This window comes from Desulfosporosinus fructosivorans (assembly GCF_004766045.1).
GTDB classification, from domain to species: domain Bacteria; phylum Bacillota; class Desulfitobacteriia; order Desulfitobacteriales; family Desulfitobacteriaceae; genus Desulfosporosinus; species Desulfosporosinus fructosivorans.
Genome location: NZ_SPQQ01000002.1, coordinates 519,043 through 576,713, shown reverse-complemented (window position 1 = coordinate 576,713; position 57,671 = coordinate 519,043). Strand labels below are relative to the sequence as shown.

Genomic DNA, 57,671 nt, shown 5'->3' with positions numbered 1-57,671 from the left:
ACGAATGTCTCCCATGATCTAAAAACACCCTTGACCTCAATTATTGGCTATTTAAGGTTAGTAAAAGATAAAAAATATGAAACTTATGAGCAAATGAAAGAGTATTTAGATACTGCTTACGAAAAATCCGAAAAACTTAGAATGTTAATTCAAGACTTGTTTGAATATACCAAGCTTGCAAATGGTGATGTGCAGATAAAGAAAAGTAAAATTAATCTGGTTGAACTTATCGAACAGGTTATGGGTGAATTATCCTTAATGGCTAGAGAAAATCATGCAACGTTTTTAAAGGTTTATCTCAAAAATGAAGTTAGTGTTGAAGTCGATTCTGATAAAATCGTTCGAGCGATTGAAAACATTTTAGTAAATGCCATTAAATACAGTTATAGGCCTGGAGAAATAAAAGTACAAATCGCTCAAGAAGATAAGACAACGTTAGTAATAGTAGAAAATAGTGGCGATACGATTCAGAAAGAAGATCTGTCACATCTATTTGATCGATTCTTTAGAGTGGAGAAATCCAGGACGTCAGATATCGGAGGTTCAGGACTAGGGCTGTCCATAGCCAAAAGTATTGTGAAGCTCCATGATGGTGAAATATGGGCGGAATCGGAAAATAATAAAATACGAATTTTTGTTAGATTGTAACGCTCTTCTTCTGAGCTTAAAATACTACATCTACGCCGGATTTAATGGGGAGATAAATAAGTGAATGAGGTTGTGCTTTGTTTTCAGGTGAGGATAAGGACGAGAAAATATTAATGAGTTTAGGACTAAAACAAGAAAGATGTTTTTATTATTGGGTTTTAGCCCTAGGATTTGCTGCAGGCGTACTATGGATTCTTTTGGTGCGAACAGAGCCTGTTTCCGATTTTAAGTATTATCACAGGATAGCAACTCAAATAGCGAATGGGGGACAATGGGGAGATACCTACACCACAGTCGGCTACCCTATCTTTCTAGCTCCTTTTTATTGGTGTTTTGGGGCTTCAATTTGGGTAGCGAAGGCGCTTAATCTGGTTCTAAGCACTATAAACAACCTGCTGGTTCTGCATATCCTCGAAAAAACAGGAATACGTGAGACACTCCGCCAACGAACCTTTGTGCTTTATGTCTTATTCCCAATGAATATCTATTATAATAGCATGCTCGCATCCGAGATTCTGTTTACAACACTCTTTTTACTAGGCACTTATCTTTATTTAACTGATATAAACTATAAGTACGTATACATTGGGCTCATAACGGGGTTGAATACCATGGTAAAACCCTATTTCCCGCTCTTTGCCCTAGCTATAATTCTAACTGACTTCTTGGGCCATGAAAAATTATGGAAAAGCATGAAAAACGGTGTGGTTGTTCTTCTCGTGACTGGGGTGATCATTGCCCCTTGGTTATATCGTAACTACAAGCTTATTGGCGAGTTTACCTATGTCTCTAATAATGCTGGGATTGTCCTTTATATTAACAATAACACGCAAAACAAACTCAGTGGTTGGATGCTCGCGGAAGATGTTGAAAACTCCGTTGTTAATAGGCCAGATTACAATTTGGCAAACTCTACTCAAAAAAATATTATGCTGAGTCGTGACGCGAGGGAATGGATTATGGGCCACCCAAGAGAATTTGTCTGCTTAGGTTTAAAGCGACTCTCAAAAACGTTTATACAAGCTGGAGATATCGATTACGCGTTTCAGGGAAGCGGACTGCTCCCATTCCTTCAAGTTATTATGTTTAGATTTTCAGAATTTGTGAGAATGCCTGTGTTTCTAGGCGGAGTCGCTAGCATTGTTATTCATACTTTGCTTTATAGTTATCTGACAGTGGGAAATCGCCTGACAAAAAGGAGCGCTCGGTTTGTTCTAAACTTTGATGGAGGAAAAGGACGTCTTTTCCTGATTATAACCTTCTTGATGTTTGCCGGGGTCTATTTTATCACGGAAGGGCAAAGCCGTTATGCCTTTCCAACCGTGTTAAGCCTGTGCGTTTATGCGGTAATGGGTATTGAGGGAGTAAAAAAATTGCGAGGGTGAAACAATGTTAGGTTTAACAATTATATCCGTGCTTCTTGGAACGATGGGCCAACTATTGGTTAAAGTCGGGGCCAAGCATTTAGAGTTGGATTTTTCAAGTGCTCATTTGCTTCGGAGTCTCTTAGCCATTGCGAAAAATCTGCCCGTGATGTCCGGCATGGCTCTGTACGGCCTGAGCTTTATTCTTTGGGTAAAGGTATTAAGCAAAGTTGAACTCAGCTACGCATATCCGTTTATAAGTCTTGGGTATATCGTGATTCTATGTTTCTCCTATTTTGTCTTTAAAGAGAGCATATCCGTTTTTAGAGCTATCGGTACATTGCTCATTATGGTTGGTGTAGTGTTTGTGGCTGGTTCGTAGAACGCACATAGAGAGTGTAACCGTAAACAAGTTGGGGATTTGGCACGCAAAAGCATCAGTCTACATGCGGTCTTTATGTTAATACCGATGGTGCATAATATCGCCCGAGTGCGTCATATAGCGCTACATTGAGAAATTTTAGTTCAAATTTTAAACAATAACTTCAAACGCATAATCTATCGCGGGTGTGGATTATGATTGACAATCCAGTATAACGTTGTTATAATTTAGGCGTAGCATAACAACGTTATACTCATTCTTACACCAGTGATCATGCATGTCCTGAGTGTAAGAATGAGTAGCGCAGTGAAAGGAATGATACGTATAATGAAGATTGTAGTGCTTAACGGAAGCCCTAAGGGTGATAGTAGTGTTACCATGCAATATGTAGCCTTTATGCAGAAAAAACTCCCGCAGCATGACTTTAAGATTGTCAATATAGCCCAGAGAATCAAAAAAATCGAAAGTGATGAACAGATATTCGGGGAAATCACTGGGGAGATTAAGAGCGCCGATGGTATAATATGGGCTTTTCCTCTGTATGTCTTTTTGGTTCATTCGGGCTATAAGCGCTTTATTGAACTGATAACTGAGCGGGCGGCTGGGGATATCTTTCAAGGTAAACATGCCGCCATCCTAACAACGTCTATTCACTTCTATGATCATACGGCGCACAATTATATGCATGGCATTTGTGATGATTTGAATATGAAGTTTTATGCCTCCTATTCTGCGGGGATGCATGATTTATTTAAAGAAAAAGAAAGAGCAAAATTACTGGATTTCTCACAGGGCTTTTTTGAATCAATTACCCGGGATGCGCCCGCTATTAAGGTGTATCCGGCACTCATAAATCAAAGTCAAGAATACGTACCTGGAACAGATCTTGTTCCGGTGAAAACACATGGTCGGAAAGTGGTTGTTCTGACGGACTCCAAAGAAGATAATATAAACCTAAACAGACTGATCGGAAGATTTGGCGATCTTCTCAGTGGGCAAGTGGAAGTGTATAATCTGCACAGCCTTGATATTAAGGGCAGTTGCCTTGGCTGTATTCGCTGTGGGTATGACAATACTTGTGTATATAGTGGCAAAGATGAGTTTATTGATTTTTACAACAGCAAGCTAAAGAGCGCCGATATCCTCGTTTTCGCGGGAACCATTCATGACAGATATCTATCGTCTTTATGGAAGACCTTTTTTGATCGAGGATTCTTTAATACTCATACTCCCTCTTTTTCAGGATTACAGATTGCTTTTCTAATCAGTGGTCCTTTGGGTCAACTACCAAATCTTCGACAAATCATGGAAGCTTATACCGAATGGCAACAGGCTAATCTAGTGGGGATTGTGACAGATGAGCATCCTAACTCTGCTGAAATTGACGGAATGCTCCAGGAATTGGCTCAGCGCAGCATTGATTACTCGAATCTTCGGTATGTCAAACCAGCAACGTTTCTGGGTGTGGGTGGAACTAAGGTTTTCCGGGATGATATCTGGGGGCCTCTGCGCTTTCCATTTAGAGCGGATCATCGTTTTTATAAAAGTAATGGGATTTATGATTTCCCTCAGAAGGATTACTCTTCTAGGATGCAAAATTATTTCTTAGGATTGCTGGTTAAGATTCCGTTTATTCGCAAAGAGATTTACGGTAAGCTAATGATTACAAAAATGGTTGAACCTTTTAAAAAGCTTGTGGCTAAGATATAACTAATTACGGGTTACTAGATATGGAGGGGCTATAATGGAGGACATCGATTCAAGAGAAACTCGATCAATCATTTTAGAGCGAGCGAGAGAGCTTTTCTTGGCGCTCGGTTATCACAATACGACAATGCGGGCCATTGCCAAGGCGGCGGGGATTTCTACTGGCCCCTTGTACTTTCACTTCCAAAATAAAGCAGAAGTCTACTTTTACATTTGTAGTGAGGCACTTGATTATCTGATCGCTGACTTCCGCCGGGCTGCGGGGGAAGCTACCCATGCCGCCCTGCGCCTCAAGAACATATACAATGTATACAAGTCTTTTTATTACCGAGAGCCACAACTCTTTGAAATTATGCATCTGGCGACAAATATTATGGGAGGTATCGACCTTTCCCAACCACTAGAAGAAACTTTAAATAAAAAATCCCAGGAACTTGTTATGATTATGGAGGGTGTTGTCCGGGAGGGAATAGCATGTCAGGAACTACGCCCAGTTGATCCCAGCAAATTGGCTCTTTACCTATATTCGGTTGCAGAGGGCGTATTTCATTCGAACCGTACAGGAGTCTTACAGCGGGCAGAGGTTAGCCTCGATGAAATGATTGAGACTGCGATTGATCTCATTGGATACTCATTATTTGAGAAGGAAGGAATACAACACCAATGCTAAGAGGGGGGAGGTTGAAACATAATCGACAAGTTGATTATAGAGAAGAGCTAACAGTTTACTCCCATCAAGTAACGCTCATACTTTTGGCAAAGATGACGATATATAAGAATAAGGGTATTTAAGAAAATTGGAGGAATTTTCATGACACTTATTCCAATATCAACCTCAGTACAAAGTGGGGTTACCAACGCGGTGAAAGTTATTGCAAATGAGCATACATCCAAAGTGGCGGTCACTGATGCGACGCAAGTAATTCCAGTCCCTGAAGCTGCTGTATACGAGACCTCAGAACAAACGACGACCAACAACACCAAGAAAATGTATACCAAGGAGTCGGCGACACTGAGCCAAATTAACCAGCAAGTTGAGGCGAAACTAAGTAATTTGCGGGGAATAGTAGAAAACCTTATCAGTATGCAGAGTCTGAAAACAGGCGAAGGCAAAGGCCTAAACTATGATCAAATTTTGAAAAAATATGATGGTAAACTAAAGGAATTTTATCAAAATCTAGAAGTGGATGATTCAACTCGCCTGAACGCGCAACAGGAAATTTCCGAAGACGGTTTTTGGGGTGTAAAGCAGACTTCGACAAGGGCAATAGACTTTGCAAAGGCCCTTTCAGGGGGAGACCCCGCCAAGCTAGGTTTATTGAGAGATGCCATAGAAGCAGGATATAAGGCTGCCGAAAAAGCATGGGGCGGTGAATTGCCGGAAATCTGCAAACAAACCCAGGAGGCCACCCTGAAAGGACTCGACGACTGGGCGAATGAAGCGAAGGGAGAGATCCAAGCCGTCATTAAGGGTGCGGAGTGATTTTATCACGCCTAGCAATTCGATTGTCTGATTTAGGTACAAGGCTTAGCTTTTTCTCTCTAAAAAGCTTTTCAATGCCAGTGGGAAGCTGATCCTCATATTGACGGCAATAATTGCAATGATGACAATCAGTTTTCTTTACTTCTGGCTCTGTATAAGCACAAATAACGCCTTCAAAGTTTCGTAGAATTACTTTATCTTCAGATTGAGATATTAAGTATTGTGGGCTTACTGGGATTTTACCTCCCCCTCCTGGTGCATCGACAACAAAGGTAGGAACGGCAAAGCCAGAGGTATGTCCACGCAGCAGTTCAATGATTTCAATCCCTTTGCTGACGGGTGTTCTAAAATGTTCTATTCCAGACGATAGGTCACACTGGTATAGGTAATAGGGGCGCACACGCATCTTTACCAAATCATGGACCAATCTTTTGATGATATACGGGCAGTCATTAACCCCTTTTAGAAGAACAGTTTGATTACCGAGAGGTACTCCTGCGTCTGCGAGCTTCCTACACGCTTCGATTGCTTCCGGTGTTATCTCCTGAGGGTGGTTAAAATGAGTATTAAGCCATATTGGATGATATTTACGCATGATATTACATAGGTCATCCGTTATTCTCTGGGGTAAAACTACTGGTGTTCTGGAGCCAAAGCGAATGATTTCAACATGTTCAATTGCTCGGAGACTGGATAGAATGAAATCGATACTTTCATCACTTACCAACAAGCTGTCTCCGCCTGAAATTAAGACATCTCTAATTCTAGGGGTGTTTTTTATGTAGTCAAATGCTTTTTGCAGATATTTCCGGGGCATAGCGTTATCGGTTGAGCCGGCCATTCTTCGCCGGGTACAATGACGGCAGTACATAGAACATTGGTCGGTTATAAGCAATAGGACTCTGTCCGGATATCGGTGTGTAAGTCCTTTTACCGGAGAATCGCTTTCCTCCTGTAGAGGGTCTTGCATATCACACTTAGCTTCTTCCATTTCCAGAGCGATGGGAATAGCCTGTTTGCGGATTGGATCTTCAGGATTGTTAGGATTAATAAGTGTAGCATAATAAGGGGTGACAGCCATCCGTAGTGTTTCCAGGCAGTGGCTAATACCGTCTATCTCGTCCTCTGTGAGTGTCACGACCTGTTTCAATTGTTCAACAGTGGTTACTCTGTTAGCAACTTGCCATTTCCAATCATTCCATTGCTCTGCTGATATATCTCTCCACAAGGTAATATCTTTATAATCTCTTTGCATAGCTAACTCCTTCTAAATAAATATGTAACTAGTTTTCCACTTAATCATTGAGGTATACCTGATTCGCCGGACCGGGAAGTTAAGATGGCCTATGTTCTTCCTACTGTCCGAGAACGTTTGGGCAGAACATTAGAAGATCATGACTGTAAGCGAACATCATGTCAGGTAGGTATTTTACCGGTATCAAACGAACGATCGTTTATTATTCGAACCAGATCTTGTAGATAGGTATCAAAAAGAGCATTCGGAGCGGACAAGATGCGTCAGATGTAATAGCTGTGTCACAAAACCTGGTCGCAGATGTATCCAAAATCAGAAGCCTACGCTTGAAGAAACAATGAAAGCTTAGGAGGTACATTAAGAGCATTTAAAGGCGTCATGGGAGCATACAAATCTAGCACTCTATATTGGGGTCAGAGAATGGAGGATTCAGATAGTGTACCCTCGTTAGGCACTATTGTTGATATACGTAATCCTTTAATTCTCTTGGTCCTGCCAGTATTTCTCTGCCTATGAACAAGGTGCCGTCATTCTTTGTTTTGACGTCCCATTTGACTAGTGTAATATTACCTTCTGCAATTTCAATTCCCGTTATACAACGAGGATGGACACTACTTCCATCATTGAAATATTGGGGTTCACCTACTTCAGGAAACCTAGGTCTATGAGTATGGCCAGCAATAAGCATCTGCTTTTCTCGGGTTACCCACTCAATAAGTCTATTTTCTACCGCATCTTTTTTGTCATAATTTTTGGCTGTACTTGTAGGATCATTTACCCCGAATGACTCAAGGGGTCGCCATAAATACCTAACCAGAAATCTACCCAATCTCCACAATTCATAATCTATCAAACTTACTTGATGCCCGTGGATCAAGAGGATTTTTTGATCTGTTACCCTATGCCTTAAAACTAGCCCCTCATGAAGCTTTATATTCTCGAATAAAGGGATATGCTTTTTCTCCCGTTCATCAAAGTATTGGTACAAATTGTTTTCGACAAATTTAGGGTCTCTCTTGACCATATCATGGTTTCCGAAAATAAAATGTAGTCTACCTTCCTTGAAAAATTTAGAAAGAAGCCAGAAAGCATGGCTATGGACATATATTATGTCAGAAAGCTTTTTGTTCTTCCAAAGTTCATCACCATCACCAAGCTCTATATAAGTATAGTTTTCATTATAGTAATGGGTCAGCGCGGCAAAATAAAGATTTTGGTTCTTCGAGAAATCATCTGCCCAGCCTCCATCACCCCTATGGATGTCGCTCATTAAAATAATTCTGGAGGAGTCGTCAAAGGGAATTTCATCTGCTGATTCAAAGACTTTAGTAATACGTGTTAAATTATTCATTTCTAGCCCTCCAAAAACAGAAAATCGCATAACACAGTAGAATCTAGGAGATATCTATAAGAAACCATTTGGGATTCATCCAATCGTGAGGCTCCCACTTTACAAGTGGGAGTGGTACTTCTGCGTTCCGCTTCGGTGGGGTAGAGTCCCCTACGGAAGTCTCGATGTTTAAATTAATTGTGAACGAGTTCACTACATAGCAGGAGGTCTCTTTTAACTTAATATATTAGATTTATAGAAAAAGGGTGCTTTGCTGCACCCTTGATTTAGTCTGGTCACCTATTCATCTTTCAGTTAGCGTCGTTGACAATCCTTGTGCAATATCATATGCTCTATCTGATAAAATAAGGGTAGGAAAAAGAGGTCAGAACAATGAAACCTAAGCTATCTCAAATTGACATTGATGAATTGCTTAAAATTCCCCTGCTTAAGGCCTTGAGCGAACAACATTTACTGGCCCTAAATCAATCCGCTCACGAACGTTCATTCCGAAAAAAAGAATGTATCTTCACCCCGGAGAAGCATGCGGACTTTATCTTAATTCTCCTTAAAGGTAAAGTTAGAATATATCTCAGTTATCCAGACGGCAAAGAGTTTACGATCGCCTTCTTAGAACCCGGCGATGTCTATAGTAGCCATTCGGGTACTTTTGCCGAAGCAATGGAAGAAACGATCGTCTGGACCATCGACATTAAAGTCTTTCGCGGCTTGATGCTACAAGATCCAGTGGTCTTGATTAGCATGGTCAAAGTCTTAGGAGAAAGCTTGGGAAACACTCTAGGAATCATTGAAAATCTTGTTTTTCGCGACGTTGGTAAACGGTTAGCGAACTTTTTGATACAAGCTGCTAAGGAAAAAGGACAGACTACTGAACAAGGTACCCTAGTGAACTTAGGCTTAACATTCGAAGAAATAGCTTCAGCTGTAGGAACATCCCGTCAAACTGCCTCTACATTCCTCAACCGTTGGCAGAAAGCAGACATCTTAATTTTGAACCGCAAATCGTTTGTTATAAGAGATATTCAGGCTTTGCAAGACAGTATGGAAGAAAACTAAAATTAAAGAATTGTATGTAAAAATAAGAAAACCATCAGCATCCTGACGGTTTTCTTATTTTTTATCTTCTATAATCAGAATAGTTGAACTGTTAAGTTCAGCAAGGAAAGCAATCATTCAATTTAAGGAGGAAATTATGATCAAAACCTTTTTGGCTACAGATCTGACAATTGATACCGGAGTACAGGAACTTCTCTTGAAAGCAAATTCTGAAGGGATAGAGACAGCCTTTGATCGAGCCAAGCAACAAGAACCTCACTGTAAGTTTGGCTTAGCTGGAGTTTGCTGCCGACGTTGCATGATGGGACCTTGCCGTATAAGTTTTGGTGAAAAAGGGGCGAAACGAGGGGGCTGTGGTGCAACGGCTGATCAAATCGTCGCTCGCAATCTACTAACCCTCATCGTCGATGGGGCGACACCCCATGTCGAACATGCCCGCGAAGTGGCACACACGCTTTTAGAAGCTGCAGAGGGCATAGCGCCTTATGAAATTAAAGGGAAAGATAAGTTATGGAAGATCGCCCTTGACTTGGGCTTAACCCTTGAGGGTAAGAGTACGAACGAAGTGGCAAAGGAAGTTGCGTTAATAGCCTTGCAAGATTTCCAGAAACAGACTGGGGTAGCCACCTGGCTGAGTTTGCATGCCCATGCCAAGTCCGTTGAAACTTGGGAAAAATTAAACATTCTACCTCGCAATGCTCACTTGGAGATTGCCAATGCCATTAATAAGGCTGCTATGGGGTGTGACAGTGATCCACTCAACCTTCTCCTCGGAGTTATGACCATGGCTCTTGTTGAAGGGTATGATGGGCTACACCTCTCAACCGATCTTTCGGACGTGCTTTTCGGCACACCAAAGTTAGTCAAGGCTCAATATAATATGGGAGTCATAAAAGCGGATTATGTAAATATTGCGGTTCATGGCCATATTCCAATGGTTTCGGAAAAAGTGGTGGAATGGAGCCGGAAACTAAACGGGGAGGCAAAAGCTTTAGGAGCCCAAGGGATTAATGTCATCGGGATATGCTGCAGTGCCAATGAATTATTAATGAGGCAAGGGGTTTCTGTGGCAACAAACTTTGCTAGCCAAGAGTTGGCGATTGTGACAGGGGCTTTAGAAGCGATGGTTGTCGATGCCCAATGTATCATGCCAGGCTTGCAAAAAGTTGCCGAATGTTATCACACGGAATTGATTTCCACCTTGCCTAACATTAAGATTGAAGGATCTAGTCACGTCGAGTTTTCTCCGGCTAAGGCTGATCAGATGGGCGAGGAAATTGTTCGTAAAGCACTAGCCCGGTATACAGAACGCGATATGGTTAAACTACAAATACCAAAAGGAACCGTTGAAGCTTATGCCGGATTTTCCGTGGAACAAATCGTTGAAGTGCTTTCCAAGATCAATCAGGAAGATCCTCTCCAACCCTTTATTCAAGCACTCACAGATGGGGATATCTTAGGTGTGGTAGCCATTGTTGGGTGTACCAATCCGCGAGTGAAACAAGACTGGGCTAACACAGAATTAGCAAAGGAACTTTTAAAACATAATGTTCTAATTGTGGCAACTGGCTGTTCGGCACACTCTCTAGGTAAATTCGGTCTTCTGTCTCCAGAAGGCATTGAGTATTGTGGGCCGAAGCTCGCTAACGTGCTGAAAACAATGGGTGAGGCGAATGGGCTGACTTCGTTGCCTCCGGCGTGGCATATGGGAAGCTGCGTAGATAATTCCCGCATCGATGATTTACTGGTTGCTTTGGCCAATCGAGTAGGAGTAGGGGTGCGCGATTTGCCGGTTGCTGGATCAAGCCCAGAACCTCAGAGTCCAAAGGCATTGTCAATTGGTACTTTCTTTATAGCCCAAGGAGTCGATGTTCATATCGGTCTCAACGCTCCCATAAGCGGTTCACCTTTTGTAGAGAATGCTTTGACGGGAGATAAAGGGGATTTTGCAGTAACAACGGATGAGCTGTTCGGGGGCAAGTTGATTTATGAAGAAGACCCCATTAAAGCGGCGCATGTATTACTCCAACGAATTATTAAGAAACGAACAGCGTTAGGCTTGCAAAGCCCCGATCTGGAGTTTTAACTCATAGAATCTGGTAGTTCTTAAGTCATTATGGCAAAGATGTTGTTTCAATTCATACGGATCGAAGTATTTCAAGGAATAAAGATAATGGGAAGGGAAACAACAAAAATGAGCGTAACTAATAAGGGTGTAAAAATTGCTGTTTCCGGTAAAGGTGGGGTGGGTAAAACCACCTTGGCCTCTCTTCTATGTCATTTATATGCCCAAGATGGACAGCGTGTCCTTGCGGTTGACGCTGATCCGGATGCTAATTTGGGGACTGCGCTAGGATTTCCTCCAGAGCTACTCGCTGAGCTCACTCCAATTTCTAAGGAAGCGAAATTAATTAGAGAGCGCACCGGTGCAGAACCAGGCTCAATCGGGGCAATGTTTAGCATCAATCCCTACGTGGAGGATATTCCTGACACTTATGTGGCTAGGCATAACGGAATCAAACTGTTGCGGATGGGTTCAGTAACCTTGGGAGGATCGGGCTGTGCCTGCCCTGAGAGCACGCTATTACGCAATTTGTTAGAGCATATGGTCTTAGAACGAGACGAAACCGTAATTGTGGACATGGAGGCTGGTTTGGAACATTTCGGGCGCGGAACGGCGGGTGGGGTAGATGCTTTTATCGTCGTCGTCGAACCGGGCAAACGGAGCTTTGAGACTGCCCATTCAGTCGTTAAACTTGCCAAGGATATTGGGGTTAACCAGGTGTATGCCGTCATTAATAAAGTCCACCCCGGTCAAATGGAAGATATTCAAAGGGAAATGAACTTTATTCCAATCTTAGGATATCTACCCTATGACCCTATGGCAGTGCAGGCTGATCTCACAGGTCAAAGCCTCTTTGATTTAAGTCCGAAATTCGTGGAACTCGCCAAAGAAATTAAAAAACAAATCGAATCTTTATTAGGTTGAATTACAATATGGAGCATAGTTGCACTTGTAAGTATAAAATCCCTCCCGCTGCCGAAATACGGCAACCGGGAGGGATTTTATACTTATTTAGCTACCCGGAGGGTTAAAGCGCTAAAACTGTATCTTTCTTGTTTTTTTATTTTTATTTGACGGAAACGCCTGTGTTTAAATAAGGGGATTATTTTAGAGTAGCAGAAAGGCGATTGCAGCTCAAGTCCCTCTAAAGTGGTAATAGCTGTCGACCTAGACTAACTTATAATAAGTGGTTGTCGTTTATTGATTGACAAATTCCATAATTCTCTCATAAGAACGTTTAGTATCATTGTATCCGTTGTAGAGTAGCCCATAAAGTTTCTTAGGATCTTTTTCTAAGCGACCAACTTCTAATGCAAGGGAAGGTCTTATAACAATGACCTTGCCTTCGTTCTCAAGCTGTTCAATATAATCCAACGTTTCATTGTAATTCTTATAACGGTTTAGCATGGTTTCTATCAATAGGGGATAATTTCTATATTTGAATTTGAGTAGGGCGTTAAATTTTCCGGGACTCTTTCTATATCCCTTATTCCTAGTTAAAACAATTACATTCTTGGTATTGCCATCTTTAATAGATTTCTTTATGGGTATGGAATCGGAAATTCCACCATCTAATAGTTTATAGCCTTTATAGTCGACGATAGGGGATAACATTGGCAATGAAGCGGACGCCCTTAACGCTTGGAATTGCTCACCTAAATCATCCTTATTTAGATACATCGGTTTACCAGATAGACAATCAGTTGCACCGACTAAGAAAACAGCAGGCGATTTGTAAAAGGTTTCAAAGTCAAATAAGACATGCTTATTGGGAATCTCATCAAAAATGAAATCCATACCAAAGTATGATTTGCTCAAAATCAAATTTCTAAAACTCATGTAACGCCAATCCTTAATGAACCCGATAATGACCTTTTCATTTCTCTTCGGTTGCCTCGAAATATACGAAGTAGCATTACATGCTCCGGCGGACACTCCTATTACATAATTGAAATATAAATCTTTCTCCATAAAATACTCCAAGACGCCACAGGTATACAGTCCCCGCATACCGCCGCCTTCAAGCACAAGTCCAACATTTTCCAAATCAAACACCCCATCATTTTAGCCCTCTCCTACATGCTGGATTGCAGGTGATAAAATATAAAAGCCTTCCTCCTTTTGAGAGAAAGGCAGTTAAAACTAAGCAACAACCTCAAGCGAAGTAGGGATTTGCGATAGTAATTATTTCAGTAGGCTTAAAAACCTAAAATAACTATAGCATGGTAACTTTTAACATACAACCTAGGTTACATGAAAGTTCTTGATTTCATTTCAGAATTTAATTGAGGGAGGAAACGATGAATACAATTACTACCGAACCAGTACAGGTTGAGGATCAGATTTACAATTCTTGACGAGCCGGACTTAATTTGGTACTATATTTGTATAGGGGATGATACAATGAATATTAAAGAAGATATTAGACCCATATCGTATATAAAAGCCAATGCTGCCGAGATTCTGGAACAGGTGAATGAGACCCGGAGACCTGTCTATGTGACCCAAAATGGAGAGGCTAGGGCTGTTTTAGTAGATACTGAATCCTATGAAAACATGAAGAAGGCTATTGGCTTCTTAAAATTAATGACCCAAGGGGAAAGGGATATTGTTGAAGGGAAAGTTTTATCACAGGAAGACTTTTTCTTAGACTTAGATCGTGAATTAGACAACTATGATACTGTAAGATCATGACTATAAGCGAATATCATGTCTTTTGGACACAAACTGCACAACAGGATTTGATAAAAGTAATTGAATATATTGCAGCAAATAGCCCCATTGAAGCAAGACGAGTTTATCTTGCCATTAAACAAAAAGCAGATAACTTGAGGCAGATGCCTTTACAAGGACGGATTGTTCCTGAAATGAGATATCATAGTATCCTGATTTACAGAGAATTAATTAGTCCACCTTGGCGAATTATTTATAAGACTGAAGAGAATAAAGTATGGGTGCTTGCTGTGATCGATGGAAGAAGAAATGTAGAAGATATATTACTTGAAAGATTCATTTAGTTAGAGTCATTTCTAGTTGTATATGGCTTGGATATTCAGATTATCAATGCTAAAAGGATTAGGGATAAGTATGATGTTGACCCGTTAGTGAAATTAGTTATTGTAAGGATAAAAGTTCTCCGTTGCCGAAACACGGCTACAAGAGAGCTTTTATCCTTATTTAGGTACTGTAAGGATAATTTGTTACAACCGTATCTTTCCTGTCTTTTTTTATTTGGCGGAATTATATTGTTGTCAAGCGTCGCCAGCGCTTAGGTTGAGTTAGATGCTGGTGATTGGGAGAGTCTATTAAAGGTCTGCATTGTATACGGATTTAATAAGGTGTATATTATACGTTATATATATAACAAATATGATGAATTGATGGAGAGAAAATGATTACCTTTAAAAAAGTCGAACTGAGCGATAAGCAATGGATCGATCCCCTTCTTGCCACAGCAGATATGCCTGGCGGTCATCAAAACTTTACAAACATTTTTGCCTGGTCAGAAATCTATAGCTATCGGCTGGCACGTGTCAATAATTACCTTGTGGTCAAAGGAGTGCTTAATAATTCCCCCTATTATTTTTATCCTGCGGGTACGGGTGATATCAAGACTGTTTTGGAGGCCCTGCAAGAAGACTCGGTTTCTTGCGGTCATGAATTTGTCTTAGCTGGAGTATCTCCAGAGGATATTGCCGTGATGAATCAAGTGCTTCCAGAGCACTTCGAGTATAAAGAGATGCGTGATAGCTTTGATTATGTTTATCTTCTGGACAAGCTAGTCACACTGTCCGGGAATAAGCTTCACTCTAAACGTAATCATATCAACAAATTTAAAAAGGAAAATCAAGACTGGAAATTTGAACAGATATCTTTAGAAAATTTAGCTGAATGCTGGGAGATGAATCTGCATTGGTGCAGAGCTAATTCCGATCACGTGGATGAGATTGCTAACGAAAGTTGCGCTGTGCGTCGTTGCTTTAACAATTTTACCGCTCTTGGTTTAGAAGGCGGACTTATTCGGTTAGATGGCAGAGTGATTGCTTTCACGATGGGAGAAAGGTTAAATTCGGACACTTATATCATTCATATTGAGAAAGCCCTTGGTGAGATAGAGGGTTCTTATCAAATGATCAACCGTGAATTTGCTGATTTAATTCAAAAGAACTATCCCCAACTGATTTATGTGAACCGCGAAGAGGACATGGGCTTTGAGGGATTAAGGAAGGCTAAGTTATCCTATCGGCCGGATAGGATGGAGGAAAAATACTTAGCGACATATTTCGAGATATAGTAGTTATTTTAGAAATGGTAGATGGAGATTGAAATTAAGATGCATGAAATCAGACTGGCCCAAAAAGGCGAGACCGTTCGCCAAAAAGAGATTTGGAAGCTGTGCTTTGGAGACTCTGACAGTTATATTGACTTCTACTATGCTAATAGGTACAAAGAGGACGAAACGGCTGTCTTGCTTCATGATGGAGAGATTGCGGCTATGCTTACGATGATACCTGTCAGAACGGTTACTCCTGATAAGCGAAGCTATAATACTGTCATGTTCTACGCTATCGCAACCCACCCTAAATACCAGAACCTAGGTTTTGCAACTCACTTAATGGACTTTAGCAACCAATGTCTTATGGCTAGGAATAATGAGCTTTCTGTCCTAGTTCCGGCTAGTAGGCAACTTTATGACTATTATCATAAACAGGGATACCAAGAAGAATTCTATATTAGGGAGGCTCTGCTTAGCCACGATAGGGTAGAATGTTTGCCAATCTATAGAGCTTGCCAATGTACGATCTCATCTATTACTCCCCAAGAGTATAATCGGAGAAGGAATATTCAACTTAGCGGCAGACTTTTTATTTCGTATAATGATGAAGATATTGCTTATCAGCAAAAATTGTCCCAACAGTCTGGAACGGACATCTATGCTTTAGACATTGAAGATATTCAGGGTTGTTTAACGGTTGAAAGAATTTCTTCAGAGAAGGTGCTAATCAAAGAAATCTTGCTCCCTGAAGGTTTTATGAACGTCGCTATCAGACAGATCGTCCAACAACTGCCTGCAAAGGAATATGTTCTACGCACACCTTCTCACTTGGGGGGGGAACTAGGTGGTACAATTCGCCCTTTCGGAATGAGTAAGGTGTCTAGAGAAAGTGATTTACTGATAACACCGGAAGATCAAGGGTATCTGGGGTTTGCCTTTGATTAGGAACAAAAACGCCAACATTGTTTATGAAGGATACTAAACTATGTTTGGCGTGACAGTTTAGGCCCTCCCGCTGCCGAAATACGGTTTTGGGGGGGCCTAAACGAGATTAACGAGATTAACGAGATTTTGTGCCCTCGCGATTAAGATTGATCCCTTATAATTAAGACAACTGTCTCCCAGGAGAACATGCCTGTTATATAACTTATATAAAAAGCTATTATATCTTAAAAAAATATCTTGACACTTTGCGCTTAAGAGATTAGTATTTACTTCAATAGCACGATATAAAAAGCTAACACGATGAAGGGAAGTCCTAAGCACATGTTCTTTAAGAGAGCTGACGGTTGGTGCAAGTCAGTCTAGCATGCGAAGGATTCCAACCTGGAGTGGCCAATGATGAATTGTGACGGGTTTCGCCCGGTATAGCGGATATGAGTTGGCAGTTTTTGCAACTTGGGTGGCAACGCGGGAATAACCTCTCGTCCCTTTATAGGGATGAGGGGTTTGTTTATTTTGAAGAGACCTTGTCTAACGCTAATAATCGTTAGTGTGTGTGAAAAAAATAAAAAGGAGGCCCTTGTGAAATGGCGAGAGTTATTGGATGCTAAATTTGTACGAGAAGCTAAAGTAATCGGACTTGAGAGCGTAATGGATATAGAATCGTTGGTTGAAGGAGAGTAAGTAAATAATCAAAGAAAAAGATTAGTTGAACACAGATAACACAAATAAAAAATTAAAGGTGGGCGAAATAATGTTTAAGATAAACTGTATGAATGCTATAGCAAATGTGGGACTGGACTTATTTACGGATAACTATGAATTGGTTGATAACTTTAACGATACAAATGCAGTGATTGTAAGAAGTTCAAGTGTTCATGATTTGGAATTACCACCCTCATTAGTAGCTATTGCTAGAGCAGGAGCGGGAGTTAACAATATTCCTCTGGATAAATGTGCAGAAAGTGGGGTTGTAGTCTTTAATACTCCGGGCGCTAATGCGAATGGAGTTAAAGAAATGGTCATTGCCTCATTAATCATTGCAGCTCGTAACATTGTAGGGGGAGTTAACTGGGTAAATTCTTGTGGTCCAGATCCAGAGGTGGCTAAGCTTGTGGAAAAAAAGAAATCAAAGTTTGTTGGTAAGGAGATTAAAGGAAGAAAGCTTGGAGTCATAGGGCTTGGGGCTGTCGGAGTTTTAGTTGCTAATGCAGCTAATAAACTTGATATGGAAGTCTACGGGTATGATCCGTTTATTTCAGTTGATGCTGCCTGGAACCTTTCAAAGTATATCAAGCACAGCAAATCTTTAGACGAGATCTTTAGAGAGTGTGATTTTATTACGGTTCATGTGCCTTCTACGGATGAAACAAAAGGGATGTTCAATAATGAAACCTTTGAAATTATGAAAGATGGCGTCGTAATCTTGAACTTTTCCAGAGATACTTTAGTGAGAGATGAGGATATGATTGAAGCCTTAGGGTCTGGAAAAGTAGGTAGCTATGTCACAGATTTTCCAAATCCCATGGTATGCGGTGTTGAAGGAGTTATAACCATTCCCCATTTAGGAGCTTCCACAAGTGAATCAGAAGATAACTGTGCGGTTATGGCGGTGAGGCAATTGATGGATTACCTTGAAAATGGAAATATTAGAAACTCTGTGAATTATCCAACCTGTGACATGGGTGTATGTATGCAAATTGGTCGTATTGCAATTAATCATAAGAATATACCAAATATGCTCAGCCAATTCACATCAACTTTTGCTAGAGAAAACATTAATATTCCCGATATGATTAATAAAAGTAAAGGTCAATATGGCTATACTATCCTTGACATTGAAGCACCCGCTACTCCAGAATTCGCGCAGAAGCTCAGAGAAATTGACGGGGTATTGAAGGTCAGAATTATCAAGTAAGTAAGTAAGTAAGTGAGTGAGTGAGTAGTAAGTAGTAAGTATGTTGTTTGGAGGAGGGTATTTTTGGCTAATATAAAACCTTTTAATTCTGTAAGACCTAGGGCGGATGTTGCCAGTAAAGTGGCTGCACTCCCCTATGATGTTTACAATCGTGAAGAGGCTTTAGAGGAAGTATTAAAGGAACCTTTGTCATTTTTAAAAGTTGATAGAGCAGAGACCCAATTTGCTAAGGACAGCAACCCTTATGATGCTAAGGTCTATGAGAAAGCAAGAGATATCCTTCAGAGTATGATCAAGGATGGTCTCTTAATTAAGGAGGGCCAGAACTGTTACTATGTCTATGAACTGACTATGGATGGCCGTTCCCAGACAGGTTTAGTTGGATGTGCTGCGATTGAAGACTACTTAAAAAATACGATAAAAAAGCACGAGAAAACGAGAGAAGAGAAAGAGATCGATAGAATTAAGCATGTCGATGTTTGTAATGCGCAAACTGGACCTATATTTTTGGCGTACCGTTCCCAAAAGCTCATTAATGAAGTCGTTGATCGGTTAAAGAAGGAAACTCCATTATATGATTTTGTAGCGTCTGATGGAGTGAGACATGCGGTATGGAAAATGGATAACCCTAGTGACATAGAAGCGATCTCCAGGGGATTCGAAAGAGTTGAAAGCATCTATATCGCCGATGGACACCATAGAACTGCTTCAGCAGTAAAGGTTGGCTTGAAAAGAAGAGAGGAAAATCCAGGCTACACTGGAGAAGAGGAATTCAACTTCTTCCTCTCTGTACTTTTCCCTCATGATCAATTGATGATTTTAGATTACAACCGAGTTGTAAAAGATTTAAATGGCTTGAATAACGAAGAGTTTTTAAGTGAATTAGCTAAAGCATTTGTTGTAGAAGAAATGGGTAGAGAACCCTATAAACCCGTAGAAAAGGCTACATTTGGAATGTACTTGGATGGTGTATGGTATAAGTTAACAGCGAAGGATGAGCTGCGCTCTGATGATCCTGTCGAGGGACTTGATGTTGCCATACTTCAAAATCATTTATTAACTTCAATTCTAAATATCAAAGACATCAGAACGGATAAAAGGATTGATTTTGTTGGGGGAATAAGAGGGCTTAAAGAACTTGAAAAGAGAGCGAATTCTGATATGAGGCTTGCCTTTGCAATGTATCCAACTACAATAAATGAGTTGTTTGAGGTATCCGATGCCGATAAATTGATGCCGCCAAAGTCTACTTGGTTTGAACCTAAGCTGAGAAGTGGTTTGTTCATTCATGAGTTACAGTAAAAGTAAACAAGAATAACCTAAGAAAATAATAGTTAGCTAAGTGCAAGGCTCCATGGTTTAGGAGGCTTGCCTTTTTATTATGCTAAAAAGCTCCAAGATAATCCGGCTAGGTGCAGGCTTTCTCGGAACTTTAGCAGGGTTTAGCAGAGTAATGCAGAAGTAAGTAGTGGTAAGACATTGCAAAAATTTGCCATGTCGAAAGAGAGGAACGAATATATGATAAATTCAAAAGGGAAAATCATAACAGCTGTTATATGGATAGCACTTATCTTAATCTCTTATTACTTTCTGCTTATACCTATTAACATTCAATCCGTGAGCCTTTGGGTATACTTTTCCTCAATGCTTCTACTGGGTGCAGTACTATTTATTTTGCCCAATGTATCAGTTGGAAAAAAAATTACCTTAAAACAGAAAGTAAAAGTATCATCTTATCTCCTCACCGCGTCAGTGCTTATATTTGCAGCTGTCGGAATAATGGTAATTTACTCAATGCCAATATTTCATGCTCAACGTTACGCAACTTTAATTGAAAAGCAGGAAGGGAATTTTACTGAAGATGTTGCAGAGATAACATTTGAGCAAGTCCCTACAGTTGATAGAGATACTGCTCAAAGACTAGGAGATAGAAAAATGGGTGAGATTGTCGAATTGGTCTCACAATTTAGAGTAGCTGCGGATTATACGCAAATCAACTATAAACAAAAACCGGTTAGAGTATCTCCCTTGGAATACGCTGGGTTCTTTAAATGGCTTAATAATTCGAAAGCCGGAATTCCAAATTATATTATGGTCGATATGATTAATGGAGCCGTAACTCTAGAAAAGCCAAAACAGAATATCATGTATTCTGAAAGCGAACGATTTGGCAGTAATGTAAAAAGATACTTAAGATTTAATTATCTGACTGATATCCTCGGAGACTTTAGCTTTGAAGTCGATGATCAAGGAACGCCTTATTGGATTGTATCAGTCCATGAAAATAAAATTGGTCTTTTCGGTGGGACTGATGTAAAAGAAGTGATTATGTTAAATGCTTCAACTGGAGAGCACCAAAAAATAAAAATTGAAGATGTTCCTACATGGGTTGATCGAGTCTATGAATCCGAACTTTTGCTAGAACAAGTTAATTACAATGGTAAATATCAAGGCGGGTTTTTGAATTCAATATTTTCACAACAAGGGGTTCTGGCGACAACTGATGGATACAACTATCTTGCAATTAATGATGACGTGTATTTGTACACAGGAATAACATCTGTAGTGCGTGATGAATCAAATATCGGTTTTATCTTGGTCAATCAACGAACAAAAGTAGCGACATTTTACAGTATACCTTCAGCAGAAGAATATTCTGCCATGGATAGCGCCAAAGGCGCAGTACAAGAGAAAGGTTATGTCTCAACTTTCCCTATTCTTTTAAATATCAATGGAAAACCAACGTATTTCATGTCCTTAAAAGACAACGCAGGGCTGATTAAGATGTATGCTTTAGTAGATGCTGAGGATTATCAAAAAGTGATAACCGGTGTTACTGTTCAAGAAACGGTAGAGAAGTTTACGAATAATGGTACTGCAACAACAGTAAAAGATCCACAAGAACTCAAAGAACAATTTGAGGTAAAGGCTAAGATTACAGATATCAAAAATGTCGTTATCGAAGGGAACACATATTTCTATATCTTGTTAGAAGGACAGACGGATGTCTTTACTGCTAATATTTCCAAATCAGAAAAATTACCCTTCCTGAAAATCGGTGATGAGATCAGGGTCAAATTTGTGGAGGACAAAGAAACATTGAATAGTATCGTGAATTTACTTTAGAAGCACGTTCAAAGGGACAAGGTTCAATGTTTTGGATTGAAGCCAAAACAACGAACCTTGTCCCTTTGTTTTTTTCAAATGCAAATTGGATTCCATACTGGAATGTATCGAGAAAGTCATAGTGTATTTAGCAGGGATTGTACTGACGCTAAGGTGGCTGGAATTATAGTTAATACTTTATTAATGAAATGTTAAGGAAAAATTAAGAACACAAGGGTAGAATATATTTTAGGTTAAAATACATAATTTCACAAAATTGAAGTATTGAACCAAGATTCTGCGTCTAAAATAATATAAGGTTAGTAATCACTCTTATTTATTTGGTAGGAAAATAATAAGAGTGGGTTTACTATTGCCAAGATTAGAGAAGTTGAGGTGTGAAATTGGAACCAGTTATCGAGACAATAGATTTGTGCAAGGTATACAAGCTCGGAACAGTTGATGTGGAAGTTTTAAGAGATATTAATGTACTTATTCACAAGGGTGAGTTTGTTTCAATTATGGGACCATCAGGTTCAGGGAAAAGTACTCTTTTATATTTGATTGGTGGGCTCGATAAACCAACCTCCGGTTGCATCAGAGTAAATGGTAATGAAATTTCAAAAATGAAGGATAAAGAAGAAAGCTCCATGCGTAGAAGAGAGATAGGCTTTGTATTTCAATTTTATAATCTCATACCAAATTTGAGTGTTGAAGAAAACATTTTACTCCCAGTGCTCCTTGACGGGAAAAATATTAAAAATTGTAAGGACAAACTTAATGATATTTTATCAATTGTAGGTCTAACAGACAGAAGAAATCATACACCAAAGGAACTATCAGGGGGTCAGCAGCAAAGAGTTGCTATTGCGAGGGCACTAATTAATGAGCCCGAGATTATTTTAGCAGATGAGCCAATTGGAAATCTTGATTCGAAAACGGGAACCGAGGTTATGGAACTTCTGAAGTCCATTAATCTGGAAAAAGGAAGAACGATTGTACAGGTTACACACTCGAGGGAAGCAGCAGATTATGGTCAAAGAATCATTAACTTAAAAGACGGGAAGGTATGTCAATCATGAGAAAGTTATTAACTATAGGTCTTATCGGGTTATTAATATTGAGTATATCTGGGTGTGGAAAAGAAACTGAAAAAAATGAGGACGAAAGTGCAGCCAAAGTAGAAACCAAGCAGGTAATCGAAGCTTTTGGCACAGTTAAGTCTACAGAAGTGAAAAATATAACGATCGATTTTTTGACAGTAGTTACTAAGGTTAATGTTGTAGAGGGGCAAAGCGTAAAAAAGGGAGATAGTTTGGTTAGCTTAGACTCTCAAAACTATCTAACCCAAATCAGAAACAGGGAACTTGAATTACAGACTTTGCAACGAGAATTATCCGGTTTAAGTAGGGATTACGAGGTAAATAAGCTCAGTCTAGATAAAAACACTGACCCTGATATCATGAAATATATCAATGATCAGAAACATGCAGAGGATTTATTGAATATAGCTATGGGGGATTTAACGGCTAGAGAAGCATTGTATAATGCTGGTGCATTGTCACTAAGTGAGCTTAATGAGTTTAAGAAAACTGTTAATGAAAAGAAAAAGTCCGTTGAAGATGCTGTTTTTTCCGAGGAAACCACCAGGAAAAAAATTCAACAAGAGATGGATCAGCTTAAAACATCAATAGAACAGAAAATTCCCCAAATTACCTCCAAGGAGCTTGATCTTAAAGCTATGCAGGAAAAGATGAACAAAAGCTATTTTAACGGCAATGACGTTATTGCAGATGTTCCTAATGGAGTAGTCACTGAAATTGGCTGTGTTCAAGGGGATATCATTGCGGATGACGAGGGGAAAAAGCTTTTAAGTGTCCTGAATAAAGACAGCGTAGTGATTGAGGCAGATGTGGCTGAAGAATTTATTAAGGATGTCAGGATAGGAGCAAAAGTTATAATAAACCCTCAAGCAGATAAAGCGCGGACTTACAATGGGAAAGTCTTGTTCATTGCTGAGAAAGCAGTTCTGAAGAACAATGAGACCATAATACCAGTACGCATATCCATCGAAAATCTAGACAGCTTCCTGCTTCCTGAATTTAATGTCGATGTGAAGATAGATTTTGAAAGTAAAAAACAGAGTTAGGGCAGTGGTTGATCGTTAAACCATTGGAGTTTCTTTAGGAGTGATAAGATTGGACATAATCACCAAGTTCATCTTTAGAAGTATTTTTGAAAAAAAGTTACGTACTTTTCTAATACTATTAGCAATCGTTTTATCATCGGGGGTATTTTTTGCTTCGATAGCTATTTCTGGGAGTCTAGAGGAAATGATTATCAAAGGAATAAAAGACTCCTATGGTAATGCAGATATCACGGTCGTCCCAACCGAAAAATCCTCATCCCCGTTTTTCTATATGGATAAAGCGGAGCTTTATCAAGATCGTGCGGAATATATCATGGGTGAAATTCAGGATAATGCAGTTTATAAACCCAACAGGAATGAAGAAATTAGCATTAGCTTGACAGGAGCTTCAATTGAAGACGTTCAAAAAATGAACCCATTTACGATTGAGGAGCAGTATAACCTATTTCCTTTTGAGGGGCGAAAAATCGTCATTGGTAAATCAGCTGCCGAAAAGTATAAGTTAAAGGTAGGGGACAGTCTGGAGCTGGAATTAGTACAAGGTCAGGAAACATCGAGACAACGATTCACAATAAGTGGAATCGGTTCCGCGACAGGTTTCTTTAAGGCGAAATCGAAATCAATCTCTGCAGTAGTGCCAGGGGATTTTTTAAGTACGTTTAACAATGCGCGCGGCAAGGTAGGGGCTATTTATATCAAGCTTCTTGACCCTGAAGACAAACAGGAAATGATTGAGTTGTTGTCCAATGACTATAAGGACTACAAAGTGTTTGAACTTTTTCCTCTTGATGAAATTAAACGCGAAACTTCTATGATATCGGCAATATTTCTGATGTTATCCTCCATCGTTTTTTTCATGAGTATCTTCATTATTTACTCGTCTTTTAAGGTGATTACTACTGAGAAGCTACCAATCATAGGGACTTTTAGAAGTATTGGTGCTACAAAACGCATGACAAACTATTTGCTATTAGGAGAAAGTGTCTTATACGGTATTGTCGGTGGAGTTTTAGGATGCGGTGTAGGGGTAGGGATTCTATATCTGATGTCTTTTGCCTTAAGTAAAATGGCAAATGGATCTGACGGAATGGAATTCAATGTTACAATGCAGTTTTCGGGAGTTAATTTTATGATGGCTTTTCTGGTGGCGGTAATTCTCTGCTTAGTAAGCTCAATCATACCGATAATAAAAGTCTCGAAAATTCCGATTAAGGATATCGTTTTAAACTCTGTGCAAAAAAATACTAATAGACGAAAGCTAAGACTGATACTTGGATTAATCTTCCTGATCGTTGCTTTTGTTTCTTCCTTGATCGATTCGGATGATTTGAGGCCGATATTGGGTAGCGTGGGGATGATTCTTACGCTTACAGCCATCGTTATGCTGGTACCTTATATTACTTCAGTTTTTGTTAGGATCTTTGAAACGGTGTATGTGTATGTGTTTGGGAACATAGGGATGCTTGCCGCCAAAAATTTGAGAGAGAATCAAAATATCATCAACAACATATCGATGCTCGCTATTGGTATAGCTTGCTTACTTTTAATCAATACGGCCAGCTATGATAATGTCATAAGCATAACTAATCAGTTTAAAAATACTTTATATGACATTGAAATGTATACAGAGAAAGGGGACAGAAATCTAGAGAACAGGTTGCTTAGCATTGACGGCGTGCAAGAAGTATACGGGGATTATGAGGCCTATGGAGTAGAGATTGTCGATGGAAATGAAAGAATAAACCGTATCAAAGGGGTCGATAAAAGCAAGATTTTAGATTTCTGGAACATTGATATCGATGGAGATATTCAAGATGAGTTTGAAGGACTTGATAAAGGACGTAATATTATAATTACCCATACGTTAAAGGAAAAGCTGAATCTAAGCAAAGGGGATCTGATCAAGCTTAAACTAAACAGCGGCGAAAAGGACTATCAGGTGATTGGTTTCTTTGATGATTTTGCAAATAGTAAAAATGTTGGCTTAGTCTCGCAAAGGTTTTTAAAAGCTGATATGCAGTATAAGTATTATACAGGTATCTTTATCAAGACATCCCAAAATCCTGAGGACGTACTTAAGAAAATTGAAAACGAATTTGTAAGGCTTAAGCCTTACTTACAGACAAAAGATAAGCTACAGGAAGAATATATGAGTTCCAATCAACAAGTTACGACACTGATGTCAGGCTTTTCGATTCTAGCAATTATTATTGGAGTTTTTGGCGTATTGAACAATCTCCTGATAAGCTTTCTCGTTCGCAAGCGTTCCCTTGCCGTTTTCAGGTCAATGGGAATGAGCAAGGTTCAAACAGTTCAGATGATATTTATCGAAGCACTTTCAAGTGGAGCGATAGGAGGTTTAGTCGGTGTTCTTACAGGAACCTTGATGATTATTATTTTGGCAGGGACAAATAATTCTAAGGATATACATTTCCCTTTTAGTTCCTATATAATCTACGTTTTGGCCGGTATGGCCTTAATGCTTTTAGCCTCAATAAGTCCGGCCTTAAAATCATCAAAGCTAGATATTGTCACGTCTATAAAGCTTGAATAAACCCAAGAAGTGGATGGGTATTAATGACACCGCAAAATCCTCTCGTTTTTACAACTCCCTTACATCTTTATCCTTGTTTTTTGTTAAAATGATGTAGAGAGTGGTGAAATAATGGCTAATATATTGGTTGTCGAAGATGAAACTGCAATTGCGGATTTGATACTAATGAATTTGAGATTAGTGGGACATAACGGTTTACATGTCAGTGACGGCAATGAGGTAATGGTCAACATTGAGGAACAAAGGCCAGATTTGATTATATTAGATGTTATGTTGCCGGGGAGAGACGGCTTCGAGTTGATGAAGGAAATTGGACCACTTGGGATTCCTGTGATTTTTCTGACGGCCAAGGAGGAATTAGCGGATAAAATCACGGGACTTAAGCTGGGTGCGGACGACTATATGGTGAAGCCCTTTGCGACCATTGAATTGCTGACAAGAATTGAGACGGTTTTGAAACGATATAAAGCCAGTGGCCATGGTTTTGAGTTGGACAATTTGGAAGTTCGTTTTGACGAGCACCTTGTTTTACTGAACAACGAACAAGTAGAGTTAACCACAAAGGAATTTATGCTTCTGGAGATTTTGATTCGGAATAAAAATATTGCTCTTTCCAGAGACAAGCTATTGGAATTGGTCTGGGGTTTTGATTACATGGGAGAAACTCGAACCATTGACGTTCATGTGCAAAAGCTTAGGAAGAAGCTTCATTTGGAGGACCGGATCAAAACTGTATTCAAAGTGGGATACAGGCTGGAGGTGCCAAGATGAAGTTTTGGCAAAAAGCCTTTCTCTGCATCATCATTGTATTTTTGATAGGCTTTGATGTAGCGACATATCTTCTGGTGCAAAAAAGCTATACTCTAAACACGGGGAATGTGTATGCCACAGCTCAAAATGAGCGGTATATCATCCAAAAATCCCTGTATGACAGAATTTCTGATATTTCCGATCTATATACAGAGTTAAACCCGGACAACTTAAAAATGTACATAAATCCTTATGGGGACTATTATAAAAATCAAAACATCTATATGGAGCTTTATCGAGATGACACCCTTGTCTATTCCAATTTTAATCAAGCATCGGATGAACGACCGGAACTGAATATTGATCCTGACGAGAAAAGCACGGTAGCCAGAGTGATAGACAACGTTTCCTATTTGTTTGTGACGGGCTACCTTGACGAGCCCTATTCTAATTTGAAATTTGTATACATTAAGGATATACAGGATTTGACGGATTATAAACATGAAATGATCAGGTACGCTGTTATGATCAGTATTATCGTTTCATTATTTCTTTCTGTCCTTATCATAGGAATGTTGTTAAAGCTGACAAGGCCCATACGGAAACTGAATAAAACTGCTGAAGAGATTGCTAATGGTCATTATCAAAAACGCGTTGAGGTAAAGAGCAGGGATGAAATTGGCGAATTTGCCCATAACTTTAACGCCATGGCTGATTCTGTAGAAGTTCATATTCAAAAGCTCTTCGATTTAACTGAGGAACGCCAAAGGTTTATTAACAATCTAGCCCACGAAATGAGAACACCCATCACTGCCATAATGGGCTACGGCGAATTTCTGAAATGCGCCAATTGCAGCCCAGAAGAGAGCGTAAAGGCCCTAGATTATATTATTCAACAAAGCGAAAGAATGAAAAATATGACCGCTAAGCTGATGGATTTAGCATGTCTCAACAACGGGAATATTAAGTTTGAAACCGTCAATTTCCAGGAGATATTAGAAAACATAGAGCAGACGTTGTCCCAAAATATCGAGAAAAAGAAAATCCATATCAAGAAGGATCTGCAAAGAACGGAATTACAGGGTGATAAAGACTTGTTGGAATCCCTTATCTTAAACATCATGGAAAACGCCGTTAGAGCGTTGCCGGTCGGCGGTGAAATCGAAGTGAAAACCTATGGTGACGAAAACGAATTGATTCTTTCCATTGCCGATAACGGTATTGGAATGAAAGAAGGGGAGCTGGGAAAGGTTCTTGAGCCCTTCTATCGAGTGGATAAATCAAGGTCGAGGGTTAATGGGGGCGCTGGGTTGGGTTTGGCTTTAAGCAAGCAGATTTGCGATTTACACCATGCCGAAATGAACATGTCGTCTAAACCCGAGATGGGTACAAAGGTGGAGATCAAATTTACAACTCTTTTACAATCTGATGATAATTCTGAAATATGAAAAGTCTATGCTAAGCGTGTAAGAAAGCTTACATAATAAAGATTGAGGAGTGAACGATTCATGAAAAAAGGGCAAAAGATGATTTTAGCTTGCGCCGCAACATTGGCAATTGGTGCGGGGGCCGTTATAGGCAACGGTTATTTGGTACCCAAGGTTATTGCGGCGGATACGAATCAAAATGTGCCAGTTATTGAGACAGATGGGGTTCCTGTTCAGGTGGAAGCTAAACCATCGCCCATAGTCTTAATCGATTCAAAAGGTCAAACTGTATTGAGTGCCCAAAAAACGACAATAGATTTGGATGAGTTTAAAAAGGTTGAAGAAATGACGGGAATTGAATATAAGAAATACCTTCTTTCTATGACCGAAGAGGAAAGAGAAAGCTTTTCCAAGAAATTAGCAGAAAGCGGCTATGATTTAAAGTTTAAAAACATTAAGCCCATATTTGTTGACGGAACGCCGTCAGAAAATGATTTGGCTGAAGCAGAAGCAGTCAAAATCGCCAAGAATGCCGTTGTGGAAAAATACGCGCTAACGAATGAAACCCTGGCCAGATTTTCGATTGACTCAGCCTTTAACGTTGTGAATCCTGACCAGCCAGAGTGGAGTATAACATTATATCCGACAAACCAAGACGATTTTTCCGAAATCGGAACGTATCACATTACCATAAAATCGCCATCAGGTGAAATCGTTAAAATCCTGTCGGCAGCGGACGCAGTCGGCTAATCCGATATATTGTCAAGGACCTTTCCCCCATTTCACCATCATGTGAAAATGGGGGATTTATATTTTAACTAATATTCATATAGGCTATGTTCTAAATTAATATGGTTCGTGAATCCTCTACGAGGATTCACGAATAGAAGATTTACTATCATTTATGGCGATGATAAGATAAGAATATATTAGTAGAATGAGTACATAAATGGGAGTTGTGAACGGAGGATTAATATGCAAGAACAGTTTATCAATGTGACATTAGAAAACATCGAAAACGAACATCTTTGTTGTGCTATTGTCGATAAAAAACATCAAGTGGGTGTAGATGTTAAAAAAGAGTGGCTACAAGCAAGAATAAAAGAGGGGCATGTTTTCAGAAAGCTAAATCAGAAGGGGAAAGTATTTATCGAATATGCTCCGCTAGAAACAGCTTGGGTTCCAGTTGAAGCGGCTAACTATCTTTACATCTATTGCTTGTGGGTATCGGGAAGTTTTAAAGGCAAGGGCTATGGTACGGAATTGTTACAATATTGTATTGATGAAGCAAAAGATAAAAAGAAATCTGGAGTTTGTGTGATTAGCTCGATCAAGAAAATGCCGTTTTTATCGGATAAAAAGTTTCTGAAGAAGCATGGTTTCGAGGTGGTCGATAGGATCGGTAAAGAATTTGAGCTGTTAGGACTTTCTTTTGATGGGATCAGTCCAAGATTTAAAGAAAGTGCTAAAAAACAAGCGATCGACTCGAAAGAGTTGACGGTTTATTATGGATTACAATGCCCGTATATTCCTAATTGTATTGAGCAGATAGAAACATATTGCGATGCTAATGGAGTTAATATAAACACAGTAAAGATTGATACTCTTGAAAAGGCGAAGAATGTTCCGTGTGTATTTAACAATTGGGCTGTGTTTTATAATGGGGAATTTAAGACAGTACATCTACTCAATGAAGGATACTTAAAGAAAATGTTAGAAAAAATGTAAACAGAAAAACCGCACCATGAGGAGCGGTTTTTCTTATGTGCCAGATTCAACCGCTAGACGATGATTGCAAAATCAGACGAAATATAATAATATAAATGACATTACGAAAAGACATTTATGAAAGTCGGTGATTGGATAATTGATTAATAGAGTGAATAGCATCGAAGTGAGAAAAATCAATCGAAATACTATCTATAAATTTCTATATAAACATGATCCTATATCTATACAAGAAATAGCTCAAACGTTAAATATGAGTTTACCTACCGTTACACAAAATCTTAAAGAACTACAAGAAAGAGATTTGATTATTGAGACCGGCTTATTTGAATCTACGGGAGGTAGAAAGGCAAAGGCGATTACCTATAATAGTCTGAAATATGCTGTCGGATTAGATATTACACGAAATCACGTAGGAATGGTATTAATTGATTTAAGCGGAAAGGTGATTAATAACGTACGAAAGCAGTTTCCCTTTGTTAACTCCAAAGAGTATTTTTCAGGAGTTGGTGACTTAGTAAAGCAGTTTGTTGATGAATGCACAATAGAAAGTAGCAAAATTTTAGGGGTTGGGATTGCCTTGCCTGCCATTCTATCAGCTGATAAACAAACGGTAAATTATGCCACAGTTATTGATTTTAAAGGGGGGAGCGTTAAGGATTTTTCTGAATTTATACCGTATCCTTGCATTTTAAGTAACGATGCTAATGCAGCTGGATTTGCGGAACTTTGGAATGAAGATGACATACAAAATGTGGTATATCTTTCACTTAATAATAGTGTCGGTGGATCTATTATCATTGGTAAAAATATCTATTCAGGGCAAAATCAACGCAGTGGCGAGTTTGGACATATGACAATTGTTCCCGACGGTCGCACTTGTTACTGTGGGCAAAAAGGTTGTGTTGATGTCTATTGCTCAGCAAAAAATTTATCAGATAGTACAAACGGGAATATTGCTGATTTCTTTAGACTTTTGAGATCGAATAGTGGACCACAACAAGCTCTTTGGGAAGAATATCTCACTCATTTAGTCGTCATTATTAATAATTTAAGAATGCTCTATGATTGCAATGTTATTCTAGGTGGATATGCTGGAGCCTATATGGATGAATACCTTGAGGATTTAAGAAAATTAGTTTCAAGCAAAAATTCATTCGAGATTGATGGAAGTTATTTGCATGTCTGTAAATATAAGCTAGAGGCTACAGCTGTGGGAGCAGCGCTACAGCATATCGAAAGCTTTATTAATAATATTTAGTTTATCATTCTAATACCCATTCTAAATTACGATATCATCTTTACTGGATATTTTAGTAATTCAGGCAAGATGATATTTTCGCGTTTAACAACTATAAACTCCTTAAATCATAGCAAAAAAATAGGTTATATTGTCAATTTATATTCGTTGACATAAACTGAAAAAGCGTTATAATCTTATTAAATCATATTTACAAAAGTGTTATATAAATCACTTAAAATTAAGTTTATTTTTTACCAAAGGTTAGAAGGAAAAATATGAGGGAATCTATAATGTGAGATTCTATTCTAATTTCAGAATCAGCATGAGAAACTATTAAACAAATAATCTCATGGGGGAAGAGTATGAAAGAACAAATTAAGTTAAGAGTAGTGCAGATCGAGAAGCTATTTCCAGGGGTTAAAGCTCTAGATAAAATTGATTTTGTCGTTAAAAAAGGTTCTGTCCATGTATTGTGCGGAGAAAATGGGGCAGGGAAATCAACTTTAATGAAAATCATTAATGGAATTTATCAACCGGATAGTGGTCAGATCTACATTGACGAAAAACCTGTGAAAATTAATAATCCTATCCAAGCGAGAAACTTAGGGATATCCATGATTTTTCAAGAGATGAGTTATGTTCCAGAGATGACGGTAGAAGAGAATATTTTCCTAGGGAATCTTCCTGTAAATAGGTTTGGTAGAGTCAAATGGAAGGAGGTTAGACAACGCACTGAAGACCTGTTAGCGGCAGAAAATTTACCTTATTCTCCGACGACACCACTCAAGGATCTAACGATATCGGATATTCAAATGTTGGAAATTATTAAAGCTATTTCTTACAAGTCGGATATCATCATCATGGATGAACCGACCTCGGCGATCACTCATAAGGAAGTAGAAAAACTATTCGTTAAGATAAGAGAGCTAAAAGCTAGAGGAGTAAGCATCATCTATATATCACATAAATTAGATGAAGTTTTTCAGATAGCTGATGAGATCACGGTGTTAAGAGATGGAACGGTTGTAGAAAGTCACCCTAAAGAAGAATTGGACATCGAAACGGTTATCGCCCTGATGGTGGGACGCAAACTTACTACGACATTTCCAAAAGAACAAATTGATATCGGGGAAGATATGCTTCAGGTTGAAAACTTTAATAGCACTAATGTGTTTCATAATATTAATTTCCATGTCCGAAAAGGGGAAATCTTAGGCTTTGCAGGATTAATGGGTGCTGGACGAACCGAGGTTATGCGTTCTCTCTTTGGTCTCGATGCTAAAACATCCGGCGTTGTGAAAATTAAAGGTAAAGAAGTTACTATTAAAAATGTTCGCCAGAGTATTGATCATGGTATGGTAATGCTTTCAGAAGATAGAAGAAGATACGGTATCATTCCTATGCGATCCGTCAAGGAAAATACAACCATATCTTACTTGCAAAGCGTTTTTTATGGATTCAGGAACCACAATAAAGTTGAGAAGAAACTTGTCTCAGATATTCTTAATAAAATGAGAATTAAAACGCCAACAATTGATACACCTATCGCATCTTTGAGCGGGGGTAATCAGCAAAAGGTAGTTCTCGCTAAATGGATGATCAGGAATCCGGATATCCTAATTTTGGATGAACCTACTCGAGGAATTGACGTAGGTGCCAAATTAGAAATTTATAAGCTCATTACGGATATGGCTAAAGAAGGTAAAGTTGTTATCATCGTTTCTTCTGAACTCCCTGAGGTAATTGGCATGTGTGACAGGATTTATGTCATGGCCAAAGGGACTATTACAGGGGAGATAAATCGAGAGGATTTTTCTCAAGAACTCATTATGAGGTACGCTACTGGAACTTTAACGTCTGATGGGGTGAACTAAAATGAAGATAAGAAATGATTTTTGGCATACTGTAAAAAAGAAATATAGCATTTATTTGATTTTGATAGGATTATTTATTGTTTGTTCGCTGTCAAATCCTAACTTTCTCTCGGTCAATAACTTGACGAACATTTCAAGGCAGTTGTCAGTCACTACTATTTTGGCACTGGGCGCGACGATGCTTATCATCAGTGGGATGCTGGACTTGTCATCGGGGTCTGTCCTGGCACTTGCGGGAGTATTTGCTGTATCTGCTTATAAAGCGACTGGGTCTCTGTTAATAGCAATCACTGTAGGTATTGTGACTGGAATCATATGTAATGTAATCAATGCCTTGATGATTAGTACTTTCAAAGCTCCGCCTTTTATTGCTACACTGGCAATGCTTACAGTAGCTCGTGGTGTAGCGCTCCTATTCACAAAAGGACAGAATATCCTGCAGTTGGGGAATTTTGTTGAGTTAGGACAGGGATCAATCGGGGTGATTCCAATTCCTATTATTTTCCTAATAGCCATTGCAATTCTGACGTGGTATTTGTTGAATCATACCCGGTTTGGGCGTGCTCTATATGCTGTTGGGGGCAATGAGGAAGCGTCTATTGCCTCAGGGATCAACGTTAACAAGGTTAAATATACTGCCTTTATCATCAATGGTATTTTTGTAGGGATTGCTGGTGTTCTATTTATGTCTCGTGTCAATGCCGGTCTTCCCAATGGTGCTATCAATTATGAATTTACGGCTTTAACAGCAGCTATTATTGGTGGAACGAGCTTCTCTGGCGGTGTTGGCACTGTGGGAGGTACTCTTGCTGGTGCGTTCATTGTAGGGTTTTTGGACAATATTATGAACCTAAACAATGTGGATTCCTATATGCAGCAAATAGTTCGAGGTACAATTATCGCACTTGCGGTAATCTACGATATTCGATCAAGGAACCGCAGAGCAAACAGCATGTTAGGCAGAATCGAAGAAAAGGGAACCGAGAAAAAATAAAACATCAGATAAGGCTTATTAATGAAGTGAAAAATTTAAATCTGTTAATGAAGTCTTTTTCCCTACTACATTAAAAGCCTTGCTGTTAAGAAATAGAAACTACAACTAGAGAGAAGGATGGATAAAAGAATGAAGAAAAAAGTGTTAAAAGTTGTTTCAATGTTACTAGTAATAGGTTTATTAGCTGGATGTTCAACAAGTAAGCCAACAACACCTGCTCAGAGTGACACGGCTAAAACATACAAGGTTGCTTATATCGCACGAGCCCAATCCGATTCTTTTGCGGCTTGGTTGGCCAATTCAGTGAAAGAGGAAGCAAAGAAGTATTCAAACATTACGCTTGAAGTTTTCGACGGACAAGCGAACGATGATAAAGAAAACTCCATGATCGAGAATGCCATTACTAACAAATTTGACCTGGTAATCGTACAACCAAATAGTGGGGAATCTCAAAGGCCTTATGTAGAAAAGGTTGTTAAAGCAGGTATCTTTGCTATCACAACTAACGCACGTATTTCTGGTATTGAAGGTGCATCTTCAGTAGATGCTCAACCATATGAGCAAGCAGCGGTTAATGCGCGGGCAGCTTTAACACAAATTCCACAGAATGCCAAAGTAGTTGTTTTAAAAGGACCTTCCGGTAACTTCCATGCCGACGAAAGACGTGCGAGCTGGCAGAAAGAGTTCTTTGACAAACGCCCTGATGTTAAAATTGTTGGAGAGCAAATTGCTAACTGGAACAAAGATGAAGCTATGAAGTATATGGAAGACTGGGTTCAAGCTAATGATAAAATTGACGCTGTTATTGCCATGAATGATAACATGGCTGCCGGAGCACTTGAAGTCGTAAAGGGCAATTCGAAATATTCCCAAATGCTTGCTTATGGTGTCGACGGAACTGCAGAAGCGTTACTCCTCATCAAAGAAGGTAGAATGACTTCTACCTGTTTACAAAATGCTAATGAACTTGCTGAAAAAATGCTAGATGCAAGTAATAAGCTCTTAACTGGTGCAGAAAAGAAGATTGATACAGATATCGGTAATCCACTTGTTACCAAGGAAAATGTTGATCAGTACATTGAAATCCTAAAAAAATCTGGAACAATTAAATAATACATCGGCTCTCTGTAATAGCAGGACATTCTCCCGCAGGGATGAATGTCCTGTGGTGCAAGCGCCCAATGCAGAGCTTGCACTTTTTTAACTTACTTATGAGGAGGGGTACTCAATGAAAAATAGAGCAGCATACATGACTGGTCTCAACAAAATGGAAATAAGGGAAATTGAAGTCCCTGTGCCGAAAGAAAAAGAAGTCCTGGTAAAACTTGAGTATGTAGGAATTTGCGGTTCTGACGTACATTATTTAGAGCATGGGAAAATTGGAGATTTTATTGTCAATGGTGATTTCATACTTGGTCATGAATGTGCAGGAACGATCGTTGCCATTGGAGCAAAGGTAGAAACCCTTAAGGTTGGAGATAAAGTTGCCTTAGAACCGGGGATTACTTGTGGTCAATGTGAGTTTTGTAAGACGGGCAGATACAATCTTTGTCCAGATGTCGAATTTTTAGCGACGCCACCCTATCAGGGTTGCTTAATGAACTACATTGCATTTCCAGAGAATATGGCCTTTAAGCTACCAGATATGATCTCCACTAAAGAAGGCGCGCTCGTTGAACCATTAGCAGTTGGTATGCATGCCGCAAAGCAGGGCAATGTTAAGTTGGGAGATTCAGTGGTGATCCTCGGTTCAGGTACGATTGGCCTAGTAACGCTTCTGGCGTGTAAGGCGTTTGGTGCAACTGATATTACAGTTGTCGATGTTATTCCCAAAAGACTTGAATATGCTAAAAAATTAGGAGCTACGACGGTCATAAATGCAACTGAAGTGGATGTTTTAGCTGAAATTGATAAACTGACGAACAAAAAAGGCGTAGATATTGTCATAGAGACTGCAGGATCTGCCACAACAATTGCTCAAACCCCCTATCTGATAAAAAATGGCGGGTGTATAGTCCTGGTTGGCATGGCACCGCAGGATATAATCGAATATAACTTTGCCAAAATTTTGGCTAAAGAAGCAGAAATTAAATCTGTATTTCGTTACAGAAATATCTATCCTCAAGCAATACAAGCAATTTCCAAGGGCGTTATTGATATATCGGGGATTATCACTCATGAGTTTGCTTTTGATGACGTTGCCAAAGCCTTTGACTTCGTAATTAACCATAAACAAGAGGTTGTAAAAGCAGTTATTAAAATCGATTAAATTTCGATTACACTAATTTTAGTGGCTTGCATATGAGGAGGGGTGCGCGATGCAATATCTACTTGGCGTTGATTTAGGAACTTCGGGTACAAAAACTGTGTTATTTGATTTTGGAGGAAACGCAATTTGTTCAAAAACTATTGAGTACCCAATGTATCAGCCAGCTAATGGTTGGGCAGAGCAAGACCCTTCCGATTGGTGGAATGCCACGTGTGATGGTATTAAATACGTTATTACTAAGAGTGGAATTGACTCATCAGAAATTGCTGGGGTAGGCCTTTCAGGACAAATGCATGGGCTTGTAATGCTTGACAAAAATGGAATGTCATTAAGAAATTCGATCATTTGGTGCGATCAGAGGACAGCAAATGAATGCCAGCAGATGAATAATATAGTGGGTGAAAAGAGACTCATTGAAATTACTGCTAATCCTGCACTTACAGGTTTTACTGCTTCGAAAATACTTTGGATTCAGAACAATGAACCTGAAATATATGAGAAATGTGCCCATATTTTGCTGCCTAAAGATTACCTTCGATATATGTTAACGGGTGAATTTGCTACAGATGTGTCAGATGCATCGGGTATGCAGCTGATGGACATACCTAAACGTTGTTGGTCTGATGAAATACTATCCAAGTTTAATATCGACAAATCTCTGCTGGGGAAGATCTACGAATCTCCAGAAGTTACTGGTAAAATCCACAGAAGAGCAGCTGAGTTGACGGGACTTTGTGAGGGCACGATCGTTGTAGGCGGCGCAGCCGACAACTCTGCTGCAGCGATTGGTACAGGGGTTGTAAGAGCTGGTAATGCTTTTACTACTATAGGTACGTCCGGTGTAGTCTATGCAATTTCGGATGACGTTTCCATTGACATTAAGGGAAGAGTGCATACACTATGTAGTGCTGTGCCAGGAAAATGGACGCTAATGAGCTGTACCTTAGGTGCTGGCTTATCGTTAAAGTGGTTAAGAGATACTTGTTGCAGTGAGGAAATGATCGAGGCGGAAAAACTTGGCGTTGACCCCTATGTTGTAATGGATCGGTTTGCAGAACAAGTAATGCCCGGAGCGGGCGGACTTGTTTATCTACCTTACTTGATGGGTGAACGTTCTCCTCATCCAGATCCCTATTGTAGAGGGGTATTCTTCGGACTGTCAGCAACGCATAATCGGGCTAACATGATTCGTGCAGTTATGGAGGGCGTTGCCTTTTCCCAGAGGGAATGTGTCGATGTCTTTAAGGAAATGAAGGTAAACGTCGATGATATGATAGCTTGCGGTGGTGGTGGAAGAAGCCCTGTTTGGAGACAGATGCTTTCAGATATGTACGGTTGCTCTGTTAGCACGATCAAAGCGGATGAAGGGCCTGCTTTAGGTGTAGCAATACTAGCAGGAGTTGGAGCAGGGATCTATGATTCTGTTGAAGCTGCCTGTGACAATATAGTTAGTAAGAAAAGTATCCATCATCCAAATCCTTCTACACGAAAGGTGTATGAAGACTATTATGAGCTCTATAAGAAATTGTACATTGATTTACAGGGGTCTTATAGGTATTTAGCTAAACTGCAAAAGTAGAAGAAGAGATAATATTACAAAGCAGACAGTAAATAGAGTCTCATTTCAGGTGAATGGGGTCTATTTACGCGTTAGGGATGACTCAAATGAGTATCTTGTATACATTCGTGGTTTCTATTGACACTCATACAAGTCGCGAATACAATAAAGTCAACTAATTCTAGCAATTGAAAGAGCAATGTGGCTCAGGAATTAAACTTTACAGTTTTTTTCTTGGGCCTATTTTTTTGAAGTGATTAACTTTGAGACGGAAGGACTCAGACTATTTAAGTTTGAGTACTTTCTTCACTCTCATTAAATAAAGTTTAACTGTATTAACTTTTGAGTGGTTTTTATTTAGGTAGTGAATAAAGGGGGTGGGCAGCTTTATCTTTGTATCAACTTAAGGAAACCTATAACAAGATTAATTAGAATGAGGAGGAAAGTAAATGAAAAAAGTATGGGTTCTAATTGTTAGTATCCTAATGCTGGTTAGTTTAGTTGGCTGTGCAAAATCAGCTAATGTACCTCAAGAGTCTTCAACACAGGATAAAAGTTTGGTAGTAGCGACGGCCGCCGATTTGGGCACGATTGATCCGGCTGTAGCCATGGACAATTCAGCTTGGAAAATTAGTTATCCGGCTTATGAGCGCCTTGTTAACTTTAAAGGGAGTAGTACTGAAGTCGAGCCTGGTTTAGCGAAGTCATGGACTATTTCTACGGACGGATTAACTTGGACGTTTATTATAGGGGATAACCTTAAATTTGCAGATGGGGCTCCTTTAGATGCTACTGCCATTAAATATTCCTTTGACAGGTTAATGAAAATAAAGAAAGGACCCTCTGAAGCCTTTCCTAGTTTAGAAAGAGTGACAGTCGTTGATCCACAGACCGTTGTATTTAAACTAAAGACCGTCTTTCCAGCCTTTCTTTCTACCTTAGCAACAAATGGTGGAGGTATAGTAAACCCTACTGTTATGAAGCAAGAGAAAGACGGTGACATGGGACAAAACTGGTTAGCGAATCACACTGCCGGCAGTGGCCCCTATGTTTTGTCAGAGTGGATTCCCGAACAGTCTCTTAAGTTAACTGCCAATCCCAATAACTCAGGTGACAAACCAAAGCTAAATACGATTAGTATAAAAATTATTAAAGATCCATCTTCCCAGCGCATGGCCTTGGAAAAAGGGGATGTTGATATTGCGGAGAATATTCCAGTGGATCAGCTTAAAGAGTTAAAGAAAAATCCAGATTTAGTTGTCTTTGATACTCCGAGTCTGATGGTCGATTATATGTACTTAAATACACAAAAACCTGCCCTTAATAACCCCAAAGTCCGTCAAGCGATTTCTTATGCTGTAGACTATCAAGGGATCATCTCAAGTGTTTGGCAGGGTAATGCCACTCAAATGCGTGGTCCGATTCCGCAAGGGCTATGGGGTAATCAGCCAGACTTGTTCCAATATACCAAAAACGTTGAAAAGGCTAAGTCTTTATTACAGGAAGCCGGTGTTAAAGACTTGACACTTAATTTTATGTATTCCGATAACAAAGCTTGGTGGGAGCAAGAAGCCCAAATCATTCAAAATAATCTTACGGAGATCGGAATTAAAGTGAATTTGCAAAAAATCGCTTATGCAGCTCAACGCGAAAAAATCGATAAAGGCGATTTCGATCTGACGTTGGGTGTCTGGAGTCCTGATTATGCAGATCCTTATATGTTTATGAATTATTGGTTTGACTCTGAGAATTCTGGCTTAGCTGGTAATCGCGCGTTCTACAAAAATGACAAAGTAGATCAACTCGTTCGTCAAGCAGCCAGTGTCAATGATCAAGCTCAGAGAACGGACCTATATAAACAGGCTCAGGAGCTGATTATGCAGGATGCGCCTTATGTCTTCCTAGTGCAGAAAAACTATCAATTACCTATGCGGAAATCCGTGCAGGGTTTTGTCTTTAACCCTATGCTTCAGGATATGTATAATTTCCAAAACATGAACAAGTAAATGGGGTAATAGAATGAATGGCCTTAAATCAGTAGCCAAACGGATGAGCCAACTTCTGATTGTTCTTTTAGGAGTTACGCTGGTAACTTTTCTCGTTTCGCATGTTGTGCCGGGTGATCCGGCACGCATGCTGCTTGGACAACGAGCAGATGCCCAAACTTTGGAAAACATGCGACATGTTATGGGTCTTGATAAACCAGTTTGGCTCCAATACTTTGACTATTTAGGAGGTTTATTACACGGGGATTTGGGAATTTCTATCCGAACGCAGCGGCCTGTTTTTTGCGAACTGTTAACGTACTTTCCCGCTACGATTGAATTAACGATGTTTGCTATGGGATTTGCAGTGATCAGTGGAGTCGGTCTTGGCTTATTATCAGCAGCCTACCGAGATACTCTGATTGATCATGGAACCCGAATTCTGGCAATCTTAGGGGTATCTACACCGCTGTTTTGGCTGGGGCTGATGGTCTTGCTGTTGTTTTATAAGCATTTGGGCTGGTTGCCTGGGTCGGGTAGACTTGACTCTTTTATCAATCCGCCTACCCAAATAACTGGGCTTTACGTGGTTGACAGTGTCTTGACAGGAGACTGGGTTGCCCTTAAAAGTAGTATATTACATTTAATTTTACCAACCATTTGTTTAGGGTATATTCAACTAGCTACGATCGCTCGCTTGGTAAGGGCCAGTATGATTGAGGTGCTTGAGCAAGACTACATTAAGACGGCGCTTTCGAATGGGATTCCGCGTTACCGAATTATTTATCGGCATGCTTTGCGAAATGCTTTGATTCCTACTGTGACCTTGATCGGTTTAACCTTTGGTGAGCTTTTGGGTGGAGCCATTTTAACTGAAACGATTTTCACCTGGCCTGGTATGGGTAAATATGTTGTAGATTCGATTGCCTTTCTTGATTTCCCAGCTATTATGGGTTTCACAATTTTAGTAGCTACCATCTACGTCATAATTAATATGGTAGTTGATCTTTTATATCCTATACTCGATCCGCAGATTAAGGGGTGAACTAACGTTGGATCAGATTAGATATCTCAGATATTTTACAAAGCGTTACCCCCTGACCGTAGTCGGCATAGTCATCATTTTTCTGGTAGTGTTGGTTTCTCTGGCAGCCCCCTTAATTTCACCGCATAACCCATATACGTTGAACTTGATAGATCGTTTGAAACCTCCGGGTGGTCCTTATCTTTTAGGAACGGATGAGCTTGGACGCGACATACTAAGTCGGATAATTTATGGAGCAAGACTTTCTCTGATGGCTGGCGTGGGGATCGTAGGAATTGCAGGGCTTTTTGGTATTCTCATCGGTAGTGTTTCGGGATTATTAGGGGGTAAAATTGATATAGTCATCATGCGTCTTATGGATATCATGTTGGCTTTCCCAAGTTTGGTTTTGGCTCTAGCCTTATCTGCTGCTCTAGGACCTAATTTTCGCAATAGTATTCTTGCCATAGCGATTGTAAAAATCCCTGTTTATGTTCGTTTGGTCCGTGGACAGGCTCTGTCTATAAAAGAGAGGCAATTTGTAAAAGCAGCTCATACTTTTGGAGCACCTAAAGCTTGGATCATTAGTCGTCATATTATACCAAACTGTTTAGCGCCTGTTGTTGTACAGGCAACCTTAGGTATTGGGGAAGCTATCCTGATTGCTGCGACGCTATCCTTCATCGGCTTAGGGGCTCAACCTCCTGCAGCCGAGTGGGGTGCAATGGTGAGTATGGGTAGAACCTACTTGCTTGATCAATGGTGGTATGCCTCTTTTCCGGGCATAGCCATATTTATTACGGTTATAGGGTTTAATTTATTTGGAGATGGGGTTCGAGACATGCTTGATCCACGTTTCCATAATTAGGGGGAAAGTCATGGAACCTCTTCTGAAAATTAGTGATCTGCATGTAGGCTTTCTCAGTTATGCTGGAGTGGCCCGAGTCCTAAATGGGATTGAGTTGGAGCTTTTTCCTGGAGAATTTTTAGGGTTAGTGGGGGAGTCAGGCTCAGGAAAATCTCTGACGGCCAACGCCGTGCTTGGATTACTGCCCGCAAGGAGCGCTGTGATCTCTAAGGGCTCAATTAGGTTCGAAGGAAAAGAATTAATTGGGAGTTCGGAGAAAGAGTTCCAGAGCCTGAGGGGCAAAAAGATTTCCATGGTTTTTCAGGAGCCCATGAATGCCTTAAATCCCTCTTTTAAAATCGGTATACAAATGGTGGAAATTCTTAAATTGCATAGAGGATTAACGAATAAGGAAGCTAAGGCGGAAGCTGTTCGTTGGTTATCAAGGGTTCATATCCAGAATCCAGAAAGGGTTATCAAAGAGTATCCCTTTGAATTAAGCGGCGGGATGAGGCAAAGAGTACTTTTAGCCATGGCACTTAGTTGTGGCTCGAAACTTCTTCTAGCAGATGAGCCTACGACCGCTCTCGATGTTACCATCCAAGCTCAGATTTTGAGGCTTATGAAAGAAACAGCTGATCAACTTGGAACCTCGGTACTTCTAATAACCCACGACTTAGCTGTGGTGGCACAAACATGTCAGCGAGTTGCGGTGATGTACAGTGGGAATATTGTGGAGAGTGGTCCAGTGACCAAAGTTTTACACAAACCGCGACATCCTTATACGAAGGCTCTGCTGAAGGCTCTACCTAATCCAGATGACTCTGAAACAGATTTGCAATCTATCCCGGGAAGTGTACCCAACTTATTAACTCCCCCATCCGGTTGTCGTTTCCACCCACGGTGTGTTTTAGCTGAAAAGCGGTGTAGGGAGATTCGGCCGCCGTTGACCAGCGTTTCTGAGAATCATTATGTGGCCTGCTGGAGGGAGGGAGATCATGCTTAAGCCACTTCTTTCCTTACAAAGGGTGGGAAAAGAGTTTCCTGCTCGCGGATATGGAAAAGGGTTATCTTATAAAGCAGTCAACGAAGTATCCTTGGATATCTATCCCGGTGAGACGGTAGGCTTAGTTGGTGAATCTGGCTGTGGAAAAAGCACCTTAGGATATTTGGTGCTTAATCTCTTAGATTTATCAAGTGGGGAGATCCTGTTTGAGGGGCAAAATTTAACAGATATCAACAAAGCCCAGCGGCGTGATTTGAAGACACAAATTCAAATTGTATTTCAAGATCCACAATCTTCGCTGAACCCGAGATTTAAAATCGAACAGATCGTCGAGGAACCTTTACTCCTGAACGGTTGGCGGGACAAACAAAAGAGAAAGAATCGGGTTAGGCAACTTCTTGATAAAGTAGGATTAGGGGAAGAATACTTGGGCAGGTTCCCACATGAACTGAGTGGAGGTCAACGACAGCGTGTGGCTATTGCCCGGGCGATCTCTTTGAATCCAAAACTTATCGTCTTAGATGAACCGACCTCAGCCTTAGATGTGTCAGTACAGGCCCAGATCCTCAATTTGCTTAAAGAATTGCAAAGAGATTTAAATCTGGCGTATTTATTCATCTCACACAATTTGGCAGTTGTGAGGCATTTAAGCAATAAAGTCGCGGTTATGTATTTTGGTAGAATTATAGAGTTGGCAGACACAAATGAGTTATTTAATAACCCTCTCCATCCTTATACTAAAGTTCTTCTGCAATCCATACCCAATATCAATCCAGAAAAGCCCCTTCTCGTTGAATTAGAGGGCGAAATACCGACTCCACTTAAGTTTCCCTTAGGATGTAGTTTCCATTCTCGCTGCAGCAATGCTAATGATCTGTGTCGAGAAGTAGGTCCAGAATTACAACTTGTTAACGAGGGTCACTGGATTTCTTGCAGTGTCGTGAGTCGAGAAGAAGAGAAGAGAAGAGAAGAGAGTGAACTTGTTCAACTAAATTTGAACATCGAGACTTCGGTGGGAGTCTAACCTCCTTCGCCGCCAAGAGTTCCTATTGGGAAAGGCGGCTTTGGCGAAACCCTATTCTCCACCGGAATTTATTCTTTTTTGGATAGCGGCGATAGTCTCCACTGGAGACTATCGCACTGGAGGGTTTCGTCACCGATGCAGAGTACGGAGTACTACTCCCACTTGTAGAAGTGGGAGCCTCACGATTGGATAAAGGGGATGTATAGGTTGCCAAAAGTTGGACAACGTATCTTAGAATCACTAGCTAAAAATCAACCCATAGAGAATTTGTTGTTCCTAACCGATAACCTATCTTTTGGATACAAACTTAAAGAAATACTTAACATCAGGAGTCCGATTCTGTCTGTTCCTATGAATGTTTCAGTTCTAGACTTAGCCTCATCGCCAGAGGTGTATCGAGCTACCCATATCATTGAATTATATAGTCCGACTCTAGAAAATTCAATTTACTTAAAGGAACTGCGACAAGAGTTATTTAAGCAGGGAAAACTGGTTCTGGCGCTTTGGAATTGGGATGAACGGTACTTGGAAGATGATTTTTGGGGAGATTTGGAGTATCAGGCAATTTCTGTTGCGACCGACTCCTTAATGAAGAAACTATCTTCAGTTAAAAAAGTGAAGATTACTTCGGAATTGGGAACGGATATTAGTTTTTCCATCGAAGGAAGGACCTGGCTGATAGCTGACGGGTATTGTGAGCAAGGTAAATTAGCTCAACTTCCAGATGGAGAAATTTATACCTGCCCAATCGAAGAAACATTTTCAGGGCAAATTGTTGTGGATGGCACTATATCACGACTTTGGCTACCACGCGAACCGTTGAAGTTAGAGTTTGAGGCTGGGGCCTTGATTGCTGGAAGTCCTGACTTTATGAACTGGATTAACCTTTACGCCGGTGGGGTTCGTAATATTGGTGAATTTGCTATTGGGATGAACCCAACCATCAATAAACCATACAGCAATATTTCAACCGATGAAAAAGAAGGTGGCAGTGTCCATTTTGCTATTGGGGATAGTTACAGTCTGGGATTAACAAAGTCCGTCTATCATGTTGATTTTGTCATTCGAAAACCAAAAATACATTTGGATGATCACATTTTGCAGCACTATCTTCCGGGAGTATAGAGAAATATGAATAATGATTTATCAATGTTGCCTGAGGGAATTCCCCTCAAAGATATAGGAAGGAAAATCCGCAATTATCGTCATGAAAAAGAGCTGACAGTTGAGGCTTTGGCAAGCCAATGTAACTTAAGCCCCAGTTTGATTAGTCAGGTAGAGCGTGGACTTTCCACTCCTTCCTTAGATTCACTTTGGAAAATTACACACGCTTTAGGAATATCCCTGATTGAATTATTTGAAGAAAGTTCAAATGAGCGGGTTACTGTGATTCCGCGTGAAGAACAAAAAGTTCTGATCTTGCCTAAATCCAATGTGACCTATCGTCTTCTTTCACCGGTTAATAATCAGACTAAGTTAGAGTTTCTTTCAATTGTCTTGGAGCCGGGGACTTGGACTCATAGAGATTTAGTGGCACACAAAGGGGAAGAATGCGGAGTTGTTGTGCATGGGGAAATGACGGTTGTGGTAGGAACTAAGGAATATCTGTTGAGGGAAGGGGATAGCATTTACTTAGATAGCACAATTCCTCATCGCTTTTTTAATCATGGAGATCAGGTTGCCATAGGAATTTGGGCAATGACCCCAGCTTCTTTTTAGTTATTGTAGGCAACTAAGACATCCTCGGCTATCCAGCTTCATTCGATCGCAAGTAATAGTTAGATTCGGATGTACGGAGAGCGTAATAAAACTTGAGAGATTTTTTCAGGGTGGTGGTGCGCTATCCTCAAAAAAGAGGATTAGACACCTATGAAGTGGTGAATAACCCAAGAAAATATCGGCAATTCTCGAACACGGAGGGGCTGTAACAAACTGGAAACAAGTTTAGTTACAGCCCTTGGACTAGTTGCTGTTATCTGAAAATTTAGGACGTGAGTGAAGATGAGTAGAGGCAGCTTCACTTAAAAATCACTTGACCATCTCTGATTGAGTCAATGATGGCTAACGACTCAAGCTGAATGCCTTTTTCTTGTATGCGTTTTCTGCCCTCTTGAAATGATTTTTCGATGACGATACCCGCTCCGGAAATCTCCGCATTGCTTTGAGATAATAAACTAACCAATCCCATGAGAGCGTTTCCACTCGCTAGAAAATCGTCAATAATCAAGACTTTGTCAGTCGGACTTAGGAAATCTTTGGATATTTTAATTGTATAATCCTTATCTTTGGTATAAGAATAGACCGTTGCTTCGTATACATCTAAATTCATATTGATGCCCGCGTGTTTTTTCGCAAAGACGACGGGTACATTATTAAAGTACTGTGCAGTGATGCTTGCAATGGCAATACCTGAGGTTTCGATGGTTACGATTTTTGTAACTTCTTTATTCGAAAACCTCCGTTTGAATTCCTTACCTATTTCGTTAAATAATGTAATGTCCAATTGGTGATTTAAGAAATTATCCACTTGAATAATTCGATTTTCAATTATTTTTGCTTCCGGTTCGAATCTTATCTCTTAAGAGTTGCATGATTGTAGTACTCCCTTCTTAAAATGAAAACACTCCCAAAACCTTTCAGGAGTGGTATAATAAATTGAAATGTTAATAACAAGGATAACTTGAATATCATAAAAAATCAATTCTTTTGATTTTAAGATTAGAAAAAAAGTTTTTCGATCTAATACAAGAATTAATTCTATTACTTATCGACGCATGACACCTCGACCCAACCAGGGATCTTTAAATTAAAACAGATGGAACGGGTAAAGTTAAACTAGCTAAATTTGAGGATATGGTTTACATTATCAATAGCATTAATGGGTTCATTTATCAAAGCGGTGTTGCGCTGGGAAATCATAACGAAGGGCAGCAATACAGGATAAAGCTTGATGGAACGGATCGAACAAACCTAGCACAATAGTTGCTTGGTTGAGCAGATAAACACCCTCCACGTTGAAGTTTAAAGCGTAGGAGGGTGTTAGACTTACAAAAAATAGGCCTTGAAGGACAAACAGCGCTTGAAAAAACTAAAGCAAAAGTACCGTCAGAAATTGTAAAAATGAAAAGAGATGACTAAATGATCAAGAATAATTTCAACAAGTATTCATTAAGCGCTGAATTATTAAAAGCAATTAGCTTGTTAGAGTTCATCAGTCCTACCGAGGTCCAGAAGCAGGTGATTCCAGCCGTTTTGGAACATAAGGATGTTATTGTAAAGTCCCAAACTGGAAGTGGGAAAACGGCAGCCTTTGCCATTCCTATTTGCGAATTAGTGGATTGGGAACAGAATCAGCCGCAAGTGTTAGTGCTCACCCCAACCAGAGAACTTGCAGCCCAGGTCCGAGAAGATATATTTCATATTGGCAGATTCAAAAGGTTAAAAGTAGCGGCAATTTATGGGAAGTATCCTTTTCATGTTCAGGAAAAGGAACTCAAACAAAAAACCCATGTTGTGGTTGGAACCCCGGGGCGGTTAATCGATCATATCGAGAGAGGGACCTTGGATACATCCAGTATTAACTATCTTGTCATTGATGAAGCAGATGAAATGCTGAATATGGGCTTCATCGAGCAAATCGAATCCATCATTACCAGCTTGCCGCAAGAGTGGGTAACTATTTTATTGTCAGCGACAATGCCCAATGACATCAATGTTTTATGTAGTAAAATCATGAAAGATCCAATCCGCATTGAAATTGAAGAGGAAAATTCAGTGGCAGATCGGATTGTTCAGGAACGATATCAGGTCGATCAAAATGATAAAATGCAGCTTCTGAGAGATCTAACGATTGTCGAGAATCCGGATAGCTGCATGATATTTTGCAATACTAAGCAAACGGTCGATGAGGTTTACGCTGAACTCGTGAAGCTGACCTATTCTTGTGAGAAACTTCATGGCGGCATGGAACAGCGAGAACGATTGAGGGTTATGAATGATTTTAAACTGGGCTTTTTCAGATATCTCTGTGCGACTGATGTTGCGGCGAGGGGGCTGGATATCGAGGACATTACCTTGGTCATCAATTACGATATCCCCCATGACCGAGAAAGCTACGTTCATCGGATCGGAAGAACAGGTCGCGTCAACAAGCTAGGCAAAGCTATTACGTTGGTTAGAAAAAATGAAGATAAGTTTTTACAGGATATCCATGACTACATCGGAAAAGAGATTCTTTTGAAGGGAAGACCCGGAGAAGAAACGGTACATCAGTCGAAGCAAGGTTTTATGGCAAAACTTAATACGCTCTCAGAGATCAAAGCAACAAAAGGCGCTCAGCTGAGTACTGAAATAATGAAGATCCACATCAATGCCGGGAAGAAAACAAAGATGAGACCGGTCGATATTGTCGGTACACTTTGCAGCATTCAAGGTATCACCGCGGCAGATATCGGGATCATCAACATCCTTGACGTATCAACCTTTGTCGAGATATTAAACAATAAAGGTGAGTCGGTGCTGCGAGAACTGCAAGACACTCCGATTAAGGGCCGACTTCGGAAGGTAAGTAAAGCGGACAGGTAAGAAGCCCAACGATGAAAACAACTGAGTATGAACTTGAGGAGTAAGATATACGGGAGAATATATTGTCTGATGAGGAGTTAGTAAGATGGATGATGAACAATTTTTATCTAAATGGAAAATCATACATGAAAAAACAATAGCTAAATATGTGCTATTAGAATCATTAATTTATTTCTTCTGTACGGCACTAGTAACTATTATGATTGTATGGATATACCCCGGTATGAGTATTCATAACCGGATGATTGATGATAATGGAATATATTTCGTTATTGCACTTAACACAATGACGTTTATAATCTTCACGGCGATTAGATTAATGAGTTGGTTTAAGGGAGAAAAAAGATACAGAGAACTTTTAGATAAGGATTCATAATTTTAACTCGAAACTCGAAAGATGCTCCTCATTCTACTTTTCTGCAGATGATTTGTTTCCGTTTACGGGTATATTACAAACTGTCTTATAGAATTCAAGCTTATAATCGATGGTTTTAAGGTTTTCCATTAAATCGTTCATTTGTTTCAGAACCTCTTCACGATGGTCAAGATACATTTGTCTTCGGATTTCCAAGGTCTCATCCCCTTGAAGACACCATTCGATATATTGCTTGATTTGTTTAATTGGCATTCCTGTATTTTTCAAACAACAAATGAGTTTCAGCCAATCAAAGTCATCATCTGAAAATTGTCTGTTTCCAGCATTGTTTCGCTCTACAAATGGCAGCAGACCTTCTTTATCATAATATCGTATCGTGTGTGCGGTAAGATTAAATTTTTCTGCAACTTGGCTGATAGTGTATCTCATAATATTATTCTCCTCTATAACGGCTTTTGGATTGATTTAAACTATTATAACAAGATTCGGCTTAGAGCCAACTCAAAGCCATAGCATAACTATAAACTGCTTGAAATTGAATTTCAAGCAGTTTATAGCTTATGAAGCTCCCGCGGGAGTGGTGTTTGATGACAAACTAATAATAGGCCCAGCGGTATCTAATTCGCTGGCCTATTATTTTTAGTTTAGGTATTAAAATGGGACTTATTAAATTGTAATCAACTTATATTCCTTGCTGCCTAGCCCCAGCTTTACCGCATGGTCGATTGCCACTTTCCAGTCGGTATTTGGGCTGACATCGGTAAAGTGATCATGATGTTCTCGGACGCTTTTTTCAAGAAGACTGCCTGGCATGACAGGCTGAGAGTTTACTGCATCCGCGCAAGCAACATCCAGTGCAACCGGGTCAAAGGAGGCAAACATACCTACATTTGGAACAATCGGTACATCGTTCTCTGAATGACAGTCGCAGAAAGGAGAGACATCAATTACCAAGCTGATGTGGAAGTGGGGGCGTCCATGCAGTACTGCCCAAGTGTATTCTGCTACTTTCTTATTCAAGATTTCATTGGACTCATCCCAAGCGGCTTGGATAGCGCTCGTTGGGCAAATGCCGATACAGCGTCCACAGCCGACACATTTGCTATGATCAATGGAAGCCTTGAGCTCCCTGACAGTAATGGCACTGTGGGCACAGATCTTAGTGCACATGGCACAGCCGACACATTGTTCATGGGAAACGTGGGGCTTTCCGCTGCTGTGCATCTCCATTTTCCCTGCGCGGGAACCGCAACCCATACCTATATTTTTTAGCGCACCGCCAAAACCGGTCAGCTCATGTCCCTTGAAATGATTCAGAGAAATTAATACATCGGCATCCATGATAGCATGACCGATCTTTGCCTCTTTGACATATTCACCGCCCTCAACCGGAACCAAAAGCTCATCCGTACCTTTCAATCCATCGCCAATCAGCACGTGACAACCAGTGGAAAAAGGAGAAAAACCATTCTCATAAGCAGAATTCAGATGGTCAAGTGCATTCTTTCTGCCACCGACATATAAAGTATTGCAATCTGTCAGAAACGGCTTTCCACCCAGCTCCCTCACAATATCCACCACTGTTTTGGCATAATTGGGGCGCAGATAAGCCAAATTACCTGGCTCACCAAAATGAATTTTGATTGCTGCATATTTCTTATCAAAATCGATTTGACTAATTCCTGCTGTTTTGATCAAACGGCTTAACTTCTGCTGCAAGTTTTCTTTCATCGTAGTGTGAAAGTCCGTAAAATACACCTTTGATAGTTCCATACTCAAACAACCTCCAAAAATTAAATAAATGATACCCTATTTACTAAAAAACCTATTTTGCTCTTTAGATAGCATCATATACCTTAGAGCTTACTTTAAGTCAAGTGACCTATCTTGTGAATTTAAGTTGAAAGTTCGTAGCTAGATTTGCGCGTGGGGTTAATCACAATGAATTGATTCATATAAATTTGAACTCTGCAAATTTATGGCGGGCATGAGATAAAATGTGTTATTTTTAAATAATAGTACATGGCAAAAAGCATAGACAGAGCGGGAGAAAGAGAAATTGGATGTAAGATCAAGATTACATGTTTCTGGGAGAGTCATATGTTATAATTTAATTGATTTACCTAAGAATTTTAGTTATTTAGTCAACTAAATTATTGACGTATACCTGAAGACCCTGACTAAGGAGCGAGAATTGTCAATCCTAGTATTAAAAAAGGTACTATGGAAAGAATATTTTTATTAGAAGTTCAGTATTGAAGGAGAGATTATGCGTAAGAGTGGAAGAACCCCGTTATTCAGAGCTAGACGCTTGGAAAAGCTATTTGATATCGGTGAGATATTTTTGAAGCTTGAAGGAGCTAATCCATCCGGGCATATTTATGACCGTGTTACCGAAGTTTTAGTAAAAGATGCGGTTGTTAATGGTTTTCAGCAAATTCTAGTTGATGGTTCTGAATGCTACATACAATCAGTAATGTTCTTTGCAAAGTTATCACAAATCGAGGTCAAGGTTCCTCTATTGAAGCAAGAAAAGTGGAAAATGGCCCGTTTGAACAAAGCTGTATTATTGGATTTACGAGATAATAAAGACACTTCTTCACGTCTGGAATTAAGGGATATAGCAGAACAAAACAATATGTACTTTACATGCGAATGGGATTTAAACACCACTATTAGTCATCTCGTCTTAGAAGAAATGGCGAAAGAGTGTTTAGAGCGTATGAATTTTCAAGTGGATACGATTACGGTACAATTAGGGTATGGTTATACACTTTCAAGCATCTATAGTGGCATAATCAAAAGTTGGATCGATGAAGAATTGTCTCAATTACCTCAATTATTATGTGATTCTAGGTCATCAAGGCAGGATATCCTTAATCAATATGGTAAAAATACACACACTGGTCAAATGGCAGATATCGTAAAGAATGTTATGAAAGTTATTATGGAGACACGTGTTGAAATGATCGACCTTGAAGAAGCTGATCTTAAGCAGGCTGCTAGTATGTTGCGTGAATATGAGAATGTCATCGTTTCAAGAAAAGAAGCTTATGCAATGGCAGCATTAATCAAAAAATCTCAGCTAGAACTTCTTAAACGTGGAAAACACTTGATTATTTTAAACGATGCAAAGAGTGAAATAGAAGTAAATGAAATTAAGAGTTTTAAAGAGAAAAGCAAGGAAGACTTTGTCGAGATGATAGATACTTGGTTATCCCCTTATAATGATTCAGTAGCTGAGACATTAGATGCGATTGAAAAAGCGATGAAAGAAGGCTTTTTGTTAATAGCGAAGCGAAATGGAGAAGAACAAGGTATTTGTATTATTGTAAATATGGGATTTGAACGGTTTCTCCCCACTTATCATCTAGCGTATATTGGTGTTAAGACCGGGAATCAAGGCCGCGGTGTTGCTTCCGAAATGATTAAACGTGCAATTGAAGTGACAGATGGTAAGCTGTCACTTCACGTGGATCTAGATAATAAACGTGCGAAAAAGCTCTATAGTAAAATGGGATTTGAACATGCCTATGACCGTATGATCTTTAAAGGGTCAACTGATTAAAGTTAAACCCAGACTTATGCTCTGCCTTGCCGGAGTTTACTTATATAGGAAAAAGCAGGGGCGTAAGTCAAAATAATTAGTTAAATGATCCAGAACTCTTAAGGTTATGAGGTGATCCGCGGAAACGTGGATCACCTTGTTTTTATGTGTCATGGCTAACACATTCAGTGCTTCTAAAAAAAGAAATCTAGGATAAACTTATATGAATAGTCTTTTTGATAACGAAATTCTTAAATCAATTAATATGTAGCTGTAGCATAGTTAATATTATTTAAGAATTAAGAGGAAGGATTTTCTAAGGAAGCACGGAGGAAGGAAGCGAAATATGCGTAGAAGGAATCTGCTTTTAATAATCGGTGTTGTATTGGTAGCTTTAGGTTATATAGCAACCCTCAATATAGGTAATGAAAATAACTCGCAATCACTAGGAACAACTGGGCCTAATAAACCAATAGGTAATGATACTGATAATAATATTCCTGACCCTATTCAAACTCAAATTAAGGCGATGAGCTTAGAGGAAAAGGTCGGTCAATTAGTTATGGTGGGGGTTAACGGATATGAAAACGATGCTAATTCCAGGCAACTGATAAAAAAATATCAGGTTAGTGGCTTTGTTCTGTTGAAACAGAATGTCAAAAATGCTAACCAGATGCTAGCCCTAATAAATTCGCTGAAAGAGACAAATTCGGTTAACAAAATCCCGTTATTTTTGGCTATTGATGAAGAGGGTGGTAGGGTTTCCCGAATACCGGACGAGTTAATGAAGATTCCAGCAAGTCGACGAATAGGAGACCTTCATAACAGTGGGCTTTCCTATCAACTAGGAAGTATCATTGGAGAAGAGTTACGCTCCTTTGGCCTAAATATGAATTTTGCCCCAGTTTTGGATGTTAACAGTAATCCCAAAAACCAGGTGATCGGGGACCGAGCTTTTGGTGATGAGCCAAGTGTTGTTAGAGACCTTGGAGTTCAAACTATGAAGGGGCTACAGTCTCAGAATATTATATCTGTGGTTAAGCATTTTCCAGGCCATGGAGATACATCAGTTGATTCTCATCTCGGGTTACCTACTGTAAATCACGATATTGCTAGGTTGAAAAGTTTAGAATTTGTCCCTTTTGCGGCAGCTATTGACAATAATGTGGATGCAATCATGATGGCTCATATTTTATTACCGAAGATCGATACTGATAATCCTGCCTCTTTTTCTCTGAAAATCATTTCAGAAATCTTACGAAGAGATCTGAATTTCGCAGGTGTTGTCATAACGGATGATATTACCATGGGGGCAATCGTAAATAATTATAATATTGGAGAAGTTGCCGTAAAATCCATAAAAGCGGGAAGTGATATTGTCTTAATATGCCATGATTACCTTAAGGAAGAGGCAGTTATTAAAGCAATTCAAAAGGCAGCAGAGAGCGGGGAAATTTCTATGGATAGGATAGAGCAAAGTGTTTATAGGGTATTATCTTTAAAACTCAAATATGCACTCTCTGATGGGGTAGTGAGTTCGGTAGATCTGCAGCCAATAAACAATAAGATTAAGGCGCTTTATAGAGATTTTCCTTCCTTAAAAGGATAATCTCAAGTCGTACTTATAAATATTTCAACGTAGGCTACTAATAGCTTGCTCTGGCCGTTTGGAATTATATAGAGTCGCTTGGTCTTATTTGCGTGTTGGATATTGGAACGAGGAATCTATAGGTCTTAGGCAAGTCTGTGGTATTTCAGTGGCAGTTTCCGCCACCTGCCATTGAACTGGCCCTTTAGGTCTCTCCTGTTGATCACTTTCATCTAGTTCGGTCATTTGACCCCAATAGCGTTTCGGCATTAAAGTCCTACGACACCGTGGGTTATTTCGACCTTCAATAGCGATCGTTTTGTAGAATTGCTTCCATAATCGACGGTACTCAATTTCAGTCGCCTCGACTTCTGGTAACGTTAACTCGTCGACAAAGATCAACTCTGCTTTTTGGGAACGATAAATTAAGGCCATACTGTGGGTTTTATCATAAATCATAAACGATTCGTTGCGGAAGCGATCGCAAAAATGCTGTGATAGGAGGGGCAACACAAAGTTTTTAGGTTCTATGACCGCCACAAGGACCTCACCATAAACAGAAAACCGAACAAATCCTTTAAACTTATGGCTTTCTGAAGTTAAGTGGCGTACTGCTTTTTCTAGGGAACAAACCGTATCATCCGTGAGCATCGTCATAACCTTGCTTCCATACTTAAACCCCAAACGCAGGAAATGATAGATTAGTAATTCTTTGTTCGGAGCACACGTTAAAAAGCCTAGCTTAACCAATTCTTGCGCTTGGGACGAGATCTTTAATGGAATGGAGTTGAAGACCCTGTCCGACTTGTGTTCGTCCGCCTCAATCCATTTCGCTGTGTCAAAAAGGCCCTGCTGTACACCTGGAGGTCGAATGACGTTAGGGATTTCCTTCTGTTCGTAGCTTTCAAAAACGCAACACATCAGTCCTACAAAACTACCATCATAAGCATAAATTAGATCTGTCCTGTCAGGCATTGCTGCACATCCTCTCGTTTGATGAAAGGCTCACTGAAAAGTGATAGCTGTTCGGGATAAGGTGACGTAAGCTTATATTGATCGGACATCTGCGCTCTAATTATTTCATCTGATGTTATTTTTAAACCCTCCATGATTTTCCCCTTACAGGTAATAAAATACTGAGCTCGTTTTAGGACAATACCCATCTTTTTAAGCCCGGAAAAATCAACAGGGCTGGTTCTCCTAGCTATTAGAATACGCCTGGCACTGGTCACGCCGATTCCGGGAATTCGTAAAAGCATCTCATAGGGAGCTTTATTTATTTCAAGAGGAAACTTATCTAAATGGTTGAGCGCCCAATTGCATTTAGGATCAACCTGTAAATTGAAATTGGGATTCTGGTCATCAAGTAGCTCTTTTGCTTCAAAGCCGTAAAAACGTAAAAGCCAGTCGGCCTGATATAGCCGATGCTCACGCAAGAGAGGTGGTTTGATATCTATAGAAGGCAGCAGCGAATGTTCAGCCACCGGCATGTAGGCGGAGAAAAAGACTCTTTTAAGATGGTATTTTCTATAAAGCCCTTCCGTTAGGGTTAATATCTTATGATCTGTGTCAGGTGTCGCTCCCACAATAAGCTGAGTGCTTTGACCGGCCGGCACAAATTTAGAGGCATGGCGGAATTTTACAAGGTCAGTCCTGTTTTCTTGGATTGTTGTACTAATCAGTCCCATCGGACGTAGAATGGACTCTTTCGTTTTGTCCGGGGCTAAGAGTTTGAGACTCTCCTGAGATGGTAGCTCAATGTTTATGCTCATCCGGTCGGCCAAAAGACCCAAGCGAGTAATGAGCTCGCTATCTGCTCCAGGTATGGCCTTGACATGAATGTAACCTCCAAAGTGGTATGCGTTACGCAATAACTCAAGAGTTTTAATCATTTGCTCAATTGTATTGTTGGGATTTTTGATCACCCCGGAACTTAGGAATAAACCCTCTATGTAGTTGCGACGATAAAAATTGATCGTAAGTTCTGCTAGTTCAACAGGAGTAAACCCGACTCTTACGATATCGTTTGATACACGATTGATACAGTATTTGCAATCAAAGACGCAAATATTAGTCATCAGCACTTTTAGTAGCGAAATGCAACGCCCATCTGCCGAAAAGCTATGACAAATCCCAGCTTTTGCAGCGCTACCTATAGACCCTTGCTTGCCACTACGATCTACACCACTTGAGGTGCAGGCCACATCATATTTAGCTGAGTCTGACAAGATCGTCAATTTATCATAAATATCTATGCCTAACACCCCTAACTCAGTTTAATAATACTATAATATGAAACGTATGTTCTTGTCAAAGGGAAAAAGAGCAAACATTTGTAAGGTTTATAATCGAGCTGGAGAGCGACTCTAATGACTCAGAAACTAGTGTTGACAACCCTAATTACAATACAATACAATTATGTTGTGTACAATTTATTATAATGAGTAACAAATTGAACTTGTATGAATTAAGAAACGGGTGGTTTTAAAATGAGTTACGATAACTTAAAAATTGACAATCAAATTTGCTTTGCCTTGTATGCCTGCTCAAAGGAAATGATTAAGCAATATCAGCCTCTTCTTGCGCCTCTGGGCATAACCTATACGCAGTATATTGTTTTACTTGTCCTTTGGGAAAGAGACAATATCACTGTTAAAGAGTTGGGAGAACCTCTACACCTGGATTCGGGTACGTTGACTCCCCTCCTCAAAAAACTTGAAGTGCAGGGGCTTGTAGAACGGATACGCAGTACGGGGGATGAACGTAATGTATATATAAAATTAACTAAACGAGGGATTGCTTTAAAAGAGGAAGCTCGTAAAATTCCAGAAAAAATGTTTTGTAGTACAGGAATGTCGCTTGATGAAGCAAATTCTATCCATAAACAACTCAAATCCCTTTTGGAAAAACTTATGTAGCGGGGCTAAAAATTTCCTACAATCTCACTTTCTCGACATATAAAACAAAAAAAATATGATATTATAAAGAAAAAACAATATCATTGTCGCAGGTGACAGTTAACTTTAACTGCTTGTAGGGAAAGAAGCTGATTATATGAAGGTGAGAAATAAAATAACTATTATCATCATAGTTATAACATTCGCATTTGTTTTCTTTAGTAATAATGTATTATCTAGGTTCTTTTCCAATTACTTAGAAAATCAGGAGAAGGTCCAACTTGATTCAAGCAGTAGAAGCCTAGAGTCCTTTTTCGATGGAAAAAAGATGAAGTATCAGGGGACCGTTAATGATTATAGTCATTGGGATGATTCTTATAATTTTATAAATAACATAAATAAACAGGAGTATATTAATAGCAATTTAATAGAGGACACTTTTTCAAATCTTGGAGTAAACTTCATTTATTTTGTGGATGAGGATAACTCAATTTCATATAGACAATACTATGATGATATTAGCAATGAGTTTATCCAATACCCTGAAAACTTTAATGAAGATCTCGTGGAATTTATCAGAAATTCTAAACCTAAAGAAGATATATCAAAGATCATGAAATTGGGGGATCAATACTATTTTCTTGCAACATCTGAAATAACCGATTCCAGTAAAGTTAAAGATTCAATGGGTAGAA

At 39.7% G+C, this 57,671-nt stretch carries 49 protein-coding genes and 1 pseudogene (2 of these 50 only partly in view); 42 read left to right on the top strand and 8 right to left on the bottom strand.

Translation table 11 applies throughout. The features are described from left to right. The 6 genes from E4K67_RS06845 to E4K67_RS06820 form a co-directional block, all read left to right on the top strand. A protein-coding gene (locus E4K67_RS06845) for a sensor histidine kinase (RefSeq protein ID WP_243454353.1) crosses the window boundary here: on the top strand, positions 1-648 show its end. 729 nt of this gene lie to the left of the window's left edge; the window shows 648 of its 1,377 coding nt (coding positions 730-1,377); its start codon lies off the left edge, out of view; its stop codon occupies positions 646-648. Between the two features lie 77 nt (positions 649-725). Then, a complete protein-coding gene (locus tag E4K67_RS06840) occupies positions 726-2,033 on the top strand; it encodes a hypothetical protein (protein WP_243454352.1) in 1,308 nt (435 codons plus the stop codon). A 4-nt stretch (positions 2,034-2,037) separates the two neighbouring features. After that, the gene (locus tag E4K67_RS06835) at positions 2,038-2,394 is read left to right on the top strand and encodes an EamA family transporter (protein ID WP_135545663.1); all 357 of its coding nucleotides are present in this window, start codon (positions 2,038-2,040) and stop codon (positions 2,392-2,394) included. 327 nt (positions 2,395-2,721) lie between these two features. Then, positions 2,722-4,104 carry an NAD(P)H-dependent oxidoreductase gene (locus tag E4K67_RS06830; protein ID WP_158408409.1) on the top strand — a complete coding sequence of 461 codons (1,383 nt, stop codon included), beginning with the start codon at positions 2,722-2,724 and terminating at the stop codon, positions 4,102-4,104. Positions 4,105-4,138: 34 nt separating this feature from the next. Continuing rightward, positions 4,139-4,771 (top strand): TetR/AcrR family transcriptional regulator, encoded by a 633-nt coding sequence (locus E4K67_RS06825; RefSeq protein WP_135545661.1) that lies wholly within the window; start codon positions 4,139-4,141, stop codon positions 4,769-4,771. Positions 4,772-4,912: 141 nt separating this feature from the next. Beyond that, complete coding sequence (locus tag E4K67_RS06820; protein ID WP_135545660.1) at positions 4,913-5,584, top strand: hypothetical protein; 672 nt, start codon at positions 4,913-4,915, stop codon at positions 5,582-5,584. On the opposite strand, the gene kamA is transcribed toward E4K67_RS06820, so the two are convergent. Together kamA and E4K67_RS06810 are read right to left on the bottom strand one after the other, a co-directional pair. After that, positions 5,568-6,839, bottom strand: coding sequence for a lysine 2,3-aminomutase (gene kamA / locus E4K67_RS06815; protein WP_135545659.1), 1,272 nt, complete (start codon positions 6,837-6,839; stop codon positions 5,568-5,570). The genes E4K67_RS06820 and kamA overlap by 17 nt on opposite strands. Before the next feature lie 454 nt (positions 6,840-7,293). Next, positions 7,294-8,190, bottom strand: a complete 897-nt coding sequence (locus tag E4K67_RS06810; protein ID WP_135545658.1) for a metallophosphoesterase — start codon at positions 8,188-8,190, stop codon at positions 7,294-7,296. Between the two features lie 372 nt (positions 8,191-8,562). Between E4K67_RS06810 and E4K67_RS06805 the strand changes: the two genes are divergently transcribed. The 3 genes from E4K67_RS06805 (at position 8,563) to E4K67_RS06795 (ending at position 12,235) form a co-directional block, all read left to right on the top strand. Beyond that, positions 8,563-9,246 (top strand): Crp/Fnr family transcriptional regulator, encoded by a 684-nt coding sequence (locus E4K67_RS06805; protein WP_243454351.1) that lies wholly within the window; start codon positions 8,563-8,565, stop codon positions 9,244-9,246. 136 nt (positions 9,247-9,382) lie between these two features. Then, on the top strand, positions 9,383-11,332 hold the full coding sequence (gene cooS / locus E4K67_RS06800) for an anaerobic carbon-monoxide dehydrogenase catalytic subunit (RefSeq protein WP_135545657.1): 1,950 nt from the start codon (positions 9,383-9,385) through the stop codon (positions 11,330-11,332). An 87-nt stretch (positions 11,333-11,419) separates the two neighbouring features. Then, on the top strand, positions 11,420-12,235 hold the full coding sequence (locus tag E4K67_RS06795) for an ATP-binding protein (RefSeq protein WP_243454350.1): 816 nt from the start codon (positions 11,420-11,422) through the stop codon (positions 12,233-12,235). A gap of 273 nt (positions 12,236-12,508) precedes the next feature. Here the strand turns inward: E4K67_RS06795 and E4K67_RS06790 are convergent, their stop codons facing one another. Then, complete coding sequence (locus tag E4K67_RS06790) at positions 12,509-13,357, bottom strand: patatin-like phospholipase family protein (protein WP_135545655.1); 849 nt, start codon at positions 13,355-13,357, stop codon at positions 12,509-12,511. Between the two features lie 357 nt (positions 13,358-13,714). Here E4K67_RS06790 and E4K67_RS06785 point away from each other — a divergent pair, with 357 nt between their 5' ends. From E4K67_RS06785 to E4K67_RS06655, 27 genes are all read left to right on the top strand, one after another. Further along, complete coding sequence (locus tag E4K67_RS06785) at positions 13,715-14,005, top strand: type II toxin-antitoxin system Phd/YefM family antitoxin (RefSeq protein WP_135545654.1); 291 nt, start codon at positions 13,715-13,717, stop codon at positions 14,003-14,005. After that, entirely contained in the window at positions 14,002-14,328 is a 327-nt protein-coding gene (locus E4K67_RS06780; protein WP_135545653.1) for a type II toxin-antitoxin system RelE/ParE family toxin, read from the top strand. Before E4K67_RS06785 ends, E4K67_RS06780 begins: the two co-directional genes overlap by 4 nt. Before the next feature lie 374 nt (positions 14,329-14,702). Further along, a complete protein-coding gene (locus E4K67_RS06775; RefSeq protein ID WP_135545652.1) occupies positions 14,703-15,605 on the top strand; it encodes a DUF2156 domain-containing protein in 903 nt (300 codons plus the stop codon). A gap of 39 nt (positions 15,606-15,644) precedes the next feature. Then, positions 15,645-16,532, top strand: coding sequence for a GNAT family N-acetyltransferase (locus E4K67_RS06770; RefSeq protein WP_135545916.1), 888 nt, complete (start codon positions 15,645-15,647; stop codon positions 16,530-16,532). Between the two features lie 751 nt (positions 16,533-17,283). Then, positions 17,284-18,447: a phosphoglycerate dehydrogenase gene (locus E4K67_RS06765; RefSeq protein WP_135545651.1), complete on the top strand. Its 1,164-nt coding sequence runs from the start codon at positions 17,284-17,286 to the stop codon at positions 18,445-18,447. A gap of 63 nt (positions 18,448-18,510) precedes the next feature. Next, positions 18,511-19,749 (top strand): DUF1015 domain-containing protein, encoded by a 1,239-nt coding sequence (locus tag E4K67_RS06760; protein ID WP_135545650.1) that lies wholly within the window; start codon positions 18,511-18,513, stop codon positions 19,747-19,749. 216 nt (positions 19,750-19,965) lie between these two features. Next, positions 19,966-21,573, top strand: coding sequence for a hypothetical protein (locus tag E4K67_RS06755; RefSeq protein ID WP_135545649.1), 1,608 nt, complete (start codon positions 19,966-19,968; stop codon positions 21,571-21,573). A 383-nt stretch (positions 21,574-21,956) separates the two neighbouring features. Then, positions 21,957-22,634 (top strand): ABC transporter ATP-binding protein, encoded by a 678-nt coding sequence (locus E4K67_RS06750; protein ID WP_135545648.1) that lies wholly within the window; start codon positions 21,957-21,959, stop codon positions 22,632-22,634. After that, positions 22,631-23,701 (top strand): HlyD family secretion protein, encoded by a 1,071-nt coding sequence (locus E4K67_RS06745; RefSeq protein ID WP_135545647.1) that lies wholly within the window; start codon positions 22,631-22,633, stop codon positions 23,699-23,701. The genes E4K67_RS06750 and E4K67_RS06745 overlap by 4 nt, the downstream gene beginning before the upstream one ends. A gap of 49 nt (positions 23,702-23,750) precedes the next feature. Beyond that, positions 23,751-26,255, top strand: coding sequence for an ABC transporter permease (locus E4K67_RS06740; protein WP_135545646.1), 2,505 nt, complete (start codon positions 23,751-23,753; stop codon positions 26,253-26,255). A 111-nt stretch (positions 26,256-26,366) separates the two neighbouring features. Further along, a complete protein-coding gene (locus E4K67_RS06735) occupies positions 26,367-27,026 on the top strand; it encodes a response regulator transcription factor (RefSeq protein WP_199242479.1) in 660 nt (219 codons plus the stop codon). Further along, positions 27,023-28,453, top strand: coding sequence for a sensor histidine kinase (locus tag E4K67_RS06730; RefSeq protein WP_135545644.1), 1,431 nt, complete (start codon positions 27,023-27,025; stop codon positions 28,451-28,453). The genes E4K67_RS06735 and E4K67_RS06730 overlap by 4 nt, the downstream gene beginning before the upstream one ends. Positions 28,454-28,513: 60 nt before the next feature. Next, positions 28,514-29,182: a hypothetical protein gene (locus E4K67_RS06725; protein ID WP_135545643.1), complete on the top strand. Its 669-nt coding sequence runs from the start codon at positions 28,514-28,516 to the stop codon at positions 29,180-29,182. Positions 29,183-29,407: 225 nt separating this feature from the next. After that, a complete protein-coding gene (locus tag E4K67_RS06720; RefSeq protein WP_135545642.1) occupies positions 29,408-30,160 on the top strand; it encodes a GNAT family N-acetyltransferase in 753 nt (250 codons plus the stop codon). A gap of 139 nt (positions 30,161-30,299) precedes the next feature. Then, positions 30,300-31,421 (top strand): ROK family transcriptional regulator, encoded by a 1,122-nt coding sequence (locus E4K67_RS06715; RefSeq protein ID WP_135545641.1) that lies wholly within the window; start codon positions 30,300-30,302, stop codon positions 31,419-31,421. 344 nt (positions 31,422-31,765) lie between these two features. Then, positions 31,766-33,277 (top strand): sugar ABC transporter ATP-binding protein, encoded by a 1,512-nt coding sequence (locus tag E4K67_RS06710; RefSeq protein WP_135545640.1) that lies wholly within the window; start codon positions 31,766-31,768, stop codon positions 33,275-33,277. A gap of 1 nt (position 33,278) precedes the next feature. After that, entirely contained in the window at positions 33,279-34,271 is a 993-nt protein-coding gene (locus E4K67_RS06705; protein WP_135545639.1) for an ABC transporter permease, read from the top strand. A 129-nt stretch (positions 34,272-34,400) separates the two neighbouring features. Then, the gene (locus E4K67_RS06700; protein WP_135545638.1) at positions 34,401-35,384 is read left to right on the top strand and encodes a sugar ABC transporter substrate-binding protein; all 984 of its coding nucleotides are present in this window, start codon (positions 34,401-34,403) and stop codon (positions 35,382-35,384) included. Between the two features lie 115 nt (positions 35,385-35,499). Beyond that, the gene (locus E4K67_RS06695; RefSeq protein WP_135545637.1) at positions 35,500-36,540 is read left to right on the top strand and encodes an NAD(P)-dependent alcohol dehydrogenase; all 1,041 of its coding nucleotides are present in this window, start codon (positions 35,500-35,502) and stop codon (positions 36,538-36,540) included. A gap of 49 nt (positions 36,541-36,589) precedes the next feature. Continuing rightward, positions 36,590-38,119, top strand: a complete 1,530-nt coding sequence (xylB, locus tag E4K67_RS06690) for a xylulokinase (RefSeq protein WP_135545636.1) — start codon at positions 36,590-36,592, stop codon at positions 38,117-38,119. A 428-nt stretch (positions 38,120-38,547) separates the two neighbouring features. Then, complete coding sequence (locus E4K67_RS06685) at positions 38,548-40,104, top strand: ABC transporter substrate-binding protein (protein WP_135545635.1); 1,557 nt, start codon at positions 38,548-38,550, stop codon at positions 40,102-40,104. Positions 40,105-40,117: 13 nt separating this feature from the next. Further along, complete coding sequence (locus E4K67_RS06680) at positions 40,118-41,128, top strand: ABC transporter permease (RefSeq protein ID WP_135545634.1); 1,011 nt, start codon at positions 40,118-40,120, stop codon at positions 41,126-41,128. Positions 41,129-41,135: 7 nt separating this feature from the next. Beyond that, positions 41,136-41,975, top strand: coding sequence for an ABC transporter permease subunit (locus E4K67_RS06675; RefSeq protein ID WP_199242478.1), 840 nt, complete (start codon positions 41,136-41,138; stop codon positions 41,973-41,975). 10 nt (positions 41,976-41,985) lie between these two features. Next, positions 41,986-42,960, top strand: a complete 975-nt coding sequence (locus E4K67_RS06670) for an ABC transporter ATP-binding protein (RefSeq protein ID WP_135545633.1) — start codon at positions 41,986-41,988, stop codon at positions 42,958-42,960. Further along, positions 42,953-43,984, top strand: a complete 1,032-nt coding sequence (locus tag E4K67_RS06665) for an ABC transporter ATP-binding protein (RefSeq protein WP_135545632.1) — start codon at positions 42,953-42,955, stop codon at positions 43,982-43,984. Before E4K67_RS06670 ends, E4K67_RS06665 begins: the two co-directional genes overlap by 8 nt. 207 nt (positions 43,985-44,191) lie before the next feature. Further along, entirely contained in the window at positions 44,192-45,109 is a 918-nt protein-coding gene (locus tag E4K67_RS06660; protein WP_158408408.1) for an aminopeptidase, read from the top strand. Positions 45,110-45,115: 6 nt separating this feature from the next. Continuing rightward, positions 45,116-45,703, top strand: coding sequence for a helix-turn-helix domain-containing protein (locus E4K67_RS06655; RefSeq protein ID WP_243454349.1), 588 nt, complete (start codon positions 45,116-45,118; stop codon positions 45,701-45,703). A gap of 298 nt (positions 45,704-46,001) precedes the next feature. Here E4K67_RS06655 and E4K67_RS06650 read toward each other — a convergent pair. Next, positions 46,002-46,575 (bottom strand): annotated as a pseudogene (locus tag E4K67_RS06650) (xanthine phosphoribosyltransferase). Positions 46,576-47,122: 547 nt separating this feature from the next. Here E4K67_RS06650 and E4K67_RS06645 point away from each other — a divergent pair. Both E4K67_RS06645 and E4K67_RS06640 read left to right on the top strand, forming a co-directional pair. After that, positions 47,123-48,568 (top strand): DEAD/DEAH box helicase, encoded by a 1,446-nt coding sequence (locus tag E4K67_RS06645; protein ID WP_135545629.1) that lies wholly within the window; start codon positions 47,123-47,125, stop codon positions 48,566-48,568. Positions 48,569-48,653: 85 nt separating this feature from the next. Continuing rightward, positions 48,654-48,944, top strand: coding sequence for a hypothetical protein (locus E4K67_RS06640; RefSeq protein ID WP_135545628.1), 291 nt, complete (start codon positions 48,654-48,656; stop codon positions 48,942-48,944). Positions 48,945-48,977: 33 nt separating this feature from the next. Here the strand turns inward: E4K67_RS06640 and E4K67_RS06635 are convergent, their stop codons facing one another. Continuing rightward, positions 48,978-49,373: a MerR family transcriptional regulator gene (locus E4K67_RS06635; RefSeq protein ID WP_135545627.1), complete on the bottom strand. Its 396-nt coding sequence runs from the start codon at positions 49,371-49,373 to the stop codon at positions 48,978-48,980. Positions 49,374-49,610: 237 nt separating this feature from the next. After that, positions 49,611-50,717 (bottom strand): DUF362 domain-containing protein, encoded by a 1,107-nt coding sequence (locus tag E4K67_RS06630; RefSeq protein WP_135545626.1) that lies wholly within the window; start codon positions 50,715-50,717, stop codon positions 49,611-49,613. 496 nt (positions 50,718-51,213) lie between these two features. Between E4K67_RS06630 and E4K67_RS06625 the strand changes: the two genes are divergently transcribed. Next, complete coding sequence (locus E4K67_RS06625) at positions 51,214-52,512, top strand: pyridoxal-phosphate dependent enzyme (protein ID WP_135545625.1); 1,299 nt, start codon at positions 51,214-51,216, stop codon at positions 52,510-52,512. 325 nt (positions 52,513-52,837) lie between these two features. After that, a complete protein-coding gene (gene nagZ / locus E4K67_RS06620; RefSeq protein WP_135545624.1) occupies positions 52,838-54,100 on the top strand; it encodes a beta-N-acetylhexosaminidase in 1,263 nt (420 codons plus the stop codon). Positions 54,101-54,184: 84 nt separating this feature from the next. On the opposite strand, the gene E4K67_RS06615 is transcribed toward nagZ, so the two are convergent. Then, positions 54,185-55,054, bottom strand: coding sequence for a TIGR03915 family putative DNA repair protein (locus E4K67_RS06615; RefSeq protein ID WP_135545623.1), 870 nt, complete (start codon positions 55,052-55,054; stop codon positions 54,185-54,187). Beyond that, positions 55,033-56,334, bottom strand: coding sequence for a putative DNA modification/repair radical SAM protein (locus E4K67_RS06610; RefSeq protein ID WP_135545913.1), 1,302 nt, complete (start codon positions 56,332-56,334; stop codon positions 55,033-55,035). Before E4K67_RS06610 ends, E4K67_RS06615 begins: the two co-directional genes overlap by 22 nt. A gap of 234 nt (positions 56,335-56,568) precedes the next feature. Between E4K67_RS06610 and E4K67_RS06605 the strand changes: the two genes are divergently transcribed. Then, entirely contained in the window at positions 56,569-56,997 is a 429-nt protein-coding gene (locus tag E4K67_RS06605; protein WP_135545622.1) for a MarR family winged helix-turn-helix transcriptional regulator, read from the top strand. A 136-nt stretch (positions 56,998-57,133) separates the two neighbouring features. After that, positions 57,134-57,671 carry the beginning of an HD domain-containing phosphohydrolase gene (locus tag E4K67_RS06600; RefSeq protein WP_135545621.1) on the top strand. The gene runs 1,940 nt beyond the window's last position, so the window shows 538 of its 2,478 coding nt (coding positions 1-538); it begins with the start codon at positions 57,134-57,136; the stop codon falls past the right edge of the window.

What these genes read in the sequence shown, in the direction of transcription:
- E4K67_RS06765 (WP_135545651.1), top strand. Translation starts at nt 17,284, where the DNA reads ATGTTTAAGATAAACTGTATGAATGCTATAGCAAATGTGGGACTGGAC.
- E4K67_RS06640 (WP_135545628.1), top strand. Translation starts at nt 48,654, where the DNA reads ATGGATGATGAACAATTTTTATCTAAATGGAAAATCATACATGAAAAA.
- cooS (WP_135545657.1), top strand. Translation starts at nt 9,383, where the DNA reads ATGATCAAAACCTTTTTGGCTACAGATCTGACAATTGATACCGGAGTA.
- E4K67_RS06685 (WP_135545635.1), top strand. Translation starts at nt 38,548, where the DNA reads ATGAAAAAAGTATGGGTTCTAATTGTTAGTATCCTAATGCTGGTTAGT.
- E4K67_RS06695 (WP_135545637.1), top strand. Translation starts at nt 35,500, where the DNA reads ATGAAAAATAGAGCAGCATACATGACTGGTCTCAACAAAATGGAAATA.
- E4K67_RS06615 (WP_135545623.1), bottom strand. Translation starts at nt 55,054, where the DNA reads ATGCCTGACAGGACAGATCTAATTTATGCTTATGATGGTAGTTTTGTA.
- E4K67_RS06830 (WP_158408409.1), top strand. Translation starts at nt 2,722, where the DNA reads ATGAAGATTGTAGTGCTTAACGGAAGCCCTAAGGGTGATAGTAGTGTT.
- E4K67_RS06805 (WP_243454351.1), top strand. Translation starts at nt 8,563, where the DNA reads ATGAAACCTAAGCTATCTCAAATTGACATTGATGAATTGCTTAAAATT.
- E4K67_RS06680 (WP_135545634.1), top strand. Translation starts at nt 40,118, where the DNA reads ATGAATGGCCTTAAATCAGTAGCCAAACGGATGAGCCAACTTCTGATT.
- E4K67_RS06810 (WP_135545658.1), bottom strand. Translation starts at nt 8,190, where the DNA reads ATGAATAATTTAACACGTATTACTAAAGTCTTTGAATCAGCAGATGAA.
- E4K67_RS06625 (WP_135545625.1), top strand. Translation starts at nt 51,214, where the DNA reads ATGCGTAAGAGTGGAAGAACCCCGTTATTCAGAGCTAGACGCTTGGAA.
- E4K67_RS06635 (WP_135545627.1), bottom strand. Translation starts at nt 49,373, where the DNA reads ATGAGATACACTATCAGCCAAGTTGCAGAAAAATTTAATCTTACCGCA.
- E4K67_RS06655 (WP_243454349.1), top strand. Translation starts at nt 45,116, where the DNA reads ATGAATAATGATTTATCAATGTTGCCTGAGGGAATTCCCCTCAAAGAT.
- E4K67_RS06785 (WP_135545654.1), top strand. Translation starts at nt 13,715, where the DNA reads ATGAATATTAAAGAAGATATTAGACCCATATCGTATATAAAAGCCAAT.
- E4K67_RS06705 (WP_135545639.1), top strand. Translation starts at nt 33,279, where the DNA reads ATGAAGATAAGAAATGATTTTTGGCATACTGTAAAAAAGAAATATAGC.
- E4K67_RS06665 (WP_135545632.1), top strand. Translation starts at nt 42,953, where the DNA reads ATGCTTAAGCCACTTCTTTCCTTACAAAGGGTGGGAAAAGAGTTTCCT.
- E4K67_RS06670 (WP_135545633.1), top strand. Translation starts at nt 41,986, where the DNA reads ATGGAACCTCTTCTGAAAATTAGTGATCTGCATGTAGGCTTTCTCAGT.
- E4K67_RS06720 (WP_135545642.1), top strand. Translation starts at nt 29,408, where the DNA reads ATGCAAGAACAGTTTATCAATGTGACATTAGAAAACATCGAAAACGAA.
- E4K67_RS06630 (WP_135545626.1), bottom strand. Translation starts at nt 50,717, where the DNA reads ATGGAACTATCAAAGGTGTATTTTACGGACTTTCACACTACGATGAAA.
- E4K67_RS06725 (WP_135545643.1), top strand. Translation starts at nt 28,514, where the DNA reads ATGAAAAAAGGGCAAAAGATGATTTTAGCTTGCGCCGCAACATTGGCA.
- E4K67_RS06820 (WP_135545660.1), top strand. Translation starts at nt 4,913, where the DNA reads ATGACACTTATTCCAATATCAACCTCAGTACAAAGTGGGGTTACCAAC.
- E4K67_RS06645 (WP_135545629.1), top strand. Translation starts at nt 47,123, where the DNA reads ATGATCAAGAATAATTTCAACAAGTATTCATTAAGCGCTGAATTATTA.
- E4K67_RS06730 (WP_135545644.1), top strand. Translation starts at nt 27,023, where the DNA reads ATGAAGTTTTGGCAAAAAGCCTTTCTCTGCATCATCATTGTATTTTTG.
- E4K67_RS06825 (WP_135545661.1), top strand. Translation starts at nt 4,139, where the DNA reads ATGGAGGACATCGATTCAAGAGAAACTCGATCAATCATTTTAGAGCGA.
- nagZ (WP_135545624.1), top strand. Translation starts at nt 52,838, where the DNA reads ATGCGTAGAAGGAATCTGCTTTTAATAATCGGTGTTGTATTGGTAGCT.
- E4K67_RS06775 (WP_135545652.1), top strand. Translation starts at nt 14,703, where the DNA reads ATGATTACCTTTAAAAAAGTCGAACTGAGCGATAAGCAATGGATCGAT.
- E4K67_RS06795 (WP_243454350.1), top strand. Translation starts at nt 11,420, where the DNA reads ATGGGAAGGGAAACAACAAAAATGAGCGTAACTAATAAGGGTGTAAAA.
- E4K67_RS06780 (WP_135545653.1), top strand. Translation starts at nt 14,002, where the DNA reads ATGACTATAAGCGAATATCATGTCTTTTGGACACAAACTGCACAACAG.
- E4K67_RS06700 (WP_135545638.1), top strand. Translation starts at nt 34,401, where the DNA reads ATGAAGAAAAAAGTGTTAAAAGTTGTTTCAATGTTACTAGTAATAGGT.
- kamA (WP_135545659.1), bottom strand. Translation starts at nt 6,839, where the DNA reads ATGCAAAGAGATTATAAAGATATTACCTTGTGGAGAGATATATCAGCA.
- E4K67_RS06735 (WP_199242479.1), top strand. Translation starts at nt 26,367, where the DNA reads ATGGCTAATATATTGGTTGTCGAAGATGAAACTGCAATTGCGGATTTG.
- xylB (WP_135545636.1), top strand. Translation starts at nt 36,590, where the DNA reads ATGCAATATCTACTTGGCGTTGATTTAGGAACTTCGGGTACAAAAACT.
- E4K67_RS06835 (WP_135545663.1), top strand. Translation starts at nt 2,038, where the DNA reads ATGTTAGGTTTAACAATTATATCCGTGCTTCTTGGAACGATGGGCCAA.
- E4K67_RS06710 (WP_135545640.1), top strand. Translation starts at nt 31,766, where the DNA reads ATGAAAGAACAAATTAAGTTAAGAGTAGTGCAGATCGAGAAGCTATTT.
- E4K67_RS06605 (WP_135545622.1), top strand. Translation starts at nt 56,569, where the DNA reads ATGAGTTACGATAACTTAAAAATTGACAATCAAATTTGCTTTGCCTTG.
- E4K67_RS06755 (WP_135545649.1), top strand. Translation starts at nt 19,966, where the DNA reads ATGATAAATTCAAAAGGGAAAATCATAACAGCTGTTATATGGATAGCA.
- E4K67_RS06770 (WP_135545916.1), top strand. Translation starts at nt 15,645, where the DNA reads ATGCATGAAATCAGACTGGCCCAAAAAGGCGAGACCGTTCGCCAAAAA.
- E4K67_RS06745 (WP_135545647.1), top strand. Translation starts at nt 22,631, where the DNA reads ATGAGAAAGTTATTAACTATAGGTCTTATCGGGTTATTAATATTGAGT.